Annotated in this window: 56 protein-coding genes (1 of these 56 only partly in view); 33 read left to right on the forward strand and 23 right to left on the reverse strand. The window is 66.1% G+C overall.

Going from position 1 to position 55818, the window contains the following annotated elements; all coding sequences use genetic code 11:
- Positions 1-479: 479 nt before the first annotated feature.
- The 4 genes from AB4Z00_RS20285 to AB4Z00_RS20300 form a co-directional block, all read right to left on the reverse strand.
- Positions 480-1262, reverse strand: a complete 783-nt coding sequence (locus AB4Z00_RS20285) for a sulfite exporter TauE/SafE family protein (RefSeq protein WP_132269988.1) — start codon at positions 1260-1262, stop codon at positions 480-482.
- Positions 1263-1296: 34 nt separating this feature from the next.
- Complete coding sequence (locus tag AB4Z00_RS20290) at positions 1297-3762, reverse strand: TonB-dependent receptor (protein WP_442047081.1); 2466 nt, start codon at positions 3760-3762, stop codon at positions 1297-1299.
- 191 nt (positions 3763-3953) lie between these two features.
- Positions 3954-4154 carry a YezD family protein gene (locus tag AB4Z00_RS20295; protein ID WP_132269986.1) on the reverse strand — a complete coding sequence of 67 codons (201 nt, stop codon included), beginning with the start codon at positions 4152-4154 and terminating at the stop codon, positions 3954-3956.
- 269 nt (positions 4155-4423) lie between these two features.
- Positions 4424-4864, reverse strand: coding sequence for an RrF2 family transcriptional regulator (locus AB4Z00_RS20300; RefSeq protein ID WP_132269984.1), 441 nt, complete (start codon positions 4862-4864; stop codon positions 4424-4426).
- Positions 4865-5285: 421 nt separating this feature from the next.
- Here AB4Z00_RS20300 and AB4Z00_RS20305 point away from each other — a divergent pair, with 421 nt between their 5' ends.
- The 9 genes from AB4Z00_RS20305 (at position 5286) to AB4Z00_RS20345 (ending at position 16581) form a co-directional block, all read left to right on the forward strand.
- Positions 5286-7673, forward strand: a complete 2388-nt coding sequence (locus AB4Z00_RS20305; RefSeq protein WP_442047010.1) for a TonB-dependent receptor — start codon at positions 5286-5288, stop codon at positions 7671-7673.
- A 221-nt stretch (positions 7674-7894) separates the two neighbouring features.
- The gene (locus AB4Z00_RS20310; RefSeq protein ID WP_442047011.1) at positions 7895-9151 is read left to right on the forward strand and encodes an MFS transporter; all 1257 of its coding nucleotides are present in this window, start codon (positions 7895-7897) and stop codon (positions 9149-9151) included.
- Between the two features lie 124 nt (positions 9152-9275).
- Positions 9276-10490, forward strand: a complete 1215-nt coding sequence (locus AB4Z00_RS20315) for an aromatic ring-hydroxylating oxygenase subunit alpha (protein WP_132269981.1) — start codon at positions 9276-9278, stop codon at positions 10488-10490.
- A 227-nt stretch (positions 10491-10717) separates the two neighbouring features.
- A complete protein-coding gene (locus tag AB4Z00_RS20320; protein WP_132269979.1) occupies positions 10718-11203 on the forward strand; it encodes a VOC family protein in 486 nt (161 codons plus the stop codon).
- 126 nt (positions 11204-11329) lie between these two features.
- Positions 11330-12112: a 4,5-DOPA dioxygenase extradiol gene (ygiD, locus tag AB4Z00_RS20325; protein WP_442047012.1), complete on the forward strand. Its 783-nt coding sequence runs from the start codon at positions 11330-11332 to the stop codon at positions 12110-12112.
- A 44-nt stretch (positions 12113-12156) separates the two neighbouring features.
- Complete coding sequence (locus AB4Z00_RS20330; protein WP_442047013.1) at positions 12157-13254, forward strand: acetamidase/formamidase family protein; 1098 nt, start codon at positions 12157-12159, stop codon at positions 13252-13254.
- 89 nt (positions 13255-13343) lie between these two features.
- Entirely contained in the window at positions 13344-14156 is an 813-nt protein-coding gene (locus tag AB4Z00_RS20335; RefSeq protein WP_442047014.1) for a TauD/TfdA dioxygenase family protein, read from the forward strand.
- Positions 14157-14215: 59 nt separating this feature from the next.
- Positions 14216-15415 (forward strand): serine hydrolase domain-containing protein, encoded by a 1200-nt coding sequence (locus tag AB4Z00_RS20340; protein WP_442047015.1) that lies wholly within the window; start codon positions 14216-14218, stop codon positions 15413-15415.
- Between the two features lie 56 nt (positions 15416-15471).
- A complete protein-coding gene (locus AB4Z00_RS20345) occupies positions 15472-16581 on the forward strand; it encodes a calcium:proton antiporter (protein ID WP_132269972.1) in 1110 nt (369 codons plus the stop codon).
- 65 nt (positions 16582-16646) lie between these two features.
- Here the strand turns inward: AB4Z00_RS20345 and AB4Z00_RS20350 are convergent, their stop codons facing one another.
- On the reverse strand, positions 16647-18452 hold the full coding sequence (locus AB4Z00_RS20350) for an AMP-dependent synthetase/ligase (RefSeq protein ID WP_132269970.1): 1806 nt from the start codon (positions 18450-18452) through the stop codon (positions 16647-16649).
- Between the two features lie 122 nt (positions 18453-18574).
- Positions 18575-19618: a quinone-dependent dihydroorotate dehydrogenase gene (locus tag AB4Z00_RS20355; protein WP_442047016.1), complete on the reverse strand. Its 1044-nt coding sequence runs from the start codon at positions 19616-19618 to the stop codon at positions 18575-18577.
- A gap of 418 nt (positions 19619-20036) precedes the next feature.
- On the opposite strand from AB4Z00_RS20355, the gene AB4Z00_RS20360 reads away from it, so the two are divergent.
- From AB4Z00_RS20360 to AB4Z00_RS20405, 10 genes are read left to right on the forward strand one after another with little or no spacing between them, the layout of a single operon-like run.
- Positions 20037-20474 carry an RrF2 family transcriptional regulator gene (locus AB4Z00_RS20360; RefSeq protein WP_132269998.1) on the forward strand — a complete coding sequence of 146 codons (438 nt, stop codon included), beginning with the start codon at positions 20037-20039 and terminating at the stop codon, positions 20472-20474.
- Positions 20475-22028, forward strand: a complete 1554-nt coding sequence (gene sufB / locus AB4Z00_RS20365) for a Fe-S cluster assembly protein SufB (RefSeq protein WP_243841080.1) — start codon at positions 20475-20477, stop codon at positions 22026-22028. It begins immediately after the preceding gene.
- Positions 22028-22534, forward strand: coding sequence for an endonuclease domain-containing protein (locus AB4Z00_RS20370; RefSeq protein WP_442047017.1), 507 nt, complete (start codon positions 22028-22030; stop codon positions 22532-22534). The genes sufB and AB4Z00_RS20370 overlap by 1 nt, the downstream gene beginning before the upstream one ends.
- The gene (locus tag AB4Z00_RS20375) at positions 22531-23040 is read left to right on the forward strand and encodes an endonuclease domain-containing protein (protein WP_442047018.1); all 510 of its coding nucleotides are present in this window, start codon (positions 22531-22533) and stop codon (positions 23038-23040) included. The genes AB4Z00_RS20370 and AB4Z00_RS20375 overlap by 4 nt, the downstream gene beginning before the upstream one ends.
- A 2-nt stretch (positions 23041-23042) precedes the next feature.
- Positions 23043-23810, forward strand: a complete 768-nt coding sequence (gene sufC / locus AB4Z00_RS20380; RefSeq protein ID WP_132269965.1) for a Fe-S cluster assembly ATPase SufC — start codon at positions 23043-23045, stop codon at positions 23808-23810.
- Entirely contained in the window at positions 23807-24544 is a 738-nt protein-coding gene (locus AB4Z00_RS20385) for a SufD family Fe-S cluster assembly protein (protein ID WP_442047019.1), read from the forward strand. The genes sufC and AB4Z00_RS20385 overlap by 4 nt, the downstream gene beginning before the upstream one ends.
- A gap of 26 nt (positions 24545-24570) precedes the next feature.
- Positions 24571-25773 (forward strand): aminotransferase class V-fold PLP-dependent enzyme, encoded by a 1203-nt coding sequence (locus AB4Z00_RS20390; protein WP_442047082.1) that lies wholly within the window; start codon positions 24571-24573, stop codon positions 25771-25773.
- Positions 25770-26273 (forward strand): SUF system Fe-S cluster assembly protein, encoded by a 504-nt coding sequence (locus AB4Z00_RS20395; protein ID WP_431568031.1) that lies wholly within the window; start codon positions 25770-25772, stop codon positions 26271-26273. Before AB4Z00_RS20390 ends, AB4Z00_RS20395 begins: the two co-directional genes overlap by 4 nt.
- Positions 26273-26800 carry a GNAT family N-acetyltransferase gene (locus tag AB4Z00_RS20400; protein WP_134094865.1) on the forward strand — a complete coding sequence of 176 codons (528 nt, stop codon included), beginning with the start codon at positions 26273-26275 and terminating at the stop codon, positions 26798-26800. The genes AB4Z00_RS20395 and AB4Z00_RS20400 overlap by 1 nt, the downstream gene beginning before the upstream one ends.
- On the forward strand, positions 26797-27177 hold the full coding sequence (locus tag AB4Z00_RS20405; RefSeq protein WP_314467900.1) for an iron-sulfur cluster assembly accessory protein: 381 nt from the start codon (positions 26797-26799) through the stop codon (positions 27175-27177). The genes AB4Z00_RS20400 and AB4Z00_RS20405 overlap by 4 nt, the downstream gene beginning before the upstream one ends.
- 36 nt (positions 27178-27213) lie before the next feature.
- On the opposite strand, the gene AB4Z00_RS20410 is transcribed toward AB4Z00_RS20405, so the two are convergent.
- Positions 27214-27702, reverse strand: a complete 489-nt coding sequence (locus AB4Z00_RS20410; RefSeq protein WP_431568034.1) for a hypothetical protein — start codon at positions 27700-27702, stop codon at positions 27214-27216.
- A gap of 118 nt (positions 27703-27820) precedes the next feature.
- Between AB4Z00_RS20410 and AB4Z00_RS20415 the strand changes: the two genes are divergently transcribed.
- The 3 genes from AB4Z00_RS20415 to AB4Z00_RS20425 all read left to right on the forward strand — a co-directional run bounded on the left by AB4Z00_RS20415 (position 27821) and on the right by AB4Z00_RS20425 (position 29868).
- On the forward strand, positions 27821-28828 hold the full coding sequence (locus tag AB4Z00_RS20415; RefSeq protein WP_442047020.1) for an adenosine kinase: 1008 nt from the start codon (positions 27821-27823) through the stop codon (positions 28826-28828).
- A gap of 120 nt (positions 28829-28948) precedes the next feature.
- On the forward strand, positions 28949-29461 hold the full coding sequence (locus tag AB4Z00_RS20420; RefSeq protein WP_442047021.1) for a 3'-5' exonuclease: 513 nt from the start codon (positions 28949-28951) through the stop codon (positions 29459-29461).
- The gene (locus tag AB4Z00_RS20425; protein WP_134094862.1) at positions 29458-29868 is read left to right on the forward strand and encodes a hypothetical protein; all 411 of its coding nucleotides are present in this window, start codon (positions 29458-29460) and stop codon (positions 29866-29868) included. Before AB4Z00_RS20420 ends, AB4Z00_RS20425 begins: the two co-directional genes overlap by 4 nt.
- Here AB4Z00_RS20425 and AB4Z00_RS20430 read toward each other — a convergent pair.
- On the reverse strand, positions 29862-30455 hold the full coding sequence (locus AB4Z00_RS20430) for a hypothetical protein (protein WP_442047022.1): 594 nt from the start codon (positions 30453-30455) through the stop codon (positions 29862-29864). The two genes, AB4Z00_RS20425 and AB4Z00_RS20430, sit on opposite strands and share 7 nt — an antisense overlap.
- Complete coding sequence (gene purD, locus AB4Z00_RS20435) at positions 30445-31731, reverse strand: phosphoribosylamine--glycine ligase (protein ID WP_442047023.1); 1287 nt, start codon at positions 31729-31731, stop codon at positions 30445-30447. Before purD ends, AB4Z00_RS20430 begins: the two co-directional genes overlap by 11 nt.
- Before the next feature lie 5 nt (positions 31732-31736).
- On the opposite strand from purD, the gene xseA reads away from it, so the two are divergent.
- The 4 genes from xseA (at position 31737) to AB4Z00_RS20455 (ending at position 35453) form a co-directional block, all read left to right on the forward strand.
- Positions 31737-33254 (forward strand): exodeoxyribonuclease VII large subunit, encoded by a 1518-nt coding sequence (gene xseA / locus AB4Z00_RS20440; protein ID WP_442047024.1) that lies wholly within the window; start codon positions 31737-31739, stop codon positions 33252-33254.
- A 27-nt stretch (positions 33255-33281) separates the two neighbouring features.
- Complete coding sequence (locus AB4Z00_RS20445) at positions 33282-33485, forward strand: DUF2093 domain-containing protein (RefSeq protein WP_132269946.1); 204 nt, start codon at positions 33282-33284, stop codon at positions 33483-33485.
- Positions 33482-34381: a M23 family metallopeptidase gene (locus tag AB4Z00_RS20450; protein ID WP_442047025.1), complete on the forward strand. Its 900-nt coding sequence runs from the start codon at positions 33482-33484 to the stop codon at positions 34379-34381. Before AB4Z00_RS20445 ends, AB4Z00_RS20450 begins: the two co-directional genes overlap by 4 nt.
- Before the next feature lie 91 nt (positions 34382-34472).
- Positions 34473-35453, forward strand: a complete 981-nt coding sequence (locus AB4Z00_RS20455) for an esterase-like activity of phytase family protein (protein ID WP_134094859.1) — start codon at positions 34473-34475, stop codon at positions 35451-35453.
- Positions 35454-35715: 262 nt separating this feature from the next.
- On the opposite strand, the gene rpmB is transcribed toward AB4Z00_RS20455, so the two are convergent.
- Positions 35716-36000 carry a 50S ribosomal protein L28 gene (gene rpmB, locus AB4Z00_RS20460; RefSeq protein WP_132269943.1) on the reverse strand — a complete coding sequence of 95 codons (285 nt, stop codon included), beginning with the start codon at positions 35998-36000 and terminating at the stop codon, positions 35716-35718.
- A gap of 114 nt (positions 36001-36114) precedes the next feature.
- On the opposite strand from rpmB, the gene AB4Z00_RS20465 reads away from it, so the two are divergent.
- Positions 36115-36570, forward strand: coding sequence for a nucleoside deaminase (locus AB4Z00_RS20465; RefSeq protein ID WP_442047026.1), 456 nt, complete (start codon positions 36115-36117; stop codon positions 36568-36570).
- 7 nt (positions 36571-36577) lie between these two features.
- On the opposite strand, the gene AB4Z00_RS20470 is transcribed toward AB4Z00_RS20465, so the two are convergent.
- The 12 genes from AB4Z00_RS20470 to pdxH all read right to left on the reverse strand — a co-directional run bounded on the left by AB4Z00_RS20470 (position 36578) and on the right by pdxH (position 48286).
- Positions 36578-36949, reverse strand: a complete 372-nt coding sequence (locus AB4Z00_RS20470) for a hypothetical protein (RefSeq protein WP_442047027.1) — start codon at positions 36947-36949, stop codon at positions 36578-36580.
- A 145-nt stretch (positions 36950-37094) separates the two neighbouring features.
- Positions 37095-37955, reverse strand: coding sequence for a carboxylating nicotinate-nucleotide diphosphorylase (gene nadC, locus AB4Z00_RS20475; RefSeq protein ID WP_442047028.1), 861 nt, complete (start codon positions 37953-37955; stop codon positions 37095-37097).
- A 222-nt stretch (positions 37956-38177) separates the two neighbouring features.
- Complete coding sequence (locus AB4Z00_RS20480) at positions 38178-38975, reverse strand: LytR/AlgR family response regulator transcription factor (RefSeq protein ID WP_132269936.1); 798 nt, start codon at positions 38973-38975, stop codon at positions 38178-38180.
- 46 nt (positions 38976-39021) lie between these two features.
- Positions 39022-40185 carry a sensor histidine kinase gene (locus AB4Z00_RS20485; protein WP_132269935.1) on the reverse strand — a complete coding sequence of 388 codons (1164 nt, stop codon included), beginning with the start codon at positions 40183-40185 and terminating at the stop codon, positions 39022-39024.
- Positions 40186-40248: 63 nt separating this feature from the next.
- Positions 40249-40968 (reverse strand): DsbA family protein, encoded by a 720-nt coding sequence (locus tag AB4Z00_RS20490; RefSeq protein WP_132269933.1) that lies wholly within the window; start codon positions 40966-40968, stop codon positions 40249-40251.
- Positions 40969-41070: 102 nt separating this feature from the next.
- Positions 41071-42429, reverse strand: coding sequence for a M48 family metalloprotease (locus AB4Z00_RS20495; RefSeq protein WP_134094855.1), 1359 nt, complete (start codon positions 42427-42429; stop codon positions 41071-41073).
- 130 nt (positions 42430-42559) lie between these two features.
- A complete protein-coding gene (locus AB4Z00_RS20500; protein WP_442047029.1) occupies positions 42560-43996 on the reverse strand; it encodes a PAS domain-containing protein in 1437 nt (478 codons plus the stop codon).
- An 83-nt stretch (positions 43997-44079) separates the two neighbouring features.
- Complete coding sequence (locus tag AB4Z00_RS20505) at positions 44080-45369, reverse strand: MFS transporter (RefSeq protein WP_132269929.1); 1290 nt, start codon at positions 45367-45369, stop codon at positions 44080-44082.
- 67 nt (positions 45370-45436) lie between these two features.
- Positions 45437-45886, reverse strand: a complete 450-nt coding sequence (locus tag AB4Z00_RS20510) for a DUF2141 domain-containing protein (protein WP_243654466.1) — start codon at positions 45884-45886, stop codon at positions 45437-45439.
- On the reverse strand, positions 45853-46587 hold the full coding sequence (locus AB4Z00_RS20515) for a sterol desaturase family protein (protein WP_132269926.1): 735 nt from the start codon (positions 46585-46587) through the stop codon (positions 45853-45855). Before AB4Z00_RS20515 ends, AB4Z00_RS20510 begins: the two co-directional genes overlap by 34 nt.
- Positions 46588-46730: 143 nt before the next feature.
- Positions 46731-47660 (reverse strand): cation diffusion facilitator family transporter, encoded by a 930-nt coding sequence (locus AB4Z00_RS20520; RefSeq protein WP_132269924.1) that lies wholly within the window; start codon positions 47658-47660, stop codon positions 46731-46733.
- Between the two features lie 8 nt (positions 47661-47668).
- Entirely contained in the window at positions 47669-48286 is a 618-nt protein-coding gene (gene pdxH / locus AB4Z00_RS20525; RefSeq protein ID WP_442047030.1) for a pyridoxamine 5'-phosphate oxidase, read from the reverse strand.
- A 174-nt stretch (positions 48287-48460) separates the two neighbouring features.
- On the opposite strand from pdxH, the gene AB4Z00_RS20530 reads away from it, so the two are divergent.
- The 3 genes from AB4Z00_RS20530 (at position 48461) to fabI (ending at position 51358) form a co-directional block, all read left to right on the forward strand.
- The gene (locus AB4Z00_RS20530) at positions 48461-49435 is read left to right on the forward strand and encodes a DnaJ C-terminal domain-containing protein (RefSeq protein WP_442047031.1); all 975 of its coding nucleotides are present in this window, start codon (positions 48461-48463) and stop codon (positions 49433-49435) included.
- 85 nt (positions 49436-49520) lie between these two features.
- Positions 49521-50558, forward strand: a complete 1038-nt coding sequence (locus AB4Z00_RS20535) for a YihY/virulence factor BrkB family protein (RefSeq protein WP_442047032.1) — start codon at positions 49521-49523, stop codon at positions 50556-50558.
- Positions 50555-51358, forward strand: a complete 804-nt coding sequence (gene fabI / locus AB4Z00_RS20540) for an enoyl-ACP reductase FabI (RefSeq protein WP_134094853.1) — start codon at positions 50555-50557, stop codon at positions 51356-51358. The genes AB4Z00_RS20535 and fabI overlap by 4 nt, the downstream gene beginning before the upstream one ends.
- A gap of 101 nt (positions 51359-51459) precedes the next feature.
- Here fabI and AB4Z00_RS20545 read toward each other — a convergent pair whose 3' ends face one another.
- Complete coding sequence (locus tag AB4Z00_RS20545) at positions 51460-52554, reverse strand: TauD/TfdA family dioxygenase (protein ID WP_132269918.1); 1095 nt, start codon at positions 52552-52554, stop codon at positions 51460-51462.
- 218 nt (positions 52555-52772) lie between these two features.
- On the opposite strand from AB4Z00_RS20545, the gene AB4Z00_RS20550 reads away from it, so the two are divergent.
- The 3 genes in view from AB4Z00_RS20550 to AB4Z00_RS20560 are tightly spaced (each overlapping or abutting the next) and all read left to right on the forward strand, a layout consistent with a single transcriptional unit that may run on beyond the window.
- Positions 52773-53531, forward strand: a complete 759-nt coding sequence (locus tag AB4Z00_RS20550; protein ID WP_442047033.1) for an ImuA family protein — start codon at positions 52773-52775, stop codon at positions 53529-53531.
- A complete protein-coding gene (locus AB4Z00_RS20555) occupies positions 53449-54951 on the forward strand; it encodes a Y-family DNA polymerase (RefSeq protein WP_442047034.1) in 1503 nt (500 codons plus the stop codon). The genes AB4Z00_RS20550 and AB4Z00_RS20555 overlap by 83 nt, the downstream gene beginning before the upstream one ends.
- A protein-coding gene (locus AB4Z00_RS20560; protein WP_442047035.1) for an error-prone DNA polymerase crosses the window boundary here: on the forward strand, positions 54948-55818 show its 5' end (the start). Its footprint extends 2390 nt past the window's final position; the window shows 871 of its 3261 coding nt (coding positions 1-871); its start codon is at positions 54948-54950; the stop codon falls past the right edge of the window. The genes AB4Z00_RS20555 and AB4Z00_RS20560 overlap by 4 nt, the downstream gene beginning before the upstream one ends.

Consider the following 55818-nt stretch of genomic DNA (forward strand, 5'->3'; position numbering starts at 1 on the left):
CCTGCACATATCTAAACGTATGGTTACGTAAGGACATGTAAAGGTAACGACTATCTACTGCCACCCCGAGCCCTGAAGCCCCGGGAGCAGGCGCCGTCGCCCACATGTCCCTTCATCTAAAACCTACAATGTCAAAGAACCGGTCCCTCTCGAGACCCGCCGAACAGTAAAGCCGGACAACTAGCGCTCCCCGCTTTCTTGCGATGGGGGAACAAGCTGTCCGTCTCTGTTGGCGACCGCTGCAAGACCGTGTGGTCCGCTGCGGTGAGAGGCCCTCTAAAAGCACCCCGTGATTCGGTCAAACACTAATTTCAAAAAAACGACATATTTTCCAAAACTCGCGGGTCTCTGCGGGTTTCGCGGCCAAGGAATTCCGGCCTCTTTTTTCAGCGCGGTTGGGGGCGGGCAGCGGATCCCTCCGTCCCGCCCCCAAAATCCGCGCCGCATGCCCCGAGTCCGGGCGTGTCATCCCGGCCGTTTCAGAGGCCGGGGATCAGGTGCCACGCCTTCGCTATGCTGAAGAGGCTCGTTGCGATGAGAACGAACGACACGGCAAAGAGCAGTACGCGGGGCGGCACGCGCTTGGCGAGATAGGCGCCGAACGGAGCCGCCACGACGCCGCCGATGATCATCCCCACCGTCGCCGCGCTGAAGGCGCCGAAACCGAGCGTGGCGATGAACGAGATCGAGATCGTCAGCGCGAGCAGGAATTCGGCCGTGTTCACCGTGCCGATCACTTTGACCGGGTCTCCGCCCTGCACCAGCAGGTTGGAAGTGACCACCGGCCCCCAGCCGCCGCCGCCCGCCGCATCGAGGAACCCGCCGGCCACGGCCAGCGGCCGGGTCATGCGGGGATCCTCGAAACGGGGCTTCGACATGCGGATCGCCTTGATCAGCAGGTAGAAGCCGATGCCGGTCAGATAGAGCATGATATAGGGCCGGGCGACCGAGGCATCGATGTTGGAGAGCAGGTAGGCGCCAAGGATGCCGCCCACCACGCCGAAGGGGACCAGCCGCCTGAACAGGCCCCAGTCGACGTTGCGATGGACAATATGGCTCGCGCCCGAGGCACCCGTCGTGAAGATCTCCACGAGATGGGTGCTGGCCGAGGCCGCTGCCGGCGCCATGCCGAGGACGCTGACCAGCATCGTCTGCGAAATGACGCCGAAGGCCATGCCCAGGGCACCGTCGATGACTTGCGCTGCAAATCCGACGATGATGAAGGGCACGAGGTCCCCTATGCTTAGGCCGAGATCGAACATGAGGTGGTCCTCCCTGTTCCGTGGGTTGCGGGGATCAGAAGCTGTACCGAACGGTCATGCCCCAGGTGCGCGGATCTCCGGGAAGGCCGGCAATCAGGCCGGTGTTGCCCGGGCCGACGAAGAGCTGGTCGAAGTAGTTCTCGTCGAAGGCGTTGCGTACCCAGCCGTAGATGTCAAATCCGCTCTCGGCCCGGAAGCCCAGCCGGAAGTTCGAAAGGCTATAGCCGTCCACCCAGGTATAGGCCGAAGGCGACGGATTGGACGAGAAGTTCGATCGGTAGCTGCCGTCATATCCGAAGTAGACCTCACCCTCCTTGCCGAGCAGGGTGGCGGGGTTGTTGACCTCTGCGCCGAACGAGAACGACCACTTCGACACGCCGGGCAGGCGCTGGCCGGAGATGTTGCAGTTGGCCGGGCTGAGCGCACCGGGAACGCCGGGCGCGCCGGGGGTCTGGGCCGAGGTTGCGGTGGTGCCGCCCGAAAGCTCCGGCGGGCAGGGTGCGTCCGTGAACTTGCGGTAAGTGGCGTCGGTATAGGCGCCGTTGACGTAGGCATTGAAGCGCTCGCTCGGACGGACCGAGAAGTCCCATTCCACGCCCTGCGAACGTACCTTCTGGGCATTGGCGAGGTAGCCGCGGAGCACGCCGTACTGGCCGTTGCTGACATTGGCCTGATAATTGCCGATGTCGGTGCGGAAGATCGACAGGTTGAAGGTCGCCCGGCGGTCCCAGAACTGGGTCTTGATACCGGCCTCGTAGTTGTGGACCGATTCGGGCTTCACCGTGGCGGAGGCCAGGATCGGGTTGTTCTGGGCGTCTACCGGCACGCCGTTCTGGTTGATGCCGCCCGATTTGAAGCTCTTGGCATATGTCGCATAGAACAGGATGTCCGGCGTGATCTTGTAGCTGGCGTTGAAATCGTAGCTGAAGTTCCAGTCGCTGAACTCGGGCGAGATTTCCTGCGGGGTGTAGATCGCCAGCTGCGCGGTCTGGCGTGCCGTATAGGACGCCTGGCCCAGCAGCAGTTCGTTGCCCTGGCCGTCGAACACGCGGCGCTGGTAGTAGCCTTCCTTCTTGTCGTAGTTCAGCCGTACGCCCGGCTGCAGGGTGAGTTCGGGCGTGAGATGCCAGCTGAGCTGACCGAACAGCGCGGCGCTGGTGTTCTTGAGATACTGCGTATTGTAGGCGACGAGGCCGTTCAGCACGGAGGGGTCGTTGGAAAGCGCATTCGATGGCGCGATGCTCCAGCGGCTGGCCGCGGCGCCCTGCGCTTCGGTGCCCTGCGTATCGATCCGCTGGTAGAAGCCGAAGGCGCCGACCACGAAGTCGATCTTGTCGCTGCTGTAGTTGTAGCGCAGCTCCTGCGTATACTGGTCCTGCTGCGAGGGGTTCTGCGAGAGGGCGACGATCGGCAGGCCGGTGAAGTCGCGGTCGTTCGAAGGATCCCAGTCCCAGAACCGCCAGGCGGTGATCGAGGTCAGCTGACCCGCGCCCAGATCCCACTTCACGCGCAGCGAAGCGCCGCCGATCTTGTTCTTGGCCTGGAGCGGCGTGTCGAGATCGGTGCGCCGGTCGAAGGGGTTGGTGCTGGGCGGCACATAGCCCTGCGCGGCGGCGAGTGCGGCATATTGACGGTTCAGCGCGCGCTGCGTGAGGCCGGTGCGAACATAGACGGAGCCGCAGCAATTGGCGTCCTGGGTGCTGTAATCGCCGGCAAGCGTGATCGCCAGATCGGCAGTGGGCTGCCAGAGAAGCTGGCCGCGCAGGCCGAGGTTGTCCTGACTCTGGATCCACTGGTCAGTGGTGACGTTGCGGATCGTGCCGCGCCGGTCGGTCGAGGATATCGCCAGGCGCGCCGCCAGCTTGTCGGTCAGCGGGCCGGAAATGGCGGCCTTGGCCTGCTTGAAGTTGTAATTGCCGATCGACACTTCCGCCTTGCCTTCGAAATCGAAGGTCGGCTGGTTGGTGGTGATGTTGATGGCGCCGGCCGTGGTGTTCTTGCCATAGAGCGTGCCCTGCGGGCCGCGCAGCACCTCGATCTGGGCAACGTCCAGGAAGTCGAACGTGGCCGAGGCGACGCGCGAATTGTAGACATCGTCGATGTAGATACCGACGCCCTGCTCGATCCCGTCGTTGGTCAGGCCGAACGGCACGCCCAAGCCGCGAATGTTCACGGCGGTGTTGCGCGGATTGGAGGAATAGAACTGCAGGGTCGGCGTCAGCTGCTGGAGGCGGCCGACGTTGAACGAGCCGGTGGAATCAATGTGCTCTCCCCCCACCACCGAGATCGCCAGCGGCACTTCCTGGCTGGATTCCTGGCGGCGGCGCGCCGTCACGAAGATTTCGTTGCCCCGGTCATGCGCGCCGGTGCCGACGGAGGTCGGCGATTCCTGCTCGGCGGCGGAATCTGCAGAGGAACCTGCAGCGGCATCTGCAGTAGCCACGGCAGGAGCCGCGCCGGGTGCGGTCTCGCCGGCCAGCGCGGGCGTGGCGGCCAGCATCAACGGGGCGAGCGTGAACGTCAGGCATGCGAGCGGAAGCGGGGCCGGCAGCGGCCCGCGAATGGTCTTTCTCATGAGATCCCCCTTGTTTTTTCGAAGGGCCTCACATCCGGTTGTCCGGTCTGGTTGGCAGGAAATTGATTTCCCCGGTCAGCGATTGCCGGGTCGGTAACTGCCGGGGCAGCGCGCGCTTATGAAGCGAAGCGCCGCCGCTCGGTGATGTCGAGCTGCACCAGCTTGCCATCGTGGACTGTCAGTTGGATGACGCCGTAGCGCATCTGGTCCAGGGCATCGGCGACCACTTCGAGCGGTGCCGCCTTGGGATCGTCATTCCCGGAATCCCTGGAGAGGTGCCGTCCCGATCGCTGGTTGTCCGATAACGGTTGAGACATTGCGTATCTTCCTCTGAGCGCGGCTCTTCCCCGCCGCTGCCCCTCTCTATTCTCAACTGAATAAGTAGACAATACACCTAGCCGAAAGTTTCTCGTTTTCGCGCCCAAGCAAAAACTATTTACGCCGAAGCGATGTCTGGCATTGCCCTTCGACGGATATGGCAATTTCGGGGGACTTAACGGGCACGGCTGACTTTTCGTTCGCCGATTGCCATTGAAAATGAGGGAGTTGGCCGAAGAAAGCGCCCGGCTATGCGTCGCGTCTGCAATCAGTCCTGATCGTCGACCTGGGCGGGGACGGGATCGATGCGATCCGAAAGTCTTACTCCGTCAAGCAGTTCGGCGGTCCGGTCGCGCACTTCCAGCATCAGGGCGCGCGTACGACAATCGCCCTCTTCCAGGCAGTTCTTGCACTTCTCGTGCGCAAAGCGGCTGGCGCAGGGCACCAGCGCCAGGGAGCCACGCATCAGGCGGATAAGGTCGCCATAAGTGATGTCGATCGGGGACACCGCCAGCCGATAGCCGCCATCCTTGCCGCGCTGGGAATCGACGATCCCGAAACGGCTCAGTTCGGACAGGATCGTGGTGAGGAACTTGGCGGGAATGTTCTGTGCTTCCGCGATCTGCGCGAGCTGGATCGGACCCTGCCCGTAGTTGTCGGCAAGATGCTGCATGGCGCGGATGGCATAGCGGGTTTTCTGCGAAAGCACGCCTCCGTCATGCCGCACCCTTCGTGGCGATGGCAAGGCCGTTGAGGCCGCATTTCACAGATTGTCAGTCGCTTCGGTTGACAAGCATCGGGCCGGTCGACGCAGGCCGCGGCGGGACGCGCGCGGAGGCGCAGTTGTCGGCCTGGCCTTTGCGGCTTGACCCGGGCGCCCCGTAGTCCCCGCATTTTGCGGTGCAAAAGGATAGAGGCAGCCCCACATGGCGTAGCCCGCACCGATAATCTTCCGAATATCGGCGATTTCCATCAGCCCTGCCCTTCGCGGCAGGGGTCACCGATCAAGTACTTATTCGCAAATGCACAAGACCCGATCCGCTCCTCGCGACAGATTTTCCCACAAGCGGTCAAAACCACAAACGAGCCGCACACCCGGGAATCGGTCTGACTTTGTTCGGGGAGCTACCATGATGATAAGCACGTCTCGATTTGCCTACGCGCTCGCCTCGAGCGTCTCCCTCCTGGCCTTCGCCTCGGCCAGCGCCCATGCGGAAGAAGCCGATGCCGCCGCCGCCGCGGTGGCAGCCGCCGTGCCGGCGGAAGGCCTTACCGACATCGTCGTCACTGCCGAACGCCGGGACGTCAGCCTGCAGCAGGCCCCGCTTTCCGTCAGCGCGATCACGGCCGAGACGCTGAAGGCCGCGAACATCAACGACATCACCGGGCTCAACGGCACCGTGCCGGGCCTGGTCGTCGCCAAGAGCGGCGGCGGAGAGCGCATCATCACCATTCGCGGCGTGGGTTCGGAAACGCCGGAGAACACCAACACCCAGCCCGGCGTGTCCTACCACATCGACGGCGTCTATATCTTCAACTCGATCGCCGCGAGCGCCGCCTTCATCGACGTGGCCCAGGTGGAAGTGCTGCGCGGGCCGCAAGGCACGCTGTTCGGTCAGGGTTCGACCGGCGGCACCATCAATGTCGTCTCGATCGAGCCGAGCACGGACGCCATCAGCGGCAATGTGAACGCCGGCTACGGCAACTACAACTACATGGAAGGCTCGGCCGCGCTGAACGTGCCGCTTTCCGATAGCCTGGCGGTGCGCGGCGCCTTCCAGTTCACCAAACACGACGGCTATGCCCATGCCACCGAAGTGCCGGGCACCCGCAAGTACGACCTCGACGATCAGGACGAAACCGGCTGGCGGCTCGGCGCCAAGTGGCAGCCGGCCTCCAACTTCTCGATCGTGCTGAACACCGTCCAGTTCACCAGCAACACCAACGGCCCCGCGCAGAAGAACATCCTGGATCCCAACCCGGATCCGCGCGAACTGACGCAGGACTATCCCGGCCGCTCGGTGGTCAAGACCCAGCTCTACACCGGCGTCGTCAAGTGGGAGACGCCCTTCGCCACGATCAAGTCGATCACCGGCTACCAGAAGCTCCACTCCGAGCAGGCCTGGGATGCGGACGGCCTCGACACGGCGCTGTTCTATGCCCAGACCTACAACCCGGTCAGCTTCACCGGCGTCGCTTACGACCATGTGCCGCTCTGGGAATCGGATACCAAGAGCTGGAGCCAGGAGATCAACCTGACCTCCAACGGCACCGGCCCGTTCAGCTGGGTACTCGGCGGCGTCTACCTCCATTCGTCGAACGACCAGTACGTCAACGAATACCGCAGCGACGACGACAACTTCCTGCAGGAAGCCCTGCCCACCGACACCGCCTGGAACGACCCGCTCGTCGCCAACCTGACCTATGCCGAGCTGTCGACGATCAAGCGCGACCTCTATGCCGTCTTCGCGCAGGGCACCTACAACCTCACCAGCCAGCTCAAGCTGACGGCCGGCGTGCGCTACAACCACGACAAGGCCACCGGCACATACGATTCGATGTCCGGCGGCACGTCCGGCCAGACCTCGGGCGCCTACCTCCAGCCCAGCTCGACCGGCGGCCGCAAGGGCGACGCCTGGACCGGCAAAGTCGCGCTCGACTACCAGATCACGCCCAGCAACATGGTCTATGCAAGCTGGACGCGCGGCTTCAAGCCGGGCGGCATCAACTCGGCAGCCTCCACCGGAGGCAGCTACTCGATCCTGCCGACCTACAAGCAGGAGACCGTCGATTCCTTCGAAATCGGCACCAAGAACCGCTTCCTGGGCGATACGCTCCAGCTCAACGGCTCTGCCTTCCTGTATAATTACAAGAACATGCAGTTCCTAGAGGAAGACCCGATCCTCTACGGCGAAGGCATCAGCAACGCCCCCAAGGCGCGGGTCTACGGCCTGGAACTCGAAGGCTCCTACATCCCCACCGAGGGCCTGCGCTTCGACGCGTCGCTGTCGTGGCTGGAAGGCGAGTTCACCTCGCACTACCTTGCGCTCGATCCGACCAATGCCGCGAATGCCCAGAATGCGGCGGGCTATCCCGACTACCTGTTCTGGACCAACTTCTACGCCGCCACCCTGGCGCGCGACGCCGCGCGCGAGGACATCAAGGGCAACCGCATTCCCAAGCTGCCGCGCTGGCAGGGCAATGTGGCGGCGACCTGGAACGGCAAGGTCGGCCCGGGCGAGCTGACCGCCCGCGCCCAGCTGATCTACCGGGGCAAGTACCAGTACCGCCTGTTCAACGAAGGCGACGTGGACCTCACGCCTTCCTACACCCAGGTCAATGCCATGCTGAAGTACGAGCCGAAGGGCACCAATACCAACGTGACCCTGCGGGTGATCAACCTGTTCGACAGGAACGGCATCAACTCGCGGTTCTCCGACCCCTATGGCAGCGCCCAGGTGATGGACACGTACATTCCGCCGCGCCAGGTGATCCTTTCGGTCGGCTACAAGTTCTGATCCCTTCCGGCGTTCGCCGGAAAGCAGGAGGGCGCGGCGACTTCGGTCTCCGCGCCCTTCCCGTTTCCGGACATGCCGGCCACTTCCCCGCCGCGGGCCTTGTCCCGGCGCTTCGATCAACTATCTAGGCGCCCGTCATCAAGAGTGTGCAGCCGCAGCATGAGAGCCTGCACCGCGTGTCAGTCCGCGATTCCGTCCGGACGAAGCCCGCAGGAGTAGCAATGCCGCGCAGTGCCCTCGTCCTTTTCGCCGCCTCTCTGGGGTTCTTCTTCGTGACGGCGACGACGTTCACCTCGCTGGGCTACGTCCTCTACACGATGGTCGCGCAGCTCGGCTGGTCGAAGGCGGCCGCCGGCCTCAGCTTCTCGCTGCTGGGCCTTGCTTGCGGCCTCGCGAGCCCTCTGCCGCCATTGCTGATGAAATCCATCGGCACGCGGCTGACGATGTTCGCGGGCTGCCTGGTGCTGGCGGCCGGGTTCTTCATCGCCTCCCAGATCGAGCATCTCGCCCTCTTCTTCGTGGCCACCACGCTGATGGGCGTGGGCTTCTCGCTGATCGCCCCCTCCCCCGCCGTCTATCTGCTGGCGACATGGTTCCCCCGCACCTCGGCGCGGATGATCGGCTTCTACTTCATGAGCGGCGCGGCCGGCGGGATCGCCGGGCCGCTGATCGTGGGCGCCATCGTCGGCATGACCGGGGACTGGCGCCTCCACTGGCTGGTCATGGCCGTGAGCGCGCTGGCGCTCGGCCTGATCTGCCTGGTCTGCATCCGCGACGCCGTGAAAGTGGAGAGCGTGGAACAAGTGAAGGGCGCGGGCCACGAACAGGACGCTCCCACCGAGCGGAGCGCCTGGACCGTGCGCCAGGCCCTGACGAGCCCCAGCTTCCTGATCCTGGCGCTGATCATGACAGTGGTGCAGACCGCCGTCACTTCGGCCCACTCGATCCTGGTGGCCCATGTCGCCAACCTCGGCGAGGGCGCGGCGCCCGGCGCGATCGCCATGAGTCTGCTCGCCTTCGCCGGAACCGGCGCCAAGGGCGTGACCGGCGCCTTGTGCGAACGCGTCGATCCGCGCCGCATCCTCATTGCCGGGCTCGCGCTTCAGGCCCTGGCCATGGCGCTGCTCTGGTCCGCCTCGCTGGTGCTGGTGGCCACTGCCGCCGCCGCGCTGTTCGGGCTGGGCTGGGGCATGGCCTGGCTTTCCGCCCATATCCTGCTGCTGCGCTATTTCGGCGCCGGCATCGCGGGGGACATGACGGCCATGGCCACCACCGCCACGACATTCGCCGTGCTCGGCCCGATCGGCGCCGGACGCATCGCCGACGTGACGGGCGGCTACGGCCTTGCCATCCTGATCTTCGCCCTGCTGCTGGCGGCCGCCACGATCGTCGCCGTGCTGTTCCTGCGCGCACCGGTGCGCCTGCCCGCCGCGGCCGAGCCCGACATCGCCGACGGCGCGCTGCTTCCGGCCGAATAGGCGCCTGCCAAAAGTCCCTGCGCCCAGTGCAAAGCATGGACTGCGCAGGCCCGCTAGTCTGGCCGGGTAGCGGGAGGACGCAGGGCGTTCTCCCCGGTCTCACCGACATGGGGATCAGGCAGGAATGACTCTACTCAACGACCCGTTCTTCGACAGCCTCGGCAGCTCCATCAAGAACACGCTCGAGGCCGACACGCTGCCTCCGGCCTGCTATACCGACGAGGAATTCCACCACTTCGAAAAGGCCGCGCTGTTCGAGCACGAATGGCTCTGCGTCGGCCGCGCCGAATGGCTGGAGCAGCCTGGCGACTTCTTCACGGTGACCCGCGCCGAAGAACCGATCATCGTCACCAAGACCCGCGACGGCAGCGTGAAAGCGCTCTCGGCGGTCTGCCAGCACCGCGCCATGCTGGTGGCGGAAGGGCACGGCAATGCGCGTGCCTTCGTGTGCCCCTATCACCACTGGACCTATGACCTGGACGGCACGCTGGTGGGCGCCCCGGCGATGAACCGGACCTGCAATTTCGACCGGAAAGCGGCGAGCCTGCCCGAGATCCGCCACGAGATCTGGCATGGCTTCGTGTTCATCAACCTCGATCCCGCGGCGGAACCGCTCACCCCCCGCCTGGCCGGCCTGGAGGCCGTCGTCGCCAACTACGATTTCGCCAGCCTGCGCGGTCCCCGTCCCGAGGAGGCCACCGTGTTTCCGTGGAACTGGAAGGTCATGCTGGAGAACAACAACGACGGCTACCACGCCAGCCGCCTGCACGCGGGGCCGCTGCACGACTTCATCCCGAGCGGGCTGGCCTCGTTTCCCGAGGTGCCCGAGAATTCGGCGGGCTACTACCGGCTCAACGGCACGCTTCACAAGAACGCTGCCTTCAATGCCACGCAGAAGGCGATCTTCCCGGTGTTTCCGAAACTCACCGAGGAAGAGCAGAACCGCCTCCTGTTCGTGAACCTGCCGCCCAGCCTCTCGCTGGTCGTGCTCAACGATACCGTGCTCTACCTCATCATGGACCCGCGCTCGGCCCAGTCGCACGCGCTGACCATCGGCACGCTGATGGTGCCCGAGGCGATGGACGATCCGCTGTTCGAACTGAAGATGAAGATGAACGACACGGCTGTCGAAGAGATCGTCAGCCAGGATTTCCATGTCGACGAACTGGTCCAGCAGGGCCTGCGCTCCAAGTTCGCGCCGCGCGGCCGCTATTCCTGGCAGGAGGGCGCCCAGCGGCTGCTCAACGTCTGGCTGGTCGAACGCTACCGCCGCGAATGGGACCGTCGCCGCGGGCCGCAGAACCCCCTGCCCGCGCCGATCACCCGCCTGCGCGCCTGATACACAGAGTTTTACCGTCACCCATTCCCGACGGTCTGCGGCGTCCGGTCTCGTACCGGGCGCCGCCTTTTCTTGAGCGGCGCGAGGAATCAACGATTCGTGCGCGGGATGGCGAGCGCCGGTTCGGACACCCGTTACCCCTTGCGAGCCAGCGGCGGCACCGGCCCACGCGGGCCGGTGCCGCCCAAAATCCACCTTCGGCGGATTTTCAAACACAAGGAGCCGCTATGACCAACACCCTCATCTTCGTCGATTTCGCCACTGACGATCCGGCCAGGGCCGGAGAGTTCTACGCCGAAGTCTTCGGCTGGGAGAACGACGCGCGCCCCCACGGCATCTATCACCGCATGGTCCCCGGCGGCTTCTTCCAGAACAAGGACGGCAGCGACAGCCAGATCGGCAATCTCCACCTCGGCGTGTTCGATGCGAACAATGCCCGCCCACACCCGAATCCCGAAGGCGTGGAACCACGCACACTGTCCACCGAGGGCCGCAAGGCGCGCATCTGGGTGCTGATCGGCGACGACGACAGCCCCGAGCGCATCCTCGAAACCGCCGAGAAGCTGGGCGGCAAGGTGCTCTGGCGCAATCACTACTGGAAAGAGTTCAACGGCTACAACCACGCCTTCGCCGACCCCTGGGGCAACGAGATCCTGCTCTGGGGCAAGGCGGGCGAGAATCCGCAGATCCCCGGGGACTACACGCGCGAATAGGAAACGGGCTTCCCCGGCGGCGCGACAAGTTCTTGTGCGCGCCGCCGCAAGACCGCCCGGCCCCCTTCTCCATAGCCTGCGAGCATAGACACCAACCCCCAACCAGTACCGGGAGCCAGACGTACAATGAGCCGCCTTCCCATCGTTTTCTTCGGACATGGCAGCCCGATGGTGGCGCTGGAAAAGAGCGCCGTCACCCGCACCTGGAACCAGATCGCGAGCAGCATCGGCAAGCCGCGAGCGATCCTGTGCATCTCGGCCCATTGGCAGACGCGCGGCACCGCTGTCACCGCCATGGTCCAGCCGCGCACGATCCATGACTTCGGCGCTTTCCCGCAGGCCCTGTTCGACGTGCAATACCCCGCCCCCGGCGATCCGGAGCTGGCCGAACGCGTGCGCGAACTGCTCAGCCCCATGCCGGTGAACCTGGATGCCAACTGGGGCCTGGACCACGGCACCTGGTCAGTGCTCGTCCATGCCTATCCCGAGGCGGACGTGCCGGTGATCCAGCTCGGCATGGACCTTGGCAAGAGCGCGGCCGAGCACTGGCTGGTCGGCCGCATGCTGCGCCCGCTGCGCGACGAAGGCGTGCTGATCATGGGCACCGGCAATATCGTCCACAACCTGCCCGCCATGGACTGGGCCAACCCCGCCGCCGACCCTTACCCCTGGGCCGAGCAGTTCAACGCCGCGATGTGCAAGGCCATCGCCTCGGACGATCCGCAGACCGTGATCGACTACGCGGCGCTGGGCGATGCCGCCCGGCTCTCGGTGCCCAGTTCCGACCATTTCCTGCCGCTGCTCTACGTTCTGGGCGCCCGCCATGAGGACGAAGCGGCAACTTTCGAGCCCGATTTCATCCAGCACAAGTCGCTCAGCATGACGAGCGTGCGGATCGGCGCCGCGTAAAGCCGCAAGCGCCCTGACCTCTTTCCTTCCCAACAGGAGTTCCGATGGCACTGATCAGCCTAAAGCCCGAGCCAGCAAGGGAGACCGCGCTCCAGCCGTCGGCCCTGCACCATCTTCGGGCCACGCCGGAAACGGTGCACTGGGGCTACTTCTCGCCTGAGATCAAACCGGCGCTCAATGTGAAAAGCGGCGACCTGATCCAGGCGCAGGCCGTCACGCACCATGCCGGCGACGATCCGGAACTGATGTTCGACGACGACATCCGCCGCATCTTCACCGAGATCGACCCCGCCACCCGCGCGCCGGGCTGCCACATCATGACCGGCCCGATCTTCGTCGAGGGCGCGGAGCCCGGCGACATGCTGGAAGTGCGCTACATGGCGATGCGCCCGCGCTTCAACTACGGCTCGAACCTCGCGGCCAACTGGGGCCATCTCTACCAGGAATTCGGCGAGACCGAGCGCGTCACGATCTACAAGATCGACCCCAACGCCAATACCGCCAGCGCGCTCTACGCCTATGACGTGGACGAGAAATACGTGGTCCCCGGCCGCATCACCCATTGCCCGGAATGCGACCGTTCGGCCGCGCTGCCCGGCATCACCATCCCGGCCCGCCCGCACCTGGGCACGGCGGGTGTCGCGCCGGCGGTCAACGAGGCGGTGAGCACGATTCCCCCCGGCCTTCACGGCGGCAATATCGACAACTGGCGCATCGGTGCGGGCGCGACGATGTACTACCCGGTGCAGGTCAAGGGCGGCCTGTTCTCGATCGGCGACCCCCATATCAGCCAGGGCGACGGCGAGATCAGCGGCACGGCCATCGAAGCCTCGCTCGACGTGCTGTTCCAGATCGTGCTGCGCAAGGACTTCTCGTTCCCCTCGCCGCTGCTGGAAACGCCGGATTGCTGGATCGTTCACGGCTTCGGCGAGAACCTCGACAAGGCGATGAAGTCGGCCTCGATCGACATGCTCCACCTCCTCACCGAGCACCAGGGCCTCTCCCGCAACGACGGCTATTCGCTGATGAGCGTCGCTGCCGACTTCGGCGTGACTCAGGTGGTGGACGGCACCCAGGGCATTCACTGCCGCATCGAACGCCGCATCTTCCCCGAGAAGGGCAGCGTTAGAGACCCCGAATAGGGCCCGAGACAAAACACCGAAACGCACCGGATGCGAGAGCCCTCACTCCGCATCCGGTGCGTGCCCTTGAAGACAACCGGAGCCCGACAATGGGTTATGAACTGATCGACGTCCGCCCCATGACCAAGCGCATCGGCGCGGAAATCTTCGGGATCGATTTGCGCCAGCCGCTCGGCAACCAGGCCTTCACGGAGATTCACGATGCGCTGATGAAGCACCAGGTGGTGTTCTTCCGCGATCAGGACATCGATCACGAAGCCCACAAGGCCCTTGGCCGCGCCTTCGGCCAACTGGCGATCCATTCCGGCGTCGCCGGGCTTCCCGATCATCCCGAAGTCGTGGCCATCCATGCCGACGAGAATTCGAAGTTCGTCGCGGGCGAGAACTGGCATTCGGACCTTTCGGCCGACGCCGAGCCGCCGATGGGCTCGATCCTCCATATCCACACCCTGCCCGAGGACGGCGGCGACACCCTGTTCGCCAGCATGTACGCCGCTTACGACGCGCTGTCCCCGGCGATGAAGGCCTTCCTCGATCCGCTGACCGCCGTTCACGACGCCAATCCCGTCTACAAGGCGATCTTCCCGGATTCGACCAGGACCTACCCCTGCAATTCGCACCCGGTGATCCGCACCCATCCGGTGACGGGCCGCAAGCTGCTCTTCGTGAACTCCTCCTACACCACGAAGATCAACGAACTGTCGGGCACCGAGAGCAAGGCCGTGCTCGATTTCCTGTTCGAGCACGTCAAGGACGCCAATTTCCACGTCCGCTTCCGCTGGCGGAAGAACTCGGTGGCCTTCTGGGACAACCGCTGCACGCAGCACTTCGCGGTGTGGGACTACTTCCCCGAAGTCCGCTCCGGCTTCCGCGTGACGGTGGCCGGCGACCGGCCATTCTGACCCTTCGCGCCGGCCTGCGCCTGCTGCTCGCCGCATCGGCGCTGAGCTGCACAGCGCCGATGCTGGCCGATTCTCCGGCGGAAACGCTGAAAGGCGAACTCGGCGCCATGGTCGCGGCGGGAGAATTGCCGCAGGCGCTGGTGCTGATCGAGCAGCATGGCACGCCGCTGGTGGAAATCGCCATCGGGCATGCCGACATCGAGACCGGCACACCGATCGCCCGCGACGCGATCTTCCGGCTCTATTCGATGTCGAAGCCGATCACCTCCGCCGGCATCCTGATGCTTGCCGAAAGAGGCAAGCTCGCGCTGACCGACCCTATCGGCAAGTACCTCCCGGCAATGGCGCACCTGCGGGTCTGGGACGGAAGCGGCAACAGCCCGGCCGAAACCGTGGCCGCGGCCCGCCCGGTCACGATCGAGGACCTGCTGCTCCACCGCTCGGGCCTGACCTATGAGTTCATGGGCGATACGCCGGTCCAGCGCTGGTACCGCGAAAACGGCGTCAGCCGCACCACGGCGGTGGCCAGTGCCGGGCCGCAGGTTCCGCCCGCCGCCACGCTGGATCAGTTGATCGCCCGCCTCGGCAAGGCGCCGCTGCTCCACCAGCCGGGAGAGCGCTTCAGCTACGGATTTTCAACTACGGTGCTCGGCGCGGTGATCGAGCGCGTGTCGGGCGAGAGTCTCGATGCCTACCTCCAGTCGCAGATCTTCGGCCCTCTGGAGATGAAGGACACCACGTTCGTGGTGAGCGACGCGCAGGCCCCGCGCCTTGTCACCGGCTATGTCGCCAGTGCCGAGGGCCTGAGGCCGGTGGACCGCCAGGAAACCTCGGAATACCGCGACCCTGCTCGATTGCGCGACGGCGGAGGCGCCTTGGCGGGAACGCTGGAGGACTATCGCCATTTCGCGGAGATGCTGGCCAACCGCGGCACCTGGCGGGGCCGGCGCCTGCTGAGGCCGGAAACTGTCGACGCCATGTTCACCCCGCGCCTGCGCACCGGTGGCGGAGCGCATCTCGATGCGGGCTTCGGCCTGGGGCTGGCCATCGGCGATGCCGGGACCGAGGCCCGGGGCGGGCTGCCGGTCGGCGCCGGAAGCTGGTCGGGCTCGGCCAATACCTACTTCTTCGTGGACCCTGCGCACGCCGTGGTGGCCGTTCTCATGACCAACGAACTCACCCCCGGCGCATTCGAGGCGCGGACCTGGAAGCTGCGCGAGGCGCTGGACCGGGCGACACTGGCAGTCGTGCAGCGCTAGCCGGCCATCTTGCGGCGAAACTGGCCCTCGGGCCGAATTCGCCTATAGTGCCGGACATGAGCGACACGTCCCCAGCCGCCGCCGCGAAACCCGCGACATTCCCCTGTTTCGGCCTTTCGCCCTGGGCCATCGCCGTCCCCCTGATCGCCATCGCCGCCATCGCGCTGGGCAAGCCTTCGGGCATCCCGATGGCGGTCGTGCTGGCGCTGGTGCTCGGCGGAGCGATCATGTCGGCGGTCTACCATGCCGAAGTGATCGCGCACCGCGTGGGCGAGCCGTTCGGCACGCTGATCCTGGCCTTCGCCGTCACCGTGATCGAAACCTCGCTGATCGTCTCGATCATGCTGAGCGACGGCAACGGCACCCAGACCCTGGCGCGCGACACGGTTTTTGCCGCCGTGATGATCACGATCAACGGCATCGTCGGCGTCTGCCTGCTGCTGGGCGGGGGGCGTCATCACGAACAGGGCTATACGCAATCGGGCGTCAATCACGGGTTGGCGATCCTGGCGACGCTTTCGGTGCTGACGCTGGTGATGCCGAACTACACCACGAGCGAGGCCGGGCCCTTCTACAACGCCAACCAGCTGATCTTCGTCGCCGCGGATTCGCTGATCCTCTATGCGACGTTCGTCGTGGCCCAGACCATCCGTCACCGGGACCATTTCCTCTATCCCGAGGAGAGCGACGGCACGCATGAGAAGGTTCCGGCGGTCAAGGCCATCGCCGCGGGCGTCATGCTGCCGGTGGCGCTGATACCCGTGGTCCTGCTGGCCAAGGCGCTCTCGCCCTCGATCGAGGCGGGCGTTGCCGCCATGGGCGCGCCGCATGCCATGGTCGGCATCATCATCGCCGCGCTGGTGCTGGCACCGGAGAGCCTCGCCGCGCTGTCGGCGGCGCGGGCAAACCGGGTGCAGACCAGCCTCAATCTCGCGATCGGCTCCGCGCTGGCCACCATCGGCCTGACGATCCCCGCCGTCGCCATCGCCTCCATGGCCATGGGGCTGGACCTTGAACTGGGCCTCTCGTTCAAGTCGATCGCCCTGCTCGGCCTGACGCTGCTGGTGGCGACGATGACGCTGAGCACCGGGCGGACCACGCTCGTCCAGGGCATGGTCCATCTGGTGATCTTCTCGACCTACCTCTTCACCACGCTGGTGCCGTGACGATGGTTCTGCCAGGCGGCAGGTGGCGTAAAGGGCCACCCGGCGCCTAACCCCGGTTTGCGGCCTCAGTTGCGGTAGAGCGCATCCATCCGCTCGCCATAACGCTCTTTGAGCTTGTGGCGGCGGATCTTGAGGCTGGGGGTCATTTCCTCGTTCTCGATCCCGAAGGGTTCGTCCGCGAACGTGAACTGGCGGACCTTCTCGATCACCGAAAGGTCGGTGTTGACGCGGTCTATCGCCGCGCGGATCTCCGCCCGGAACGCCGGGAGACCCTGCAGCGCCTTGAAGTCGAATTTCTCGCCGTTGGCCTTGGCCCATTCCAGCGCCCAGTCGGCATCGGGCACGATCAGGCCGACGATGTAGGGGCGGCGGTCGCCGTGGACCATGGCCTGCGCGATCTCGGGCTGCAGCGTCAGCATCGACTCCACCTTCTGCGGAGAGACGTTGTCGCCCTTGTCGTTGACGATCATATCCTTTTTGCGGTCGGTGATCATGATCCGCCCGCGGCTGTCGATATGGCCGATGTCGCCGGTATGGAGCCAGCCGTCCCGGAGCACGGCATCGGTGGCGGCAGCGTTCTGCCAGTACCCCTGCATCACCAGTTCGCCGCGCACGAGGATCTCGCCGTCCTCGGCAATCCGCACTTCGACATTGCGAAGCGGCGGCCCGACGGTGTCGTGCTTGATCCCGGCGGCGGGACGGTTGCAGCTGATCACCGGCCCGGCCTCGGTCTGGCCATAGCCCTGCAGCAGCGTCAGCCCCATCGCGTCGAAGAAGGCGCCGATCTCGGGATTGAGCGGCGCGCCGCCCGAAACCAGGGCCTTGATGCGGCCGCCGAACTTGGCGCGCACCTTGGGCCGCAGCGTCCGTTCGATCACCATGTCGAGCGGATAGTCCAGCAGGCGCCGACGGCCGGCCTGCTCGCGCCCGGCAATGCCCAGTGCCATTTCCATCAGGCGCGCGGGAACGGCGCCCTGCTTCTCGATCTGCTTCATGATGCGCGTGCGCAGCACTTCGAAGAGGCGCGGGACGACGACCATGATCGTCGGGCGCACTTCCTCGATATTGGAGGCCAGTTTGTCGAGACCCTCGGAATAGTAGATCTGCCCGCCCATGGCGATCGGCAGGTACTGGCCGCCAGTATGTTCGTAGGCATGGCTGAGCGGGAGGAACGAGAGGAATATCTCGCCTTCGTCGCAGCCGAAATCGTCGAAGATGATCTGCGCGCATCCGGCGACGTTGGTCAAGATCATGCCGTGGTGCTGGCGCACCCCGCGCGGCGCCCCGCCGGTGCCGCTGGTATAGATGATGCAGGCAAGGTCGCGGCGGCGGAAGTCGGCCACCCGGCTGTCGATTTCGGCGCGCGCGCGAAGGGCGTCGCCTTCGAGCAGGCCCGCCCAGTCATGGACCTCGTAGGCGCCGCCCTGCATCTGCGGCAGTGCTTCCATGCCGATGACATGGCGGCACAAGTCCGTCTGGACGATAGCCGGAAGCAGCGCCTTGCCCAGCTTGGCCGTGGAGACGATCGCCGCGCGCGCGCCGGAATTCTCCAGTATATGAATGTGATCGCGCGTGGTGTTGGTGGTGTAGGCCGGCACGGTGACGCAGCCCGCCGCCATCACGGCCAGGTCCGCGATGCACCATTCGGGCCGATTTTCCGACACGATCAGCACGCGGTCTCCGGCCTGCAAGCCCATGCGCCGGAGCGAGGCAGCCATCAGCGAGACGCGGCGCGCCACCTCGGCCCAGCTCGTGGACAGCCATCGGCCGTCCTGCTTGGACCAGAGCATGGGCGAATCGCCCAATCGGTCTGCTCGCTTGAGGAACAGCGATACCAGGTTGGTGCACTTGTCGAAGTCACCAAGATCCATGCCGAGCCCCGTCCTCTCTATTCACGCGGAATTGTCCGTTCCGTTCAACGTCTAGGCGCGTGGAGTGGTTGCGACAAGCAGAGCCGCATCCGTACTTGCACTCATATAGGTGGCTTTTGACGCTATTCGGACCCGACGGCATCCGCGATCGTGGCGAAGCCGTCGCGCTTCATCAGCGCCTCCAGCCCTTTGCAGAGCGCCCTGGCCATGCCCGGTCCCTCATAGACCATGGCGCTGTAGACCTGCACCAGGCTGGCGCCCGCGCGAATGCGGGCCCAGGCGTCTTCCGCCGTGGCGATGCCACCCACGCCGACCAGCGGCACGGCGCCGCCCGTGGCCTTGCGGAAGTCCCGCAGGCGCTGCTGGGCCAGATCGCGCAGCGGCGCGCCCGAAAGCCCCCCCGTCTCGCCGCGGTGGGGCGAGTGCAGGGTCGGCCGCGAAATCGTGGTGTTGGAGACGATCAGCGCGCCCAGGCGCTTGTCGACGGCGATGCGGGCAATCGCGTCGATATCGGCCGGTTCGAGGTCCGGCGCGACTTTGAGGAAGACCGGCGGGCCGTCCTCGCCGCAGACCTCGCCGCGGGCTTCGAGCACGGCATCGAGCAGCCCGGTCAGCGCCGATTCGTCCTGGAGCGCGCGCAGGCCGGGCGTGTTCGGGCTGGAGATGTTCACGGCCAGATATGTCGCCAGCGGCGCCATGAGTCGGGCCATCGTCGCATAGTCGGCGATGCGGTCGGTCGCGTCCTTGTTGGCGCCGATGTTGATGCCGACGACGCCGGGACGATCCCGGCGCGCCGTCAGGCCTTCCAGCGCCACTTGCGCGCCGCGGTTGTTGAAGCCCATGCGGTTGATCACCGCGCGGTCCTCCACCAGGCGGAACAGGCGCGGCTTGGGATTGCCCGCCTGCGGCAGCGGCGTGATCGAGCCGACTTCCGCGAAACCGAAGCCCAGGCCCAGCAGCGCGTCAGGCACTTCGCCGTCCTTGTCGAAGCCGGCCRCCATGCCAACGGGGTTGGGGAAAGCGATTCCCGCGACTTGCGTGGAGAGCGAGGCGGGGAATGCCGGCGCACGAGTCTTGCCCGCCATTTTCAGCGCCTTGAGCGCAAGGCCATGCGCCGATTCGGCGTCGAGACGGAACAGGGCGGGTCTGATCAGGGAGTAAAGCACGGGTGCCGCATAAACGGCTCGGCGCTGTTGCTCAAATGCTTCTTATCCTGCGTGACGTTCGCAAAATCGGTTTTCCGGCGTCACCGCCAGAGCACGCATGTCGCAATTATACAATAAATCGCCGAGGGCCCGGCATACAGGAGAGTTGCGACCCGAAGGGCTCGTAGCGGGATGCGCACGAGTTCTTTATTACCTTACGGCGGTTCCCGATCCTGATCGGGGACCGCCTTTTTTCTTTGGATTCCCCCATTCGCCGGCGCGAACTCTCTCCAAAAGCGAGAAATTTGCAACAGCCCGATCGCTTTTGTCGCACAAATCCTGTGCGAAACTCCATTGAAACCGGAGGGGTCCTGCACTAGGTGGCACAAATCGGAAAGATTTGATCCACTTTAACCGCAGAGACGTGAAAGCCGCAGATATGCGCCTGTCCAGCATGGCCGACTACGCCGTTGTCATCATGTCCGCCGCGACTCGGCATTCGGGCACTTGCGCGCATCACCCCCAGGATTCGCGGATGAGCCGCATCTCGGCAGGCCAGCTTGCCGAAGACACCGGCCTTCCTGCTCCCACGGTTCAGAAGCTGGTGAGCAAACTGACCGCTGCGGGGTTGCTGCAATCGACCCGCGGCGTTGGCGGCGGGCTGAAACTGGCCCGCGCACCCGAAACGATTTCGATTGCGGATATCGTGGAGGCAGTGGAAGGGCCGATCGCGCTCACCGCCTGCCTCGAACAGGGCAAGCACGAATGTACGCTGGAAGGCGGATGCAGCGTGCGCCCGCACTGGCCGCAAGTGAATGCGGCACTGCGCGGCGCATTGGCGCAAGTGGTCCTGACCCAGCTCGTCGAGGAAGTATGAATGACTGACGAAACCTCCCCCGAGGGCACCATCGAGGTGCGCGAAGTCCATGGGGACAACCGCCGCGATGGCGAGGCCCGCGACGTAGAAGTGCGCGATCAGGCCGCGCGCGAGGCTGCGGCCCGCGTGGCCGATTACGAGCACGGCTGGGTTGCCGACATCGAGCAGGAATATGGCCCCAAGGGCCTGTCCGAGGATACCATCCGCTTCATCTCGGCCAAGAAGGACGAGCCGGAGTGGATGCTCGACTGGCGCCTCAAGGCCTATGCCCGCTGGCTGGAGATGACTCCGCCGGACTGGGCCAAGCTGAACGTGCCGCCGATCGACTACCAGGAAGCCTACTACTGGGCCGCGCCCAAGAAGAAGCCTTCGCTCTCCAGCCTGGACGAAGTCGATCCCGAGATCCTCAAGGTCTACGAGAAGCTGGGCATCCCGCTGGAGGAGCAGAAAGTGCTCGCCGGCGTCGAAGGCGCGCGCAAGGTGGCCGTGGACGCGGTGTTCGATTCGGTTTCCGTCGCCACCACCTTCCGTAAGGAACTGGAGCAGGCGGGCGTGATCTTCCGCTCGATCTCCGAAGCGATCCGCGAATATCCCGAGCTGGTGAAGAAGTGGCTGGGCAGGGTCGTGCCCGTGCAGGACAACTACTTCGCGGCGCTGAACTGCGCGGTCTTTTCCGACGGCACCTTCGTCTACATTCCCGAAGGCGTGCGCTGCCCGATGGAACTGAGCACCTATTTCCGCATCAATGCGGAGAACACCGGCCAGTTCGAACGGACCCTGATCATCGCCGAGAAGGGCAGCTACGTTTCCTACCTCGAAGGCTGCACCGCGCCGATGCGCGATGAAAACCAGCTTCACGCGGCGGTGGTGGAACTGGTCGCGCTGGAAGATGCCGAGATCAAGTACTCGACCGTGCAGAACTGGTACCCCGGCAATGCCGAGGGCAAGGGCGGCATCTACAATTTCGTGACCAAGCGCGGCCTCTGCCAGGGTGCGCGCTCGAAGATCTCGTGGACGCAGGTGGAAACCGGCTCCGCCATCACCTGGAAGTATCCCAGCTGCGTCCTCAATGGCGAGGATTCGGTGGGCGAGTTCTACTCGGTGGCCGTCACCAACAATTACCAGCAGGCCGATACCGGCACCAAGATGATCCACAACGGCAAGGGCAGCCGCTCGACGATCATCTCCAAGGGCATTTCGGCCGGCAAGAGCAACAACACCTATCGCGGCCTCGTGCGCGTGGCCGCCAATGCCGAGGGCGTGCGCAACTTCACCCAGTGCGATTCGCTGCTGCTGGGCAAGGAATGCGGCGCTCACACCGTGCCCTATATCGAAGTGCGCAACCCCAGCGCCCAGATCGAGCACGAGGCGACCACCAGCAAGATCAGCGACGACCAGCTGTTCTACGCCATGCAGCGCGGGCTCGACACCGAGCAGGCGGTGGCGCTGATCGTCAACGGCTTCGCCAAGGAAGTGCTCCAGCAACTGCCGATGGAGTTCGCCGTCGAAGCGCAGAAGCTGCTGGGCATCTCGCTGGAAGGTTCGGTGGGTTGATGTTGACGCCTAGCGATACAGCAAGGCGCATCAACTCCCCTCTCCTTCAGGGGAGGGGCCGGGGGTGGGGGCTATCCGTCACCCGCAACGCCGAGATCGCACAATTCGCCCGCGAAATGCGCAATGAGCCGACCGAACCGGAAAAGCGCTTATGGCGCGCCCTGTCGCGCTCGCAGCTAGGCGGCTTCAAGTTCCGTCGGCAGGCGCCAATCGGCCCGTTCATTGCGGATTTTCTCTGCCCGCAGAAAGCGCTGGTCGTGGAAGTCGACGGCGAGACGCACGATTCCGAATGCGACCGCAAGCGTGACGCGGCGCTCGCCGGGATGGGGTTCGCCACCATCCACGTCACCAACACCGAGGTGATGCGCAATATGGAAGGGGTTCTGACCGTGATCCTGAATGCTCTGCACGAAGCGTCGGATCGTTGGGCTACCCCCCACCCCAACCCCTCCCCTGAAGAGGAGGGGCTTTCTGGTACTTCTTTCATCCAAGGACTTAATCCATGACCGCCGCCCGCAAGACCCTTGGCATCAGCAAGGACGCCGCGCCGAAGGCCGACGCCAAGGCCAGCTTCAACGTGACCGGCGCACGCCTGGAAACGCTCAAGGAGCGGGCCAAGGAACAGCGCCGCAACCCCAGCGAGGCGCAGAAGGCGCTCTGGGCAGAGCTGGTCGGCTCGAAGCTGGGCGGCGTGAAGTTCATTCGCCAGTCGGTGGTCGGCTCGGCCATCGTCGACTTCGCCTGCCCTTCGCGCTGGATCGTCGTGCAGCTCAGCGCCGACGATTCCAACCCGGACGTCAACGAATTGCAGGACCGCAAGCTCACCGAAGTGGGCATCCGCGTGCTGCGCTTCTCCGAGGACGAAGTGCTGGACCGCGTGGACAGCGTCGTTCGCGAGATCACCACCGAACTCAACGTGCCTTTCGACAAGCGCTCCGCGCGCCGGAAGGCCGGAACCACTGCCACTCCCCGTTTTGACGAGGGCCGCTTCGACGAGGGCTCCGAAGGATGACCATGCTCAAGATCGATAACCTTCAGGCCAATGTTGCCGGAGCCAACGTAAACCGGCCGATCCTCAAGGGTCTCTCGCTGACGATCAATCCAGGCGAGATTCACGCGATCATGGGCCCGAACGGCGCGGGCAAGTCCACCCTGGGCTACACGCTCGGCGGCCGCCCCGGCTATGAAGTGACCGGCGGTTCGGTGGATTTCCTGGGGCAGGACCTGCTTGAACTGGAACCGCACGAGCGCGCCGCCGCCGGCCTGTTCCTGGGCTTCCAGTACCCGGTCGAGATCCCCGGCGTGTCCTTCGTCCAGTTCCTGCGCGAATCCGCCAATGCCCAGCGCAAGAGCCGCGGCGAGGAAGTGCTTTCGGGCGGCGAGTTCCTGAAGCTGGCACGCGAAAAGGCGGGCCTGCTGCGCATGGACATGGACATGCTGAAGCGCCCGGTGAACGTGGGCTTCTCCGGCGGCGAGAAGAAGCGCGCCGAGATGGTGCAGATGGGTATCCTCGACCCGCGCCTGGCGATCCTGGACGAGACCGACTCCGGCCTCGACATCGACGCCCTGCGCATCTGCGGCGAGGGCATCAATGCGATCATGCGCGCGCCCGACAAGGCCGTGCTGCTCATCACCCACTACCAGCGCCTGCTGGACTACGTGAAGCCGGACTTCGTCCACGTCCTGGCCGACGGCCGCATCGTCAAGACCGGCGGCGCGGACCTCGCGCTCCGGCTTGAGGAAGAAGGCTACGAAGCCGTGGTGCAAGAGGCGGCCGCATGAGCGAAGTCGCTGCTCTCCCGACGCGGAAGCACGAAGACTTCCGCTATTCCGACATCGACGCGCTGGCCGGCATCTGGCCGATCGCGCGCGAGAGCATCGTCGTGGCGGACGGCGCCGAGGATTCGCTCCAGATCGTCGAGGACGGCGCAGAAGCCGTCGCCCGGCACCTGGTGATCTCGCTGGGCAAAGGCGCGAAGTTCGATCTTCGCGTGCTTTCGGCCGGCCCGGTCTATGGCCGCATCGCCGTCGACGTGCGGCTGGCCGAAGGCGCGGACTTCACTCTGGGCGCGGCGCAGCTTGCCACCGGCAGCGAGACGCTGGAAGTGGTCACCGAAGTCACGCACGCCGGGCTGAACGCCACGTCCAGCCAGATCGTGCGGACGGCGCTGGCCGGCCATTCCGTCGGCACTTACCTCGGCCGCATCGCCGTGGAGCGCGGGGCCGACGGCACCGATGCCGAACAGTCGGTCCGCGCCATGCTGCTGGACCGCACGGCCACCGCCAATGCCCGGCCGGAGCTGGAAATCTACGCCGACGACGTCAAGGCGGCGCATGGCTGCGCGGTGGGCGAACTTGATGCCGGCGGCCTGTTCTACCTGATGAGCCGCGGCCTTACCCCGCCCGAAGCGAAGCGGCTGATGCTCCAGGCCTTCATCGCCGAAGCCTTCACCGGCGCGCCCGGCGAGGCGGAACTGAGCGCGGCGGCCATCGCCCGGCTGGAGCAGATCCTGTGAGCGATGTCGTGCGCGAAGCCGGAGACGTGCTGGCCGTGAAGGGCGAATTCCCGGGGCTGGCCTCGGCGGATGGCGCCGCCGACTGGCACTATCTCGACACTGCCGCCACCGCGCAGAAGCCGCAGGCGGTGATCGACGCCACGGTCAATGCGCTGGGCCGCGACTACGCGACCGTGCATCGGGGCGTCTATGCCCGATCGGCCGAGATGACCCTGGCCTTCGAGGCCGCCCGCCGCACCGTCGCGGAATTTCTCGGCGGCCGGGAGGACGAGATCGTCTTCACCCGCGGCGCCACCGAGGCGATCAACCTGGTGGCCCAGACATGGGGCGTGCAGAACCTCAAGGCGGGGGACCGCATCCTCGTCTCCGTGCTCGAACACCACTCCAACATCGTGCCGTGGCAGCTTCTGCGCGACCGTACCGGCGTGGAAATCGACGTCTGCCCGCTGACCGCCGACGGCAGCATCGATCTCGAAGCCGCCGAACGCATCCTGACGCCGGCTCACAAGCTGGTGGCCTTCGCGCATGTTTCCAACGTGCTCGGCTCGGTGCTTCACGTGGAACATGCCGCGCGCCTGGCCCATGCCGTGGGCGCGAAGCTGCTGGTCGACGGCTGCCAGGCCGCCCCGCGCATCGCACTCGACATGAAGGCGATGCAGGCTGACTTCTACGTCTTTTCGGCCCACAAGCTCTATGGTCCCACCGGGATCGGCGCGCTCTGGGCGCGCAAGGAAATCCTCGACGGCATGCCCCCGTGGCAAGGCGGCGGGTCGATGATCGACCGCGTGACCTTCGAGAAGACCACTTACGCCCCCGCGCCGCAGCGCTTCGAGGCCGGCACCCCGATGATCGTCGAGGCTATCGGCCTGGCGGCCGCCATCGACTGGCTCCGCGCCTTCGGTCTGGACCGGGCGGAAGCCCATGAACGCCACCTCGCCGCCAAGCTGCGCGAGGAACTCGGCAAGCGCAACGACGTCACCCTGTTCGGCCCGGCCGATTCGGTGGGCATCGTCAGTTTTGCGCTCGACGGGGTGCATCCGCACGACCTCGGCACCATATTGGACGAAGAGGGCGTTGCGATCCGGGCCGGCCATCATTGCGCACAACCGCTGATGGACCACCTGGGCGTACCCGCCACGGCCCGCGCAAGCTTCGGCCTCTACAGTGACGACAGCGACATCGAGGCGCTCATGAAGGGTATCGAGCGCACCCGGAGAATTTTTGGATGAGTGACGACACTTCCGCTTCTGGCCCCGGCTTCACCGTCGAGGAAGTCGATTCGGTGACCCCCGCGCCGCGTGCGCGCGTGGAGGATGCGCCCGATCAGCAGGTTCCTGGCGAACAGGGCGCTCCCGAGCGCCGGCGCGACTATCTGGACGGTTTCCTTGCCGAAAAGCCGCAGGGCATCGACCCCGGCCAGCCCGGCGGCGCGATCTACGACGGCGTCATCGATGCGCTGAAGGAAATCTTCGACCCGGAAATCCCGGTGAACATCTACGATCTCGGCCTGATCTACGGCGTCGACGTCTCGCCCGAATCCTCGGTCGCGGTAACGATGACGCTGACCACCCCGCATTGCCCGGTGGCCGAATCGATGCCCGGCGAAGTGGAGATGCGCGTGGCCGCCGTGCCCGGCGTGCGCGATGCAGAGGTCAATCTCGTCTGGGATCCGCCGTGGGACATGGCCAAGATGTCGGATGAGGCGAAGCTCGAACTGGGCATGCTCTGATGAGCTCGCCTGCCCCCACCGTCACCGTGCGCCCTGTTTCTGTCAGGCTGGCCGATTATGCCGACGCGGCCGATGCCGCGCGCGTGGTCACGCTGCTCGACAGTTATGCGCGCGATCCGATGGGTGGGGGCAAGCCGCTTTCCGAAGACGTGCGCGCGCGGCTGGTCTCCGGCCTTGCCGCCCATCCCGGCGCGTTCTCGCTACTCGCCTTCGAGAGTGACGAGGGAGCCGAAGGTCGGCCGCTGGGCCTTGCCAACTGCATCACCGGCTTCTCGACGTTTGCGGCCCGGCCGCTGGTGAACATCCATGACATGGCCGTGCTGCCCGAAGCGCGCGGCAAGGGTGTGGGACGCGCGCTGATGCTGGCCGTCGAGGAAGAGGCCCGCGCCCGCGGCGCCTGCAAGATCACTCTCGAAGTGCTGAGCGGCAATGCGACCGCCAAGGGCCTCTACGCCTCGCTCGGCTACGGAGACTACGCGCTGGACCCGGAAGCGGGCACGGCGCTGTTCTGGGACAAGAAGCTATGACCACGACCACTTCTGCGAATCCTGGCGTAAAGCCGGCGCGCCAGCGCCCGGCCGCCGTGATCCTCACCGCCAATGCCGAAGCCCGCATCGCCAGGCTGATGGGCGAGGCGCCGGAAGGCACGATCGGCGTGCGTCTTTCCACCCCGCGCCGCGGTTGTTCGGGCCTGGCCTATTCGGTCGACTACGTCAGCGAGGAAAAGCCCTTCGACGAGAAGATCGAGACGCCCGGCGGCATCTTCTACATCGACGGTGCCTCGGTGCTCTACCTGATCGGCTCGATCATGGACTGGAAGGAAGACGACTTCACCGCCGGTTTCGTGTTTGAGAATCCCAATGCCAAGGGTTCCTGCGGCTGCGGTGAGAGCTTCACGGTCTGAAGCCCCGCTTCCGGGAGAGCGTCTCCCGGAAATTCCCTACTTGCGGAGCGCCGCGATGCAGGCGGCGCGATCGACATCCTGCCCGTCGGAAACCCGCCGCGCATCGATATAGGATGCGCGCGGCTCCTTCGTGGCGGCGGAAGGGTAGAGATAGACGTCCAGCAGGCACGCCTTCCCGGTGAACTGCAGCTTGCGGGCATCGCCTTCCCAGACGTTGAGCCGCGGCTCCCCGAACATCCGCACGAGCTGGCTCTCGCTCGATCCGATCACCCCTTCGGCACCGGGAATCGCCTGGAAACTGGGGTCCCGCGCAGTATGGGTCGGCTGGCGCACATTGGGAATCTGCGTGCCCCGCTTGGGCGGATGCTGCGCCGTGGCCACGCCGCCGGACGTGCTGGCGCACCCTGCCAGCAGCACGGCAAGCCCCGCCGCGGCAACAACGCCCCGCAAGTGGGCGGTGGCGCATCGCAGGCGGGTGGGAGCGATCATCGGAATGGCGTGAAGCGCCGAACGGTCTTGGGTCATGACATCTCACCGCATTGCGCGGGCCAGTGGTGCTGTCAACTCTCGCCGCGCTTGCGAAGCGGCGGCCCGCGCGCTACTCGCGACACAACCTCCAGACAATCCAAGGACTCCTTTTCGCATGGCTCAACCCACCGTGCCGCCCACTTTCGACGTGATTGCCATCGGCAATGCCATCATCGACGTGATCGCCAACTGCAGCGACGCGCTGATCGACGAGCTTGGTCTCTCGCGCGGCGGCATGATGCTGATCGACGCCGATCAGGCAGAAAGCCTCTACGAAGCCATGGGCCCGGCCCGCGAGATTTCCGGCGGTTCGGCGGCCAACACCCTGGCCGGCCTGGCCGCGCTCGGTGCGAAGTGCGCCTTCATCGGCCAGGTCGCGGAAGACCAGCTGGGCGACGTCTTCACCCATGACATCCGCGCCGGCGGCATCGCCTTCGACGTGCCCGCCCGCCCCGGCAACCCGCCGACGGCCCGCTGCCTGATCTTCGTGACGCCGGACGGCCAGCGCACGATGAACACCTTCCTCGGCGCCTCGCACTACCTGCCCGCCGAAGCGCTGGACGAAAGCGCCGTCGCCAATGCGGCCGTGCTCTATCTCGAAGGCTATCTCTGGGATCCCGAGGAACCGCGCGCCGCGATGCGCAAGGCCGTCGAGGCCGCCCGCGGGGCCGGTCGCAAGATCGCCTTCACGCCTTCGGAATGCTTCGTGATCGACCGTCACCGCGCCGATTTCCTCGACCTGATCGACACCGGCAAGATAGACGTGCTGTTCTGCAACGAGCACGAGATGGCCGCCCTTGTCGGTCATGACGATTTCGAAAAGGGCGTCGCCCAGCTCGCTCCGAAGATCCCCGTGCTTGTCGTCACGCGCGGTGCCGAGGGCGCTGTCGCGATCTCGGGCGACCAGCGCGCCGAAGTCGGCGCGGAGCCGATCGAGCGCGTGGTGGACACCACCGGCGCCGGCGACCTCTTCGCGGCCGGCTTCCTGTTCGGCCATGTGCGCGGCAAGAGCCTGGAAGAATGCCTGCAGTACGGCGCGATCTGCGCCTGCGAGATCATCTCGCACTACGGCGCGCGTCCCGAAGCGGACCTCCAGGCGCTGATTTCCGAACGCGTCGGCTGATCGCTTCGGCTTCGGCTGGAAAAAGGGGCTCCATTCGCAGGAATGGGGCCCTTTTTGCATGGCGTTGACGCCGGCCTCTCCGCAGGACAGGTTGGTCCACCGTCCTCAACCGGAGCGCCCATGGCCCAGCACGATCCCGCACTGATCGACTTCGAGGCGAGTTGCCTGCCCGAATATGGCCAGTCCTATCCGATCGAGGTCGCCGTGGCGCGCATCGACGGGGAAAGCCGCTCCTGGCTGATCAAGCCCCCGCCCCGCTGGCAGACCTGGGACTGGTCCGAAGAAGCGGAATCGCTCCACGGCATCAGCCGCGCCATGCTGGCATGCGACGGACTGCCGCCCGCGCAAGTCTTCGCGGAGATGGTGGCGTTCGTCGGTACGTGCGAGGTCTATTCCGATGCCGACCTCGATGGCTTCTGGCTGGAAGTGCTGTGTGAGGAACTGGACGAAAAGCTGCCGTTCCCGATCCGCTTCCTGGGCGAATGGATGGCCGCGCGCGGCCTTACCCGAGAGCAGGTCGACGCCGCGCTGGAGGAAGCCAGGCGGCGCCTGCCCAAGGCCCACCACGCGCGCGAGGATGCCAAACGGCTCGCGCTGGTCGTTCGCCTGTTGATCGAGGAACAGCCCGCATGAATCTTCGCGAAGCCCTGCTGGTGCGCATCCACGTTCCGGTTTCGCCGGAGACCTTTCGCGCCATGCTGGCAGGCGACGTCGCCGCCGGCGAGCGCGACCCGGTCCTGGCCGCGATCCTGGCGGTCGTCCGCGCCGACAATCCGCTCGGCGATTTCGGCCTCTACAAGGGAGTCGCCGAGATCGGCCTGGGGTGGGAGAGCTTCCAGCCCGGGCCGGACGCAAGACCGGCGCTGGGCGAAGCGGCCATGACCAGCCTCTCCCCCACCGTGATCCTGTCCCTCCACGCGCCCTGCAGCGAGGAAGACCCGGAATTCCTGGAGGCGATGGACCGCATCATGGCGGCCCACCCCTGGGAAATCCCGGTGATCGAAATCGCACCGACCTGGCTGGCCGAGCGCGGTCAGTAAGTATCCGCTTGCGGCATCGCGCCGTCCCGCCCCGCCGGTTCCGACAGGGCCTGGCCCTGGGGCGCCAAAGGCTGGGTGCTGGGCTGGGCACCGGGCTGGGCTGACTGGAACCGCGCGAGGCACTCGGCCTTGCGCTGCTCGCGGGCGTCGGAATAGCTTTGCGCCGTCTGCCCCGGCAAGGCGCAGTCGCGCTCGGGCCGGATCGGCACCTTGGCCCGGCAGCCTTCCTCGGTGGCGAACAGGTTGTCGGCACAATCGGCCAGTGCCGAGACATCGGCATCGTGCTGCGCGCGGCAACTCGCCGTCCAGCGCTGCTTGTAGGAAAGCTCCGCGAAGTTCAGGCAGTCCTGATACTCCTGCTGAGCCGCTTCCTGTCGGCGCGACTGCTCGGCCTGCTCGCGCTGCTGCGCCTTGGCCACGGCGTCTTCCTGCTTCTGCCGGGCTTCCTGCTCGGCAGCCACACGCGCCTCCTGGCGGGACGCCTGACCGGGCAGGAACACCCCGTAGTAATAGCCGACGCCGGTGCCGGCGAACACCGCCGCCACCGCCAGCGCCACCTTCAGGATCGAATCCGCCTTACTGGTCATGGGCCTTCTCGCGCGCCACTTCGCGCCAGCCGATGTCCCGGCGGCAGAAGCCGGTCGGAAAATCGAGCGCATCCACGGCCGCATAGGCCCGGCCCTGCGCCTCGGTGACCGACGCGCCCCGCGCCGTCACGTTGAGCACGCGGCCACCGCTGGAGACCAGCACGCCGTCCTTCACGTCGGTGCCGGCGTGGAACACCTTGGCGCCATCCGCCTCGGCCGCCGCGATGCCGCCGATCGCGCCGCCCTTCTCGGGCGTGCCGGGATAGCCGTTCGCGGCCATCACGACGGTCAGCGCCGTGTCGCGGCTGAAGCGCGGCGCCGCGATCGCGGCAAGGCGGTTGTCGGCGCAGGCATGGAGCAGTTCGACGAGATCCGATTCGAGGCGCAGCATCATCACCTGGCACTCGGGATCGCCGAAGCGGCAGTTGTATTCGATCAGCTTGGGGCCTTCGCGGGTCAGCATCACGCCCAGGAACAGCACGCCGGAATAAGGCGTGCCTTCGTTTTCCAGCGTCCGCACGGTCGGCGCGATGATGCGTTCCAGCACTTCGGCTTCCAGCATCGGCGTCAGCACCGGCGCCGGGCTATAGGCGCCCATGCCGCCGGTGTTGGGGCCGGTGTCGCCGTCGCCCACGCGCTTGTGGTCCTGCGCGGAGGCGAAGGGGACGATGGTGGAACCGTCGGTCAGGGCGAAGAAGCTGGCTTCCTCGCCTTCCATGAATTCCTCGATCACGGCTTCGGCGCCGGCCTCTCCGAAGCGGCCCGAGAAGATCTCGCGCACGGCTTCCTCGGCTTCGGCCATGGTCATCGCCACGGTCACGCCCTTGCCAGCGGCCAGGCCGTCGGCCTTGATCACCACCGGCGCCCCGAATTTCGCCAGCGCGGCCATCGCGTCCGCTTCGTTGGCGACGCGGTCGTAACCGGCGGTGGGAATGCCCGCGYGTTCGCACAGGTCCTTGGTGAAGCCCTTGGAGCCTTCGAGCTGGGCCGCCGCCTGGCTCGGTCCGAACACCGAGAAACCCTCGCCGCGCAGGGAATCGGCAAGGCCGTCGACCAGCGGGGCCTCGGGGCCGATGACGATCAGGCCGACCACGTTGCTCTCGCAAAAGGCGATGACGGCCGCGTGATCGGTGACATCCAGCGAAATGCAGCTTGCGACCTCGGCAATGCCCGGGTTACCCGGCGCGGCCCAGAGGGTCTCGCAGAGCGGGGATTGCGCCAGCTTCCAGGCCAGCGCATGTTCGCGGCCGCCAGAGCCCAGAAGAAGGATGTTCATTAGCCGTGCCTTTCGATGACGACGAATTCGATGATGGTCGTTCGGGTGGGCTGGTAGCGAAGCAAGCGGCCGGGGACAACGCTGCGCCGCTCTCGATCAGCGAGATTTCGAACCTTTTAAAGCGCACCGTGGAAGACCGCTTCGGCTTCGTGCGCCTGCGCGGAGAGCTTTCGGGCGTGAAGCGGGCGGCCTCGGGCCACCTCTACTGCGCGCTCAAGGACGACAAGGCGGTGATCGACGGCGTCATGTGGCGCGGCGGCGCGCAGCGGCTGGCCTTCCGCCCCGAAGACGGCATCGAGGTGATCGCCACCGGCAAGCTCACCACTTATCCCGGCCGCTCCAAATACCAGGTCGTCATCGAGACCATGGAGATCGCCGGCGAAGGCGCGTTGCTGGCGCTGCTGGAAAAGCTGCGCGCCCGCCTTGCCGCCGAGGGGCTGTTCGCGCCCGAACGCAAGCGTGAGCTGCCCTTCCTGCCGCGCGTGATCGGCGTGGTGACTTCCCCCACCGGCGCCGTGATTCGCGACATTCTCCACCGCCTGGACGACCGCTTCCCCAGCCACGTCCTGGTCTGGCCGGTCCTCGTGCAGGGCGAGGGCTCGGCGCAGCAGGTGGCCAATGCCGTGCGCGGTTTCTCCGCGATCCGGCCCGGCGGCCCGGTGCCGCGTCCCGATCTGGTGATCGTGGCGCGCGGTGGCGGTTCGATCGAGGACTTGTGGTCGTTCAACGAGGAAGTCGTGGTCCGGGCCGTGGCGGAATCGTCTATTCCCGTGATTTCGGCGGTCGGGCACGAAACCGACACCACGCTTTGCGACTATGCCGCCGACCGCCGGGCGCCCACGCCCACTGCGGCCGCCGAAATGGCCGTGCCGGTGCGGCTGGAACTGGCCGCCACGCTGGACGAACTGGCCTATCGCAAGCGCCGCTGCGCTCTGCGCCCGGTCACGCTCGGCCGCGAACGACTGGAAGCGCGGGTGCAGCGCCTCCCCCGGCCCGAGGCCATTCTCGCGGCCAAGGCGCAGAAGCTGGACGAACTTTCCGAACGCCTGCGCCGCGGCCTGCGCGATGAAGCGGCGGCCAAGCGCGAACAGCTGGGCCGCACCGCCTCCCGCCTGTCACTGCCGCTGCTGCGTCACCGGGTGGAGCGCTGCGACGAGCGGCTGACGCGCGTCGGCCTGACCGCGCGCCTGCTGACTCGCCGCTGGACTCTGGCGCGCGACAGTCTGGCACCGGTTTCCCGCGTGCTGCCGCAGCTCGACCCGAAGCGCCCGCTGGAGCGGGGCTATGTCCTTGCCAAGGGGCCGGACGGCCGCGCGCTGACCAGTCGCCAAGCGGCGGCGCGAGAATCGCTGCTGACGTTGGAATTCCGGGACGGCGAACTGACGGTCGCCGTCGGCACCGAAGCGCCGGTCCAGGCCGCCACGACGCCTGGAACCTTCGCCGAACCGGCACCTGAAACACCGGCGTCCAGGCGCCCGGCACGACCGAAGGCGGGCGAGCCGAGGCAAGGCGATTTGTTTTGAACCGCCGGCTCTGCTAGGATTTCGCCCATGCTTATGTCTTCTGCCGACCGCCCCGCCAAGCTCGCCTACGGACCCAATGGTTTCCGGGTGCTGAGCGGCGGACACTTCGTGCTCTGCGCCGTCACCGGCGAGAAGATTCCGCTGGAGGAACTCCGCTACTGGAGCGCCGAGTTCCAGGAGCCTTACGCCAGCGCCGAAATCGCGACCAAGCGTCTCACCGCCAAGGCATGAAGGCCCGCAAGGCCTCAAGGGCATCGCTGATCCCGGCCTCGCTGGTTCTCGGCGGCCTGGCGGCTGCCGGTGCAATGCTGGCGTGGAGCGGCCTCGCGGCCCAATCCACGGCGCCGGTGGCGCCTGCGGCTGTCCCGGGCACCCTGACTTATAACGGGGAACTCACTCAGGGCGGCTGGGTCCGCGGCAAAGTGCCTGCCGGCACGAGCGCTCTGGCGCTGGGCGGCCAGCCGGTGCAGATCGCGCCGGACGGCAACTGGTTCGCCGCCTTCGACCGCGATGCCGGCACCATCGCCACGCTGACGGCCACGCTGGCCAGCGGCCGCCGCATCACGCAGCCGATTTCCGTCTCGCCGCGCGCCTGGCAGATCGAGAACGTCAATATCGCCCGCAAGCCAGGCGGCCCGACCGAAGCCTTCATGGCCCTGCGTCGGCCCGAACTGGACCGCATCAATGCCGCGCGGGCGATGAAGACCGACGCCCAGGGCTGGCGCCAACATTTCATCTGGCCCGCCAAGGGCCGCATTTCCGGCCGTTTCGGATCGCAGCGCGTCTATCGGGGCGAGCCCGGTGCCTATCACTCGGGTCTCGACATCGCCACCGGCACCAGCGGCACGCCTTTCGTTGCCCCGGCCGACGGTGTGGTGATTCTGGCCGCCGAGAAGCCGTTCACGCTCGAAGGCAACCTGCTGATGCTGGACCATGGCATGGGCCTCAACAGCGCTTTCCTGCATTGCTCCGAGATCCTGGTGAAGCCGGGCGAACACGTCCGCCAGGGCCAGGTGATCGGCAAGATCGGCATGTCCGGCCGGGCCACCGGACCGCATCTGCACTGGTCGATCAAATGGAACGAGGCGCGGCTGGACCCGATCCTCTTCACCGGCCCCCAGACCTGAACCGATGGGATTGCGCCGATAATATCGGCAATTCCGCAGGGCTGCAGCGAAAGCGGGTTGCAGCCTTCGCCGGAATGCTTATCCCGCCCTTGTGCGCCGCACCATTGCCCTCCTCGTCCTGCTGTCCCTGCTGCCGCTGACCTGGGGGCATGCGCCGCAGCACAAGAAATTCAAGACATTCGAACTGTCGTTCGAGCAGCTACCCCTGCCTGCAGCCCGGCGCGCCGACCCGCGTCTGGGATCGTTCAAGCTGGAGGAAGTCTGGCAGGCGCATAGCCGCACCCACTCCTTCGGCAGCTATTCCGCGCTGCTGCTGCGGCCCGGCGGCATCATGCTGGCGCTCAGCGATTCGGGCGGATTTCTGGAGTTCAGGGCACCCGGGCAGTCGCAGGCGGAAAGCCGCATGGGCGACCTGCCCCTCTCCAAGGATGCGGACAAGGCCGCGCGCGATGTCGAATCAGCCACGCAGGACGAAACCGGCATGATCTGGCTCGGCCTGGAGGGGCGCAACGCCGTCTACCGGATGAATCCGGACTACGAGATCGAACGCCGCGCCAGCCCGCCGGTCATGGCGGACTGGGGAGTCAATTCCGGTCCCGAAGCGCTCACGCGCCTTCATGACGGGCGATTCGTGCTGCTGCGCGAAGGGTATGTCGGCTGGAGCGATCACCTGCACCAGGCCGCCCTGTTCGGCGGAGATCCCACTCTGAACCCGAACGGGCAGGGCTTCACGCTCGATTCGCCTGCGGGCTTCAGCCCCACCGACATGGCGCAAATGCCGGACGGCCGGTTGCTGATCCTGATGCGGCGCCTGATCTGGCCGATGCCGCAACGATTCGCCGGCCGAATCGCGATCGGCGATCCGGCGGACATCCACCCGGGCGGCACCTGGAAAGTCACCGAGGTTGCGCGGCTCTCGTCCGACCTGCCCATCGACAACTTCGAAGGCATCGCAATCGCCCCGCAGGAGAGCGGCAAGCTGACCGTCTGGCTGATCTCGGACGACAACTTCTCCCCGCTCCAGCGCACGCTGGTGTGGAAGATGAGCGTCGACCCAGCCAAACTGCCTTAAGCCCAGCCGGACTGCCATAGGCATAGTCTCGACCGAACCGGTATTCGCTGCCGCGCGGAAACGGCTTCCGCCTGCTCTTGAGACAACAGGAACCGAGCCCCGCCTTCAGCGGCGCGGCGGATTCATGGAATTCAAGAGGAATGGGCGCGCTCCCAAACCGGGAAACCGATCCCGGCCGGGCATGCGAAAAGGCGCGCAAGTCAAGCTTGCACGCCTTTTTGCGAAACCGTGTTCTTCACGCTCCCCGTAGGGAGCGGGAGAATCAGGCGGCCTGCTGCTTCTTCAGCTCGCGCTTCACCTTGACGGCGCGCGCGCTCAGCTTCGTGTCCGAAGTCTTCAGCAGCCAGTTGTCGAGGCCACCGTTGTGCTCGACCGAACGCAGGCCGTGGGTCGAGACGCGGAACTTGAAGCTGCGCTCAAGACCGTCCGACAGCAGCGTGACGTTCTGAAGGTTGGGAAGGAAGACGCGCTTGGTCTTGTTGTTGGCGTGGCTGACGTTGCAGCCGACCTGGCGGCCCTTGCCGGTCAGTTCGCAGATGCGGGACATGTCTACTCTCGCTCGAAAAAGTCTGTGGCCGTAAATACGGGAAGGCGCGCCCTTAGCGATTCCCCGGGTGAAGGTCAAGTTGCGCACAGCTTTTTGAAGGTCTAGCGCATGGCCATGACCCGCTGGCCCCTGCCCGAATACATGGAACTCGCCCTGGCGCAAGCCCGGGAAGCCGCCGATTCCGGCGAAGTGCCGATTGGCGCGGTCGTCGTGAAGGACGGAAACGTCATCGCCACCGGCCGCAACGGTCCGCGCGAGCGCCACGACCCCACCAGCCACGCCGAAATCGAGGCGATTCGCGCCGCGGCGCTGATTCTCGGCAATGAGAGACTGGAGGGATGCGAGCTATGGGTGACGCTGGAACCCTGCGCCATGTGCGCGGGCGCCATCGTCCACGCGCGAATCGCCCGGCTCTACTATGCCGCTTCCGATCCCAAGGGCGGCGCGGTGGAGCACGGCGCGCGCGTGTTCGAGCACGACCAGTGCCTGCACAAGCCGGAAGTCTATCCGGGAATCGGCGAATCGGAGGCCGCGGAGATGCTCCGCAGCTTCTTCCGGGCGAAACGGTGACCGGCGACTAGCTGAAAATGCTCTGGTCGTCCGGCGCGATGCCGCCCTTGCGGGCGAACCAGGCGCGGGCATCGCTGCGGAACAGGAAGGCCACAGCGGCGACCTGAAGCACGGTGATGACCAGCGCGAAAGCCATGTTCCCTATCCCGCGTTCGGCAAGGACCGGGACCATGGGGATCGTCACGAACATGCCCAGCACCGTCATCACCGTGAGTATCCACCTGGCTGCGTTTCCTGCCCTGCGGGAAATGAAGAACCACAGCGCCAGCATCAGCGCAAAGCTGAAGACCTGAATGCCCACGATGAAGCCCATTCCCAGCCCCGAGCGTGCCAGCCTGGGATCGGCAAGCGTGTCCTGCATCGACAGGACGGCATTCACCCCCGCCAACGCCAGGGAGCCGAGAAAGAATCGATCGAATTGAATGATGGAATTCGGACGCAAGGCGGTGTCCCCCGTTTCCCCTCCCCCCTTTTGGGCGGGGTCGAGGGAGCATGACGGCCTGCACTCCCGTTCGCAACCGCTTCTAAAGCGGTGAGAAATCCAGCCCGATATCGGCCGCCGGGGCGCTCTGGGTGAGGCGGCCGACGGAAACGTACGTCACGCCCGAAGCGGCGATGGCGCCGATCGTGGAGAGATTGACGCCGCCCGAGGCTTCGGTCGGCACACGGCCTGCGACGATGGCCACGGCCTCGCGCAGGGTATCCGGCACCATGTTGTCGAGCAGGAGGTGATGCGCGCCCGCGGCGATGGCGGGTTCGATCTGGTCGAGATGGTCCACCTCGCAGATGATCTGCGCCACGCCCGCCGCCTTGGCGCGCGCCACCGCCGGGCCGACGCCGCCCGCCACCAGAACATGGTTGTCCTTGATCATGGCCGCGTCCCACAGCCCCATGCGGTGATTGCGCGCGCCACCCATGCGGGTCGCGTACTTTTCGAGGTGGCGCAGGCCGGGAATGGTCTTGCGCGTGTCGAGCAGCGTCGCGTGCCCTTCCATGGCATCCACATAAGCCCGGGTCATCGTTGCGATGCCGGAGAGGTGCTGGACAGTGTTGAGAGCGGAACGCTCGCCGGTCAGCATGGCGCGGGCATTGCCGGTGAGGCGCATAAGCTTGGCGCCGGGTTCGACCGGGGCGCCTTCCTCGACGAGAATCTCGATCTCCATCGCGGGATCGAGAGTGCGGAAGAAGGCCTCGGCAAGGGGCAGGCCGGCGACGGTGATGGCATCGCGCGAATCCATCACGCCGGAGAACCTGGCCCCGGCTTCGATCACGCTTTCCGAGGTAACGTCACGCCCGCCACCCGGAAGCCCCACGCCGAGGTCCTCGGCAAGCGTTGCATCGACGAAGGCGGCAAGGTCGAAACCCGGGATCGCGAATGTGCTCATGCCCGCGTCTTTCGCGCGTCGTGACGGGGTTGTCGAGTATGGAAGAGAGGATTCGCGCAGAGACGCAGAGGAACAGCGCTTGCGGCGAAGCCCGCCTTTCTCCTGAGCCTCGCCCCGAAGGCGCGGCAGCGGAAAAAGGGCTGCGCCGCAGACTACCCTCTCCGCATCTCAGCGCGAATGGAGAATGCGGAAAAGCCCGGGGGCCTTTCCGCATTCTCGGAATCAATGAACGAAGCGCGCGATCACGTCGCGGTAGGATCGGCTGACCTTAACCTGCGCGCCCGAATCGAGCACCAGGAAGCATTCGCCATTGGTATGCGGCTTGACCTGGCGGACCTGGTTGAGGTTGACGATGGTCGAGCGGTGGACGCGCTGGAACACGCGGGGGTCAAGGCGGCGCTCCAGGTCCTTCATCGTTTCGCGCAGGATCAGCGAATTGTCGGCGGTGCGGATGCACATGTAGTCGCCGGCGGCTTCGATATGCTCGATCGAATCGACATCGATGCGGAAGATCTGGCCGCGATCCTTGATGTTGATGAGCTTTTCGTAGCGGTCCGCGTTGGGGTCGCTTTCCTCCGGGATGTGCTCGATCGCGTCGGGGGCCACTTCGGCCAGCACCGTCTTGAGCTTCTCCGCCTCGTCCGACGAACGCTTCTCGGCCAGGCGCTGGCGCACGCGGGCAAGCGTATCGTCGAGCTTGGTCTCGTCCACCGGCTTCATCAGGTAGTTGACGGCATTGGCCTCGAAGGCGCGGACCGCGTGCTCCTGATAGGCGGTGACGAAGACGAAGAGCGGCGGCTCGATCTCCATCACGCCCTTGACCACCGAGAAGCCGTCGAAACCGGGCATCTGGATGTCGAGGAAGACGAGATCGGGCTTTTCGGTCTTGATCTTGCGGATGGCCTCGCGGCCGTTCGAGCAGGTATCGATGATCTCGACATCCGGATACTTCTCCAGACGAAGCTGAAGGCCCTGGATGGCGAGTTTCTCGTCGTCGACGAGGATCGTGCGAATGGTCATCAGTTATTGTCTCCGGCCCGGCTAACGCACGTGGGCCAAATATGTTTCATCGCGCGGCGAAAACAGGCTGCCGCGGCTGCTCGTGCATGTCTTCCGGGGTGGGTTGGCGTTCGGCGGGAAGTTCGATGAGTACGGCGAATCCGCCTTCGATCGGCTCGATCGTCTCGAATCGATGATGCTCGCCATAAGCCTGAGAAAGACGGTCGCGGATATTTGCCAGGCCAACGCCAGTGGAGACCGGCTCCCCTCCATCGTAAGTCATGCCCGACAACCTGTTGTCCGTCGTCGGACTTTGCAAGCCCGGCCCGGTGTCCGAGACGGTGATGCGAAGCATCGGCCCGACGAGTTGCGTGACGATCGTGATCTCAGCCCCGGATTCCTGCGGTGTCACGGCATATTTGATCGAGTTTTCGACCAGAGGCTGAAGCAGCAGCGAGGGCAGGAGACAGGTCTCTGTTTCCGGGTCGATGTTGAAGGTGGTGCGCAGCCTCTCCTCGAATCGCATCAGTTCGATATCGAGATAGAGCTTCAGCGTTTCCACCTCGAGCGCCACCGTGACCTGGGCGGACGGCTTGTTGATCAGGGTGTAGCGCAAGAATGAGGACAGCCGGCTGAGCATGGCATTGGCCGGCTCGGTCTGTTTCAGCAGGACCAACGTGGAAATCGAGTTCAGCGTGTTGAACAGGAAATGGGGATTCAACTGGTAGCGCAGCATGGCGAGCTGCGCCTGCGTCGCCTGATTCTCCAGCCGGATCATCTGGTCGTTCTGTTCCTCCACCTGGAGGTAGAAATTGATGGCGTAGTAAAGCGCCGACCAGGCGCCGAGCAGCGTGGCGTCCAGATAGAAGACGCCGATGAACAGCTGCGCGAAGCTGGAATCGCTGTCCGTGCGGTAAAGCGAGATCACCCAGGCATCGATGAAGGCATGGAGGCCCACCGCGAACGGCAGGATCATAGCCGTCAGGCCCCAGGTCACCAGGGCGCGACGGGTGATCAGCGCGCGATAGACGACGGACAGCACCAGCGAGATCGAAAAGCCGGTAACGGTCGCGATCAGCACCAGCACCAGATAGGACAGGGGCTGGGCATTGGCGATCGTGGACATGGCGCGAAGCAGCATCGCGCCGCCCCAGCCTACGAACTGCAGGCGCCAGAAGGCCTTGTCCTTGTTGGCGAAGAAAGGAATGGGCTGGATCGGCAGGACGCTCATTCTCGCTTCCTAGCCGAAATCATGCCCATGCGGAAACAGCCGATAATTCCGCAAGTCGACTTGTCAGCCCTTCTTGTCGCCCTTGGGTTCGGCGCGCGCCTCGGAGACCGCCTCGGACAGCTGGTCGAAACCGACCGCGCCGGAGATCAGCCGCTCGCCCGCCACCCAGCTTGGCGTACCGCTGAAGCCAAGGCGTCCGGCAATATCCATGTTGCGCGAAAGCTCCTGCGCCACGGCGGGCCCAGCGGCGACCTTGCGGGCGCGCTCGATGTCGAGGCCGGCCTTCTGCGCCGCGGCATCGATGCTCTGGGCATCGACCTGGCCCATGGCGAACATGGCATCGTGGAACTGCGGGAACTTGCCCTGTTCGGCCGCGGCCAGCGCCATCTTCGCGGCGGCGGGGCTTTCGGGGCCGATGATCGGCAGTTCGCGCACGACGATGCGCAGATCGGGGTTCTTCGCCAGAAGCTGGGCCACGTCGGGCAGGCTGCGGCGGCAATAACCGCAGGCATAGTCGCTGAATTCGATCAGCGTGACCTTGCCGTTCGGATTGCCGAGCACGGCGCCGGGGAACGGTGTCTCCACGTTCTGGCGCACACCGGCCAGTTGCTGGCTGGCCTGCTTGCGCTGCAGGTTGTCCATGGCTTGGGGCAGGATTTCGGGGTGTTCGAGGATATAGTCGTGAACGACCTTCTCAACCGCCACGCGGCCGCCGAACCAGCCACCGACGCCGATCAGCGCGATGCAACCGGCGATCGCTGCGAACTTCGTGCCATTACCCATCGTCGTCGAGAATCCTGTCAATTGAGCACTGCCCTTAGCGGGCTATGAGAACCGCGGCCAGAGCCGAAGGTCCGCCCCGGACTGCGACCTGGGACGGGGCATTCATCGCCGCTTCTTGCGCTGCAGTTCGGCGCGGGCCTGCATCTCGATATCCTGCGCCCGCAGCCAGTCCGGCGTGCCGGTGGGCAGCCCCGCTTCGGCGGCCTGCGCGCTCATCAGCGCGGCGTCCATCTGGCCGGTCAGGGATTGCTGCTCGGCACTGGCCAGCCGGGCGCGCGGCATATCGCCATTGGCGGCGTAGATTGTGCCGAGCTGGTACCAGGCGAAAGGATTTTCCCGATCCCGCGCGACGGCGTTTTTCAGCACCGTCTGCGCCTCGGCGAAATGGGCGGAATCCTCGGTGGCGATCAGGGCATGGCCGAAGAGCGTGGCGATCAGCGGCTGGTAGCCGGTCAGTTCCGTGGCCTTGCGCAGCGGCACCAGCGCTTCGGCCGCCTGCCCCGCCTCCAGCAGGATCTGCCCTTTCAGCTCAAGGAAATAGGGATCGTTCGCATCGACCGCCAGCAGCGCATCGGTTTCGGCGCGCGCACGGTCGAGCTGCGACTGGCGGTGGAAGGCATAAGCGCGGGCGTAGTGGGCCGGCACCGAATTGTCCGTCTCGGGATAGACGCGGAACACGTCGCGCGGCTCGGCCAGGTAGCCGAACAGCTTGGCCTTCATCCGCATGAACCGCTGCTGGAGCTTGGCATCGTCCGGCTTGGCCCAGGCCGGGTCCTTCTCGTAGACGTCCTGCAAGGTCTGGATACGGTCACCGGTGAGCGGGTGGGTGGAGTAGAACTCGTCCCCTTCCTGCGGCCGGTATCCGTAGCGGAATTCGAGATTCTGCAGCTTCTTGAAGAATTCCACGGACCCGCGGCCGCTGATCCCGGCGGCGGAGAGATATTGCGCGCCGGCAGCATCCGCGGAGGCTTCCTGCGAGCGGCTATAGGCCAGGTACTTGCCCATGGCGGCCTGCTGGCCGGCCATGATCACGCCCATTGCCGCCTCGCCGGCCCCCGCTGCCGCGGCGGCCGCGCCAAGCAGGAGCGAGAGGATGGAGATGTTAGACGCCGGCTGCGCGCCCTGGTTGAGCACGGCATGGCCGCCGGTGACATGGCCCAGCTCGTGCGCGATCACGCCCTGCACTTCGGCGGCGGTATCGGCCTGGTTGATCAGCCCGCTGTTGACGTAGACCGCCTGCCCGCCCGCCACGAAGGCGTTCACCGAGGAATCGTTGACCAGCACGATGTCGACATGGTTGGGATCGAGCCCCGCCGCCGTGATCAGCGGGCGCGACATGTCCTTGAGCAGGGCCTCGGTCTCTGCATCGCGCAGGATCGACTGCGCGCTGGCCGGAGCGGCGGACCAGCCGAGCAGCGCCAGAAAGCTCAGGAGAAGTGCGGCAAATCGCGCAAAGGGCATGCTCTACTCTGGGGCCTTTCGGCCTGAACCGGTGCTGAAGACGCTTGTCCGTCCGGATCGGGCAACTGCCGAATCAAGCCTTCAGCCTAGCGGCGGCAAGCCTGCTGGCAAGAGCGCTCTGCGCTGCGGATCATCCCAGCAGGTGCCGGGCAGCGCGGCCGAGCAGGGTCTCGTCATCGGCCACTTCGCCCAGCAGGACCAGCTCGCCCGCCTCGTTGCGCCGGGCCACCAGCACGGTGAACTCGCCCGAGCGGCCAAGGTCTTCCATCGGCAGGGGCTGAAGGGCGCGAAGCCCCCGCGCCACGCGGTCGCGGCGCGATTCGGCGGGGGCCGCATCCCGGTCATCCTCGCGGCGGAGGCGGCGTTCGTCGCGGACCAGGGCCTTGATGCCGCCGTCCGCCCCGGCGATGTGCGGGGCCAGCGCGCCCTGTTCGAGGCCCAGGCGGCGGCCATGGGCGATGACGGTGGCGAATTCGGTCAGGCGCGTCTTGTCGTAGTCGGCACCGAAGACGAGCTTGACGAGCGGCATCAGCGGCGCCCGCTCCTGCACTTTCAGCCCGGCATCCTGCACGAGTTCGGCATAGTCCTCCGGCGCCTGCTCTGCGGCCAGCGCGAAGTCGTAGGCGCGGCCGAGCGCCGCATAGAGCGCCTGACGCGAGCGATCCTCCGCGCGGTGCGCCGCCTGTGCCAGTTCGCGCGCCGAAGCCAGCCAGTCGGCCAGCTCCATGTCGGCCGTAAGTTCCAGAATGTCCGAAGCCGCGAGGTCCGGGCCGAGGGGGGCGTCCTCCGGGAGTCCGGTATTCAGGCCGGTAATCAGCCCGGCTTCGACGAGGTCCAGCGCGTGGGGCGCGGCGCTGCCGAAGCTCACGGGCGGAAGCGCGAAGGCACCGTCCGCCGGGCCGTCCGCCCATTCCGTCAGCGGGGCCGCCGCGCGGGGCAGCGGCAGGCGATCGATGGGATCGGCCGGACCAGCCGCCGGCTCCATGCCGGTTGGCGAACCGGCCTGCTCCTTCCAGTTGATGACGCCGTAGATGCAGTCGATCGCCAGATGGTGGCGCGAGAAAGGCAGCAGGATGCCGCGATAGAGGATCGTGGCGCCGCGCTGGTTCACGAACTCGGCCTCGAATCCGACGGGAGCCTGATTGGCCAGGATCTGCATGTAGTGATCGGTGATGCGGGACAGCAGCGAGCGACTGGGTACGTCGTCCAGCCGCTGGATGGCGCCGTCCGTGCCGCATTCCTGCGCCAGTTCCGCCCCCAGCCAGGCGATCTCGGGATTCTCCAGACCTTGCGAGAAATCGAGCAGGACGCCGTGCGGGCCGAAATCGGGCAGGGCTGCGGGATCGAGGTCGGCGACATCGGGAAAAGCGCGGTCTCCCAGCAGACTCGCCCAGAAATTGTAGGCCCGCACCTGCATGCGCCGCTCATCCTGGGCAAAAACCGGGCTGGGGGTGATGGCAGGCGCGAGGGCAGACGCTTCGGCATAGTTGCCCGCTTCGGCATAGTTGCCCCAGGTGCCGATTGCCGGCTCGTCCCCATCGGCAAACCCGCCGCGCAACCTGTCCATCGCTAATCCTCGTTGATCCTTCCGCCTCCTTGTGAGGGGCCATGGTGAAATAAAGTTTAAGCCGCCGAAAAGGAGGCGTTCCGTTATTTCGGACGCAGCACGCCTTCGCCCAGGCGCGGCAGCGGTGCGAGGAAGCGCAGGATCACGAAAGAGGCGATCAGGAAGACGGATGCCGCGTGGAGCGCGAAAGCCAGGCTCTTCCAGTCCGCGAACATGCCCCAGGTCCAGGCGCCCAGCGCCATGCCGCCGAACGTGACGGCCTGATAGATCGACAGGCACCGCCCCAGGATCTCGTCCGGGGAGCGAAGCTGGACCGCGGTGTTGAGCGTGGTGAGGATCAGCACCCAGGCGCTCCCGGCCACGAAGGCCGCGGGCAGTGCCCAGGTCAGCTCATGCGCCGCGGCAAGGGCCCAGAACGAGAAGATGAACATTCCCGAACCCAGCGCGAGGATGCCCTCCAGCCCCATGGCGTGGCGAATCCTGCCGATGAACGGCGCCGTGGCGATCGAGCCGATGCCGAACAGCCCCAGCATGACGCCGAAGTCGATCTCCGACCCGTGCATCGAATCGTTCACCACGGCGGGAAGCAGACCCTGGTAGGCGGCCAGGCTGAAGCCCAGCGCGAAACCGCGGATCAGCAGGCGTCGCAAGGGGCCGTTGCCGAAGCAGTAGCGGATGCCCACGCCCACGGCGGGCAGGATCGGCCGGCGGTCGATCTGCCGCGCCTCGGGCCGCCACCAGAGCAGCACGCCGATCAGGCCGACGTAACTGACAGCATTGATGGCAAAGGCGAAGGACACGTTCCACAGCGAGATCAGCAAGCCGCCCACGGCAGGGCCGATCGAGCGGGCGATGTTGAACGAGATCGAGTTCAGCGCGATGGCCTGCGGAAGCTGGTCCCGCGCGACCTGCTGGCGGACGGAGGCCTGCCACGCCGGCGAGTTGAGCGCCGTACCGGTGCCGACGCTCAGCGTGAACGCCAGCAGGAGGAACGGCGTCATCCAGCCGAGCCAGGACAGCACCGCCAGCGCGGCCGAGACCGTCAGCATGCCGATCTGCGCGGCCAGCATCACCAGGCGGCGGTCGTAATTGTCGGCAATGGCGCCCGCGAAGACGCCGAAGAGCATGATCGGCACCGTGGCCGAAGCCTGCACCAGCGCCACGAGCTGGTGCGAAGTGGTCAGCTCGGTCATCAGCCAGGCAGCGCCGACGCCCTGGAGCGTGGAGCCGATGTTCGAGAAGAGGTTGGCGATCCAGATCGCCCGGAACACGGGATAACGGAATGGCGAGAACGTGCCGTGCACCGGCTTGGGCACGAGTCCGGCAGTGGCCGTATCCACCACCTCCTCGACGATGTCCTCTTCCCTGGTCATGAAGTATGCCTGTTCACGAATCGGGGTTAGGCCGCGGCGCGATGGGCGGCAAGGCTCGCTCTGCCGTTCAGAGCAGGTATCGCATCTTGATCGCCATGCGGGTATTCTGGTCCCCCACGTCGAAAGCCGCCTTGTCGAAACGGGGCGGGCCCATCCGCACCGGCGCATCGCGCGAAAAGCCGAAGCCCTCGCGCGGGATCATCAGCGCGGTGTCCAGCTTGCCGTTGCCGTTCTCGTCATGGACGAGCGAGATCGCATAGCGGCCTTCGGGCACCGAGCCGAAATCGAGCCGCACTTCGCCCTGCGCCGGGATCGTCAGCTTGCGGGCCTTGGGGTCCTTGTCGCAATTGGGGAAGGTCTGCGGGTCGGCGGTCAGGCAGGCCAGGATCTGCCCCTTGGCGGAGCGCAGCCCGGTGACGGCAGCGGACACGTCCGACTGCGGCCCCGTGGCCCCCAGCACGATCGGCGCCGCCGCCAGCAGGGTCAGGGCGCCGAAACGCCCCGATCGGTGCCGCACAGATGATCCCAGAAACGAAAATAGAGGCCGTAGTTGCATCGATAAAGCTCATGATGGCGGTGATGGTGGCTGGCCGTGATCAACCAGTGGCCGAGACGCGAATGGACGAGGCGCTGCGGAAACATTTCCCAGCCCATGTGATTGGCGATTCCCATCACCGTCATGATGGTCAGGACCAGCCCGAGCATCCCGACATGGATAGGCACCAGGAACACCAGCGCCGGGACGACCACCGCGCCGGTCAGCGCCTCCAGCGGATGGAAGCTCATCGCCGCCCAGGCCGTGGGCGGGCGGCTGGCGTGGTGCACGGCATGCATCCGGCGAAACACGCGGGGCCGGTGCATCCAGCGGTGGGTCCAGTAGAACCAGGTATCGTGCAAGAACAGGTAGATGAACAGCGATACCGGCATCCACCACAAGGGCAGGGCCAGGGGATCGGCATAGATGCGGGTCCAGCCATGGGCCTGCCAGCCCCAGGCCACCACGCCCGCAGGAATGCCGTAGATCGCGCAGGAGGCCAGCGACCAGCCGATCTCGCCCCGGATCTGGCGCTCCATCCCGGCATAGAGGCCGGGCCTGGCGCGCGCGGTGATCCAGGCGAAGAGGCCCGAGGTGCCGAGATAGCGCAAGCCGACGATCGCCGTCATCGTGACGGCGGAAACGCAGAGCGCCCACAGGCCGGGACCGGAAATCGCTGACATGTCGGGGCTTATGCGCGGTGGGCGATATTGAAGCCAGCCGAATTTGCGGCGCCGATGCTCTCACCGCCAAAGGCGCGTCGTCCCGGACCTGATTCAGGATGAGGTGGCAAGTGGGGCATTTCCAGCCAGTGCGGCCCCTGCGCTCAATCCGGGGAAACCCGGATCGGCGGCAGCACGTCGAGTCCGGCTGCACCGGCTTCGTCGACCAAACCCTCGGGATCGGGATGGATCAGGATCTCGGTATCCGGAAATTCGTCGCAGAGCCGGTGTTCCAGCTCGTCCATCACCCGGTGCGCCTCGCGAACGGTCATGTTCGGATCGACCCAGACGTGGAACTGCACGAAGTCCCGGTTGCCCGACGTGCGCGTGCGCAAGTCATGGACGCCGGTAATATCGGGATGGCGGGCCAGCACCTGGAGAAAGCGGTCCTTCTTCTCCTCGGGCCACTCGTGATCCATCAGCTGGTCGAGCACATCCTGCGAGGCCTTCCAGGCGCCCCAACCCAGCCACGCGGCGATGCCCAGGCCGAACAGCGGGTCCGCGCCCTTCAGCCCGGCATATTGGTCCAGCACCAGCGCGGCGATCACCGCCACGTTGAGCAGGAGGTCGGACTGGTAGTGGACGCTGTCGGTCTGGATGGCGATGCTGCCGGTGCGGCGGATGACGTGGCGCTGCCAGGCGACCAGCGCCAGAGTCAGCGCGATCGCCACGGCCGAGACGGCGATGCCGCTTTCCGCGCTCTCGACCCGGCTCCTGGCCAGGAATTCCTCCACCGCGCGGCTGGCGATGGCGAGCGCGGAGATCGAGATCAGCACGATCTGGAACATCGCCGCGATCGCCTCGGCCTTGCCGTGGCCGAAGCGGTGCTTGTCGTCCGCCGGCTGTGCGCCGATCCACACGCCCAGCAGCGTGGCCACGCTGGCGACGAGGTCCAGCGTGGTATCGGCCAGGCTGCCGAGCATCGCCGTGGAGCCGGTGGACCAGGCCGCCCAGCCCTTCAGGCCGAGCAGCAGCACGGCCACGCCAATGCTGGCGAAAGCGGCGCTGCGGGTGAGTTTGGCGTGTTCGTGCAAGGGCGGGCTCAAGGATAGAGGAGCGTGCTGACCCAGCCGCCTGCCGCATCGGCGCCGCGCACGAAGCGGCGGCGCTCATGGAGGCGATAGGGCCGGTCCTGCCAGAACTCGATGGCGGCGGGCACCACGCGATAGCCGGTCCAATGGGCCGGCCGCTCGATCTCGCCTTCGCCGAAGCGGCTGCGGACATCCTCGTAGCGGGCCAGGAACGTCTCGCGGCTGTCGAGCGGGGCGGACTGGTCGGAAGCGACGGCGCCCAGCTGCGAATCGCGGGCGCGCGAATGGAAATAGGCATCGGCTTCCGCGGCGGTCACCGGCACCAGTTCGCCTTCGATGCGAATCTGGCGGCGCAGGCTCTTCCAGTGGAACAGCAGCGCGACATGGGGATTGGCGGCGATTTCCTGGCCCTTGCGGCTGTGGCCATTGGTATAGAACACGAAGCCGTCCGGCCCGTAGCCCTTGAGCAGGACCATGCGAACGGAGGGCAGTCCGTCCGGCGTGGCGGTGGCCAGGGCCATGGCGTTCGAATCGTTAGGCTCGCTCTCGCGCGCGGCTTCGTACCAGTCCTTGAACAGGGCGAAAGGATCGCCGTGGGGGATGACTTCGCGGGCCTGTTCAGCTTCCATGTTCGCTTCCTGGGATCGTGCCTGTGGTCAAACGCAGCCGCGCCGGGCCGGACCTCGCTGATTTCACGGCGATTCCCGGCGGCAGGGCGGGGCGTGAAGGTTCCAATAGACTCGTGACCGGAACTAGGAAAGCACCGCTTGCCGTAACGCGCGTCCGCACCTAGCTAGGAAACCATGGCAGCAGACCCTTATTCCACCCTTGGCGTATCGCGCACGGCCAGCGAGAAGGACATCAAGTCCGCCTATCGCAAGCTGGCGAAGGAACTTCATCCCGATACCAACAAGGACAATCCCAAGGCCGCGGAGCGCTTTTCCGAAGTGACCGGCGCCTACGACCTGCTGTCCGACAAGGACAAGCGGGCCCGGTTCGACCGGGGCGAGATCGATGCCGAAGGCAATCCCATGGGCTTCGGCGGGTTCGGCGGCGGCGGAGCCGGCGGCTTCGGGGGTGCCGGATTCGGCGGCGGTCCCGGCGGGCAGCGCGGCTTTTCGGGCGGATTCGGCGGTAACGACGGCATCGACCTGGAAGACCTGTTCGGCGGCATCTTCGGCGGTTCCGGCCAGCGCGGCCCCGGCGGTTTCGGTGCCGGAATGGGCGGAGCCGGCGGTGCACGCGACCGCGCGGCGCCGCGCGGCGGCAATGTGAACTATCGCCTTTCGGTCCCTCTGACCGATGCGGCCGAACTCAAGCCGCAGCGCATCACCCTGTCCGACGGCAAGACGATCGACCTCAAGCTGCCCGTAGGCATGGAGGACGGCACCCAGATGCGCCTGGCCGGCAAGGGGGAGCAAGGCCCCGGCGGCGCGGGCGATGCCATCGTCACGCTGCAGATCCAGCCCCATGCCTTCTTCCGCCAGGACGGCGACGACTTGCGCGTGGACCTGCCGATCACCCTCGACGAGGCGCTGAACGGCGGCAAAGTGAAAGCCCCCACCGCGGCCGGCGCGGTCATGCTGTCGGTTCCGGCCGGGGCGAGTTCGGGCAAGGTCCTGCGCCTCAAGGGCCGCGGCATGTCCCGCAAGGACGGCGCCCGCGGCGACCTGCTGATCAGCCTCCAGATCGTCTTGCCAGAGAGCGACGCCGATCTCGCCAAGCGGCTGGAAGGCTGGAAGGATACGCGCGACGTGCGCGCAAAGCTCGGAATCTGAGGGTGCGGGCGGGGATGTCTTTGCAGATCGCCCCACCTAACCCCTTCCGAAATTTGAATATCCTCTTTTCAGCGCCTATCTCGGCGTGGTGAACATCGACCATTCGATAGACGTGCAGGCCCCGGGAACGCCGGCTTCGGCAGCGATAACGCCCGAAGCCCGGCGGCGCGCGGCCATGCGCTGGCAGGAAATGCAGGACCGGATTCCCCGTCCCGATCCTTCCGGCCGCGCCTATGTCGTGGTCAAGCGCGTGTTTACCGGGACCTGGGAAGACGGCTTCATCCACGCCGGCAACTTCGCCTACATGACGATCGTGGCGCTGTTCCCCTTCTTCATCGCCCTGGCGGCCATCTATTCGGCGCTGGGCGAACAGGGGCAGCTGGAAAGCGCGATCGACGCGGTGCTCAATGCCCTTCCCCCGCGCGTGGACGAAGCGCTGGCCCCGGTGGCCCGCGATGCCGTTGCCGCGCGGCACGGCTGGCTGCTCTGGATCGGCGGCGTGCTGGGCCTGTGGACGGCGACCAGCCTGATCGAGACCATCCGCGATATTCTTCACCGCGCCTACGGCATGAACAAGGGCCTTAAGTTCTGGCGAAACCGCCTGGCGTCGAGCGGGCTGATCTTCGGCTCGGTCCTGCTGCTGCTGCTCTCACTGTCTTCGCAGGTGCTCATTTCAGTGATCGAAGAAGTGCTGCTGACGGTTTTCCCCGGCCTCAAGGCCTTCAACTACCAGATCGGCATTTCCCGCGGCATCACCGCCGCCACCCTGTTCGCCTCGCTCTACGCCCTGTTTTTCCTGCTCACGCCCTCGCGCTATCAGTCTCGCCGATATCGGAAATGGCCCGGTCCTCTGTTCGTCGCGGCATGGTGGCTGGGGGCCGCATGGCTGCTGCCGAAAGTGTTGCGCAATTTCATCGCTTACGATTTGACGTACGGAAGTCTCGCCGGAGTGATGATCGCGCTTTTCTTTTTCTGGCTTGTCGGACTAGGGATGGTCGCGGGCGCGGAACTCAATGCCGCCCTTACCGTCAGTCCCGAGGAGCAGGAAATGCTTGCCGGGGGGCCGGGCGGAAATAGCAGCGCCGCTGCACAGAACAACGAAGTACAGGAAGAACACGAATGACCGGTCTGATGCAGGGTAAACGCGGCCTGATCATGGGCCTTGCCAACGACAAGTCCCTGGCCTGGGGCATCGCGAAGAGACTGCACGAACAGGGTGCCGAGCTGGCCTTCTCCTATCAGGGCGAAGCGCTGGCCAAGCGCGTGAAGCCGCTGGCCGAGAGCCTGGGCAGCGATTTCCTCATCGATTGCGACGTTTCGGACATGGCAGCCCTCGACACCGCCTTCGAAACGCTGGCGGAACGCTGGCCGACGATCGACTTCGTCGTCCACGCCATCGGCTTCTCGGACAAGAACGAGCTGCGCGGCAAGTATGTCGACACCAGCCTCGAAAACTTCCTGATGACGATGAACATCTCGGCCTACAGCCTGGTCTCGGTGACCAAGCGTGCGATGCAGATGATGCCCGAAGGCGGCTCGATCCTGACGCTGACCTATTACGGCGCCGAAAAGGTCGTGCCCCACTACAACGTCATGGGCGTGGCCAAGGCGGCACTGGAAGCCTCGGTGAAGTACCTCGCCAACGACCTTGGCCCTCAGAACATCCGCGTCAACGCGATCTCGGCCGGCCCGATCAAGACGCTGGCCGCCAGCGGCATCGGCGACTTCCGCTATATCCTCAAGTGGAACGAGCTGAACTCGCCGCTGCGCCGCAACGTCACGATCGAGGACGTGGGCGGCTCGGGCCTCTACTTCCTTTCCGACCTCTCCTCGGGCGTGACCGGCGAGACGCATCATGTGGACGCAGGCTACCACGTCGTCGGCATGAAGCAGGAAGACGCTCCGGACATCGCCCTGAGCTGATCGGCCTGATCTGATCGGCCTGCGCTGATCGGCACACTCAGGACAACAAAAAGAGGGCCGGAAGGAAACTTCCGGCCCTCTTTGTCTGCGCACGCGGCCCCTCAGCCCATCAGGCGCGGCACCGATACCGAAAACACGTCGAAATGCGCATCGGGATGCTCCGCCTGCCCGTCGCGCGGGGCCTGGCGAACCTGCACAACGCCGTTCTTGCCGAAGCCCTCCACCACCGGGCGCCCGGCATCGCGGCTCAGCCACAACCGCAGGAGGTGGCGCTTGCGCTGCGGTTCGGGCCAGTCCCAGAACGTGGTGCGGGCATGGAGCGCGGCGTAATTGGAGAGCCACTGGATGTCGCCGGGACGGAAATCCATCTCGATGGCCATGCCCTCTTCGTAGGTGATCGTGTCGAAGAGTTCGAGCACCGCGATCTGCTCCGGCGTCAGCCTGGGCACGCCTTCATATTCCTGCGCAGTGAGGATGTAGAGCGAGCCCGCATACATCGAGAACACCCCGTCGACGAGGCTGACGATCGGCGAAGTATACGTATCCGCCGGCGCATTGTGGTCCTGCCGGCGCCAGTCCCAGTGGAAGGGTTCCAGCAGCAGCGGCGCCAGATCGGGGCGGCGGCGCAGGATCTCGTTGTAGATCTCCGCGCCGGAGACGAGGCAGGACAGGCCGCCCTCCTTGGCCGGGCGCAGGCACATCAGCGCGACGATGTCCGAGCTGTCGGAGTGATAGACCAGCTTGTCCCGCACCTTGGAGGAGAGCGCGGTGGGATCGTCCATGGTCTTGTCGCTGGTGGCATAGACGTGGTCGATCAGGTCGCCCATCTCGTTCTGGCGGATCGGATCGCCCATGTGCAGGCCGAGCACGTAGTAGATCGCGTTGGAAAGAACGTCCGAATAGAGCTGGGTCCGCAGGCCCCGCACCAGCACGAAGCCGCGGCCGTAATCGACATCCTCGCCCCATGACTTCACCGCATCGGCGCAGGCTACCAGCGGATATTCCTCGGCGGTGACCGTGCGCAGGTCCGGGTCGTCGGCCATGAAGCGGGCACCGAGCGTCTCCAGCTCCAGCACCTGTTCGTCGGACAGCCTGTAGATCCACGCGTCGGTCTCGGAAAGCCGGTCTCCCCGCCAGGCAGCGGCAGTGGTGACGGGCGGGACGGCTTCCAGCGGCGCGGGAGCGGAACTGGCCATGCTTCGTGAGTCCTTCTTTGAGGGTAGGGGCCGTAAGGTGGGCGATGCCCGAACCCTAGGCGGAATGCCTTGCGATGACTTGGCGAACGATGCCCGAAAGCTTTTCGCCCTGCGTTCTGCGCCGGCAGGATCGGGAGACCGGGCTGTGCCCACAGCCGATTGCACCCTCATTTCCAGACTCGATTGCGTAAGACAGGAATAGAACATAAAAGGAACATATGTTCGATTCGAGTCGCCTCCAACTGGCAGCAAACCTCGCTCAGGCGTCTCCTGACGGCTGGCCCGAGTCGCCTTTGCAGCAGGACGGCGTTCATGAATTCTATGCCGCGACCGAGCAGGACGGCGGGGCCGCCCTGGCGCTGGCGCTGCTTTGCGCGGTGCAGGCGCGCAAGGCGCGGGAACCTCTGCTCTGGCTGCGGCTGGGCAAACTTAATGGAAAGGGCGGGGGCAAGCAGCCCCGCTCGCGCCCTTATGCCCCCGGCCTTGCCGAACTGGGCATAGACCCGGCCGCCATGGTGCTGCTGCGCCTGCCCGATCTCCAGAGCCTGCTGCGCGCAGGCGTGGATTCGGTGCGGCATGGCGGGGCAGCGGCCGTGGTGATGGAAATGGATGGCCGCGCCCCGGCCTTCGACCTTACCGCCTCGCGGCGGCTGGCGCTGGCGGCGGAGCAAAGCGGCACCATGGTCATGATCGTGCGCAGCGGCGCCCAGCCGACGCCCAGCGCCGCCCACACCCGCTGGCAGGTGACCAGCGCGCCGTCGGTTCCCTTGCCCGCCAATGCGCCGGGAGATCCGGTGTTCGACGTGACCCTGCTGCGCCGGCGCGGCGGGCGGGAGGGTCTCAACCTGCAACTGGAATGGAATCGTGAGCAAGGCACCTTCCGTAAGCCCATGCTTGGCCACGCGCCGCTATCTGGCGGTCACCTTTCCCTTCCTGCCGTCCGAACGGGCGATGCGGGAAGGCGCAGCGCCGCCTGACGCGGCTTTCGCCCTGATCGCGAAGCAACGCGGGGCGCAGCGCATCATGGCGCTGTCTCCCGCGGCGCTGGCGCTCGGCCTCTCAGCCGGTATGATGCTGGCCGATGCGCGCGCGCTGGAACCGGACCTGCCTGCTCTCGAACACCGGCCCGCAGCGGACCATGCCCTGCTGCTGCGCATCGTCGAATCCTGCGAACGCTATACCCCGATGGTGGCCCCCGATCGCGACGACGCGCTGGTGCTGGACCTCACCGGCTGCTTCGACAGCCTGGGGATGGATGAAGACGCCGTGCGGGGCGATCTCGTCACCCGGCTCGCGCGGCGGGAATTCCGGGCGCTGGCGGCCTGTGCCGGAACGCCGGATGCCGCCCTTGCCCTTGCCCGCTTCGGCAAGAGCACCTTGCGCGAACTGCCGGTGGCCGCACTCGGCCTGGGAGACGATGCCCACCTCGCGCTGAAGCGCGCCGGGCTGCGCACCCTGGGCCAGCTTGCGGATCGCCCCCGCGCGCCCCTCGCCGCTCGCTTCGGCAAGGCGATGTCGATCGCCCTCGCCCACCTGCTGGAGGAGCAGGACCGGCGCATCACTCCGCATCGCACCCTGCCCCCGATCTGGGTGGAGCAGCGCTTCGCCGAACCGATGGCGACCGTGAAGCCCCTGCTCGGCGTGATCGAATGGCTGGCGGGGCAGGCGCGGGACGTGCTGGTCGCCCGCGGCCGGGGCGGCCGACGCTACGAAGTCTCGCTGTTCCGCACCGATGGCCATGTCGCCCGGCTCGCCGTGGACAGCGGCTTGCCCTTGCGCGAACCCGCCGATGTCGTCCGCCTGTTTCGCGAACGCATCGAATCGCTCGCCGATCCGCTCGACCCGGGCTTCGGCTACGACCTGCTGCGCCTGGCCGTGCCCCTGCACGAGGACGTCTCCGAAGGGCAGGACCGGCTGGACGAGGAGAATTCCGGCAAGCCCGACCTCGCCCCCCTGCTGGACCGGCTGCAAGTGCGCTTTGGCGCCGAATGCGTCCACCGCTTCGCCCCCCGCGACGAGCACTTGCCGGAATATGCCGACCGCCTCGTGCCTCCCGCATCGATTCCGCAGCCCTGGCCCCAGCCGGAGGCAGGCGAGCCGCCCTTGCGCCCGCTGTTCCTGTTCGATCCCCCCCAGCCCGTCACCGTGCTGGCCGAAGTGCCTGACGGTCCGCCGCGCCGGTTCGGCTGGCAGGGACGCCAGCACCGGGTGGTGCGGCAGGAAGGCCCCGAACGCCTCGCCTATCCCTGGTGGAAGACGGTGGAGGCGACCGGCCCCACGCGCGACTATTACCGGATCGAGGACAGCGACGGCCGCCGGTTCTGGCTGTTTCGCCATGGTCTCTACGGCAGCGAGAAAGCCGACCCGCGCTGGTATCTGCACGGCGTCTTCGCATGAGCCTCGAAACGCCGCCCTATGTCGAGTTCGCGACGACGACCGCCTATTCCTTCCTGCGCGGGGCCAGCACGCCGGGGGAAATGGCGCTGCGGGCGCTGGCGCTCGGCCACCCCGGCATCGGCATCGCCGATCGCAACACCGTATCCGGCGTCGCCCGCGCCCTTGCCGCACTGCGCATGTTCGGGGAGGAGATGGAAGCGGAAGGCGTCACCCTGCCCCCGTTCCGCCTCATGGTCGGCGCGCGGCTGGTCTTTGCCGACGATACGCCCGAGATCCTCGCCTATCCGACCACGCGATACGGCTGGGGCCGCCTGACCCGGCTGCTCACCACCGGCAACTTGCGCACGACCAAGGGCAACTGCGAACTGCGCCTGAGCGACCTGCTGGAATTCCTGGAGGACATGCAGCTCATCGTCGCCACCCCCGCTTCCGACGCCCTGTTGCGCCAATTGGCGCAGGCCGCGCCCGGCAAGGTCTGGCTGGGCGCGGCGATGCTGCGGCAGGGCCGCGACGCGCGCCGGCTGGCGGCCTTGCGCGAACAGGCGGCCCTGGCTGGCGTGCCGCTGATCGCGATCAACGACGCTCTTTACGATGGGCCGGAATCCCGCCCCCTGCACGACGTCATGACGGCGATCCGCGAGAAGACCACGGTACAGGCCGCCGGCCGCCGCCTCACCGCCAATGCCGAGCGGCACTTGAAGCCCGCAGCCGAAATGGCCCGCCTCTTCGCCGCCGCCCCCGAGGCGATCGCCGCCACCGCAGACTTCATGGGCGGCATCGTCTTCAAGCTCGAAGACCTGAGCTACACCTACCCCCACGAGCCGGTCCCCTACGGCTACACCCCGCAAGGCTGGCTGGAGGAACTGG

It is taken from the genome of Novosphingobium sp. YAF33 (assembly GCF_052113265.1).
In the GTDB taxonomy this organism is placed as follows: Bacteria; Pseudomonadota; Alphaproteobacteria; order Sphingomonadales; family Sphingomonadaceae; genus Novosphingobium.

What these genes read in the sequence shown, in the direction of transcription:
- AB4Z00_RS20285 (WP_132269988.1), bottom strand. Translation starts at nt 1,262, where the DNA reads ATGTTCGATCTCGGCCTAAGCATAGGGGACCTCGTGCCCTTCATCATC.
- AB4Z00_RS20290 (WP_442047081.1), bottom strand. Translation starts at nt 3,762, where the DNA reads ATGCTGGCCGCCACGCCCGCGCTGGCCGGCGAGACCGCACCCGGCGCG.
- AB4Z00_RS20295 (WP_132269986.1), bottom strand. Translation starts at nt 4,154, where the DNA reads ATGTCTCAACCGTTATCGGACAACCAGCGATCGGGACGGCACCTCTCC.
- AB4Z00_RS20305 (WP_442047010.1), top strand. Translation starts at nt 5,286, where the DNA reads ATGATGATAAGCACGTCTCGATTTGCCTACGCGCTCGCCTCGAGCGTC.
- AB4Z00_RS20310 (WP_442047011.1), top strand. Translation starts at nt 7,895, where the DNA reads ATGCCGCGCAGTGCCCTCGTCCTTTTCGCCGCCTCTCTGGGGTTCTTC.
- AB4Z00_RS20315 (WP_132269981.1), top strand. Translation starts at nt 9,276, where the DNA reads ATGACTCTACTCAACGACCCGTTCTTCGACAGCCTCGGCAGCTCCATC.
- AB4Z00_RS20320 (WP_132269979.1), top strand. Translation starts at nt 10,718, where the DNA reads ATGACCAACACCCTCATCTTCGTCGATTTCGCCACTGACGATCCGGCC.
- ygiD (WP_442047012.1), top strand. Translation starts at nt 11,330, where the DNA reads ATGAGCCGCCTTCCCATCGTTTTCTTCGGACATGGCAGCCCGATGGTG.
- AB4Z00_RS20330 (WP_442047013.1), top strand. Translation starts at nt 12,157, where the DNA reads ATGGCACTGATCAGCCTAAAGCCCGAGCCAGCAAGGGAGACCGCGCTC.
- AB4Z00_RS20335 (WP_442047014.1), top strand. Translation starts at nt 13,344, where the DNA reads ATGGGTTATGAACTGATCGACGTCCGCCCCATGACCAAGCGCATCGGC.
- AB4Z00_RS20340 (WP_442047015.1), top strand. Translation starts at nt 14,216, where the DNA reads ATGCTGGCCGATTCTCCGGCGGAAACGCTGAAAGGCGAACTCGGCGCC.
- AB4Z00_RS20345 (WP_132269972.1), top strand. Translation starts at nt 15,472, where the DNA reads ATGAGCGACACGTCCCCAGCCGCCGCCGCGAAACCCGCGACATTCCCC.
- AB4Z00_RS20350 (WP_132269970.1), bottom strand. Translation starts at nt 18,452, where the DNA reads ATGGATCTTGGTGACTTCGACAAGTGCACCAACCTGGTATCGCTGTTC.
- AB4Z00_RS20360 (WP_132269998.1), top strand. Translation starts at nt 20,037, where the DNA reads ATGCGCCTGTCCAGCATGGCCGACTACGCCGTTGTCATCATGTCCGCC.
- sufB (WP_243841080.1), top strand. Translation starts at nt 20,475, where the DNA reads ATGACTGACGAAACCTCCCCCGAGGGCACCATCGAGGTGCGCGAAGTC.
- AB4Z00_RS20370 (WP_442047017.1), top strand. Translation starts at nt 22,028, where the DNA reads ATGTTGACGCCTAGCGATACAGCAAGGCGCATCAACTCCCCTCTCCTT.
- AB4Z00_RS20375 (WP_442047018.1), top strand. Translation starts at nt 22,531, where the DNA reads ATGACCGCCGCCCGCAAGACCCTTGGCATCAGCAAGGACGCCGCGCCG.
- sufC (WP_132269965.1), top strand. Translation starts at nt 23,043, where the DNA reads ATGCTCAAGATCGATAACCTTCAGGCCAATGTTGCCGGAGCCAACGTA.
- AB4Z00_RS20385 (WP_442047019.1), top strand. Translation starts at nt 23,807, where the DNA reads ATGAGCGAAGTCGCTGCTCTCCCGACGCGGAAGCACGAAGACTTCCGC.
- AB4Z00_RS20395 (WP_431568031.1), top strand. Translation starts at nt 25,770, where the DNA reads ATGAGTGACGACACTTCCGCTTCTGGCCCCGGCTTCACCGTCGAGGAA.
- AB4Z00_RS20400 (WP_134094865.1), top strand. Translation starts at nt 26,273, where the DNA reads ATGAGCTCGCCTGCCCCCACCGTCACCGTGCGCCCTGTTTCTGTCAGG.
- AB4Z00_RS20405 (WP_314467900.1), top strand. Translation starts at nt 26,797, where the DNA reads ATGACCACGACCACTTCTGCGAATCCTGGCGTAAAGCCGGCGCGCCAG.
- AB4Z00_RS20410 (WP_431568034.1), bottom strand. Translation starts at nt 27,702, where the DNA reads ATGACCCAAGACCGTTCGGCGCTTCACGCCATTCCGATGATCGCTCCC.
- AB4Z00_RS20415 (WP_442047020.1), top strand. Translation starts at nt 27,821, where the DNA reads ATGGCTCAACCCACCGTGCCGCCCACTTTCGACGTGATTGCCATCGGC.
- AB4Z00_RS20420 (WP_442047021.1), top strand. Translation starts at nt 28,949, where the DNA reads ATGGCCCAGCACGATCCCGCACTGATCGACTTCGAGGCGAGTTGCCTG.
- AB4Z00_RS20425 (WP_134094862.1), top strand. Translation starts at nt 29,458, where the DNA reads ATGAATCTTCGCGAAGCCCTGCTGGTGCGCATCCACGTTCCGGTTTCG.
- AB4Z00_RS20430 (WP_442047022.1), bottom strand. Translation starts at nt 30,455, where the DNA reads ATGACCAGTAAGGCGGATTCGATCCTGAAGGTGGCGCTGGCGGTGGCG.
- AB4Z00_RS20445 (WP_132269946.1), top strand. Translation starts at nt 33,282, where the DNA reads ATGCTTATGTCTTCTGCCGACCGCCCCGCCAAGCTCGCCTACGGACCC.
- AB4Z00_RS20450 (WP_442047025.1), top strand. Translation starts at nt 33,482, where the DNA reads ATGAAGGCCCGCAAGGCCTCAAGGGCATCGCTGATCCCGGCCTCGCTG.
- rpmB (WP_132269943.1), bottom strand. Translation starts at nt 36,000, where the DNA reads ATGTCCCGCATCTGCGAACTGACCGGCAAGGGCCGCCAGGTCGGCTGC.
- AB4Z00_RS20465 (WP_442047026.1), top strand. Translation starts at nt 36,115, where the DNA reads ATGACCCGCTGGCCCCTGCCCGAATACATGGAACTCGCCCTGGCGCAA.
- nadC (WP_442047028.1), bottom strand. Translation starts at nt 37,955, where the DNA reads ATGAGCACATTCGCGATCCCGGGTTTCGACCTTGCCGCCTTCGTCGAT.
- AB4Z00_RS20480 (WP_132269936.1), bottom strand. Translation starts at nt 38,975, where the DNA reads ATGACCATTCGCACGATCCTCGTCGACGACGAGAAACTCGCCATCCAG.
- AB4Z00_RS20485 (WP_132269935.1), bottom strand. Translation starts at nt 40,185, where the DNA reads ATGAGCGTCCTGCCGATCCAGCCCATTCCTTTCTTCGCCAACAAGGAC.
- AB4Z00_RS20490 (WP_132269933.1), bottom strand. Translation starts at nt 40,968, where the DNA reads ATGGGTAATGGCACGAAGTTCGCAGCGATCGCCGGTTGCATCGCGCTG.
- AB4Z00_RS20495 (WP_134094855.1), bottom strand. Translation starts at nt 42,429, where the DNA reads ATGCCCTTTGCGCGATTTGCCGCACTTCTCCTGAGCTTTCTGGCGCTG.
- AB4Z00_RS20500 (WP_442047029.1), bottom strand. Translation starts at nt 43,996, where the DNA reads ATGGACAGGTTGCGCGGCGGGTTTGCCGATGGGGACGAGCCGGCAATC.
- AB4Z00_RS20505 (WP_132269929.1), bottom strand. Translation starts at nt 45,369, where the DNA reads ATGACCAGGGAAGAGGACATCGTCGAGGAGGTGGTGGATACGGCCACT.
- AB4Z00_RS20515 (WP_132269926.1), bottom strand. Translation starts at nt 46,587, where the DNA reads ATGTCAGCGATTTCCGGTCCCGGCCTGTGGGCGCTCTGCGTTTCCGCC.
- pdxH (WP_442047030.1), bottom strand. Translation starts at nt 48,286, where the DNA reads ATGGAAGCTGAACAGGCCCGCGAAGTCATCCCCCACGGCGATCCTTTC.
- AB4Z00_RS20530 (WP_442047031.1), top strand. Translation starts at nt 48,461, where the DNA reads ATGGCAGCAGACCCTTATTCCACCCTTGGCGTATCGCGCACGGCCAGC.
- fabI (WP_134094853.1), top strand. Translation starts at nt 50,555, where the DNA reads ATGACCGGTCTGATGCAGGGTAAACGCGGCCTGATCATGGGCCTTGCC.
- AB4Z00_RS20545 (WP_132269918.1), bottom strand. Translation starts at nt 52,554, where the DNA reads ATGGCCAGTTCCGCTCCCGCGCCGCTGGAAGCCGTCCCGCCCGTCACC.
- AB4Z00_RS20550 (WP_442047033.1), top strand. Translation starts at nt 52,773, where the DNA reads ATGTTCGATTCGAGTCGCCTCCAACTGGCAGCAAACCTCGCTCAGGCG.